The 57671-nt window shown below is 55.6% G+C and carries 43 protein-coding genes, 1 tRNA gene and 1 pseudogene (1 of these 45 only partly in view); 11 read left to right on the forward strand and 34 right to left on the reverse strand.

Features of this window, described 5'->3' with window-relative positions:
• The 6 genes and pseudogenes from HMPREF2756_RS04620 to HMPREF2756_RS04645 all read right to left on the reverse strand — a co-directional run.
• Positions 1–265: pseudogene (locus HMPREF2756_RS04620) on the reverse strand (hypothetical protein); the annotation flags it as partial.
• A 14-nt stretch (positions 266–279) separates the two neighbouring features.
• On the reverse strand, positions 280–7770 hold the full coding sequence (locus tag HMPREF2756_RS04625; protein WP_070618788.1) for a DUF6531 domain-containing protein: 7491 nt from the start codon (positions 7768–7770) through the stop codon (positions 280–282).
• A gap of 287 nt (positions 7771–8057) precedes the next feature.
• A complete protein-coding gene (sufU, locus tag HMPREF2756_RS04630) occupies positions 8058–8525 on the reverse strand; it encodes a Fe-S cluster assembly sulfur transfer protein SufU (protein WP_070618790.1) in 468 nt (155 codons plus the stop codon).
• A 37-nt stretch (positions 8526–8562) separates the two neighbouring features.
• Complete coding sequence (locus HMPREF2756_RS04635; RefSeq protein WP_070618793.1) at positions 8563–9861, reverse strand: aminotransferase class V-fold PLP-dependent enzyme; 1299 nt, start codon at positions 9859–9861, stop codon at positions 8563–8565.
• Between the two features lie 301 nt (positions 9862–10162).
• Positions 10163–10747: an aminoacyl-tRNA hydrolase gene (gene pth, locus HMPREF2756_RS04640; protein ID WP_070618796.1), complete on the reverse strand. Its 585-nt coding sequence runs from the start codon at positions 10745–10747 to the stop codon at positions 10163–10165.
• A 286-nt stretch (positions 10748–11033) separates the two neighbouring features.
• A complete protein-coding gene (locus HMPREF2756_RS04645) occupies positions 11034–11318 on the reverse strand; it encodes a 50S ribosomal protein L25 (RefSeq protein ID WP_070618799.1) in 285 nt (94 codons plus the stop codon).
• Positions 11319–11803: 485 nt separating this feature from the next.
• On the opposite strand from HMPREF2756_RS04645, the gene HMPREF2756_RS04650 reads away from it, so the two are divergent.
• On the forward strand, positions 11804–13279 hold the full coding sequence (locus HMPREF2756_RS04650; protein WP_013398638.1) for an aldehyde dehydrogenase family protein: 1476 nt from the start codon (positions 11804–11806) through the stop codon (positions 13277–13279).
• Between the two features lie 227 nt (positions 13280–13506).
• On the opposite strand, the gene HMPREF2756_RS11600 is transcribed toward HMPREF2756_RS04650, so the two are convergent.
• The 4 genes from HMPREF2756_RS11600 to rfbB are packed head-to-tail and all read right to left on the reverse strand — an operon-like array spanning position 13507 to position 18278.
• Positions 13507–13674, reverse strand: a complete 168-nt coding sequence (locus tag HMPREF2756_RS11600; RefSeq protein ID WP_141747825.1) for a DDE-type integrase/transposase/recombinase — start codon at positions 13672–13674, stop codon at positions 13507–13509.
• A gap of 22 nt (positions 13675–13696) precedes the next feature.
• On the reverse strand, positions 13697–15853 hold the full coding sequence (locus HMPREF2756_RS04655; protein ID WP_070618802.1) for a Tat (twin-arginine translocation) pathway signal sequence: 2157 nt from the start codon (positions 15851–15853) through the stop codon (positions 13697–13699).
• The gene (gene rfbD / locus HMPREF2756_RS04660; RefSeq protein WP_070618806.1) at positions 15843–17279 is read right to left on the reverse strand and encodes a dTDP-4-dehydrorhamnose reductase; all 1437 of its coding nucleotides are present in this window, start codon (positions 17277–17279) and stop codon (positions 15843–15845) included. Before rfbD ends, HMPREF2756_RS04655 begins: the two co-directional genes overlap by 11 nt.
• Positions 17280–18278 carry a dTDP-glucose 4,6-dehydratase gene (gene rfbB / locus HMPREF2756_RS04665; RefSeq protein WP_070618809.1) on the reverse strand — a complete coding sequence of 333 codons (999 nt, stop codon included), beginning with the start codon at positions 18276–18278 and terminating at the stop codon, positions 17280–17282.
• A 73-nt stretch (positions 18279–18351) separates the two neighbouring features.
• Here rfbB and rfbA point away from each other — a divergent pair, with 73 nt between their 5' ends.
• The 4 genes from rfbA (at position 18352) to HMPREF2756_RS04685 (ending at position 22035) form a co-directional block, all read left to right on the forward strand.
• Positions 18352–19212, forward strand: coding sequence for a glucose-1-phosphate thymidylyltransferase RfbA (gene rfbA, locus HMPREF2756_RS04670; RefSeq protein WP_070618811.1), 861 nt, complete (start codon positions 18352–18354; stop codon positions 19210–19212).
• 68 nt (positions 19213–19280) lie between these two features.
• Positions 19281–20789: a tyrosine-protein kinase domain-containing protein gene (locus tag HMPREF2756_RS04675; protein WP_070618813.1), complete on the forward strand. Its 1509-nt coding sequence runs from the start codon at positions 19281–19283 to the stop codon at positions 20787–20789.
• A gap of 101 nt (positions 20790–20890) precedes the next feature.
• Positions 20891–21733, forward strand: a complete 843-nt coding sequence (locus HMPREF2756_RS04680; protein WP_246825842.1) for a nucleotidyltransferase family protein — start codon at positions 20891–20893, stop codon at positions 21731–21733.
• Positions 21733–22035: a PqqD family peptide modification chaperone gene (locus HMPREF2756_RS04685; RefSeq protein WP_070618815.1), complete on the forward strand. Its 303-nt coding sequence runs from the start codon at positions 21733–21735 to the stop codon at positions 22033–22035. The genes HMPREF2756_RS04680 and HMPREF2756_RS04685 overlap by 1 nt, the downstream gene beginning before the upstream one ends.
• A gap of 84 nt (positions 22036–22119) precedes the next feature.
• Here HMPREF2756_RS04685 and HMPREF2756_RS04690 read toward each other — a convergent pair whose 3' ends face one another.
• From HMPREF2756_RS04690 to HMPREF2756_RS04740, 11 genes are all read right to left on the reverse strand, one after another.
• Positions 22120–23361, reverse strand: a complete 1242-nt coding sequence (locus tag HMPREF2756_RS04690) for a glycosyltransferase (protein WP_070618819.1) — start codon at positions 23359–23361, stop codon at positions 22120–22122.
• Positions 23361–24299 (reverse strand): glycosyltransferase family 2 protein, encoded by a 939-nt coding sequence (locus tag HMPREF2756_RS04695; RefSeq protein WP_070618822.1) that lies wholly within the window; start codon positions 24297–24299, stop codon positions 23361–23363. The genes HMPREF2756_RS04690 and HMPREF2756_RS04695 overlap by 1 nt, the downstream gene beginning before the upstream one ends.
• 63 nt (positions 24300–24362) lie before the next feature.
• Positions 24363–25406 (reverse strand): glycosyltransferase family 4 protein, encoded by a 1044-nt coding sequence (locus tag HMPREF2756_RS04700; RefSeq protein WP_070618825.1) that lies wholly within the window; start codon positions 25404–25406, stop codon positions 24363–24365.
• A gap of 78 nt (positions 25407–25484) precedes the next feature.
• Positions 25485–26810, reverse strand: a complete 1326-nt coding sequence (locus HMPREF2756_RS04705; RefSeq protein WP_070618828.1) for an O-antigen ligase family protein — start codon at positions 26808–26810, stop codon at positions 25485–25487.
• Positions 26807–27940 (reverse strand): glycosyltransferase, encoded by a 1134-nt coding sequence (locus HMPREF2756_RS04710; RefSeq protein WP_070618831.1) that lies wholly within the window; start codon positions 27938–27940, stop codon positions 26807–26809. Before HMPREF2756_RS04710 ends, HMPREF2756_RS04705 begins: the two co-directional genes overlap by 4 nt.
• Positions 27937–29028, reverse strand: coding sequence for an acyltransferase family protein (locus HMPREF2756_RS04715; RefSeq protein ID WP_070618833.1), 1092 nt, complete (start codon positions 29026–29028; stop codon positions 27937–27939). The genes HMPREF2756_RS04710 and HMPREF2756_RS04715 overlap by 4 nt, the downstream gene beginning before the upstream one ends.
• A gap of 9 nt (positions 29029–29037) precedes the next feature.
• The gene (locus tag HMPREF2756_RS04720; protein WP_070618835.1) at positions 29038–31281 is read right to left on the reverse strand and encodes an N-acetylneuraminate synthase family protein; all 2244 of its coding nucleotides are present in this window, start codon (positions 31279–31281) and stop codon (positions 29038–29040) included.
• 71 nt (positions 31282–31352) lie between these two features.
• A complete protein-coding gene (locus HMPREF2756_RS04725) occupies positions 31353–32093 on the reverse strand; it encodes an acylneuraminate cytidylyltransferase family protein (protein ID WP_070618838.1) in 741 nt (246 codons plus the stop codon).
• Positions 32093–33181, reverse strand: coding sequence for an RNA-binding protein (locus tag HMPREF2756_RS04730; RefSeq protein WP_070618841.1), 1089 nt, complete (start codon positions 33179–33181; stop codon positions 32093–32095). Before HMPREF2756_RS04730 ends, HMPREF2756_RS04725 begins: the two co-directional genes overlap by 1 nt.
• Positions 33172–34170: a CgeB family protein gene (locus HMPREF2756_RS04735; protein ID WP_070618844.1), complete on the reverse strand. Its 999-nt coding sequence runs from the start codon at positions 34168–34170 to the stop codon at positions 33172–33174. The genes HMPREF2756_RS04730 and HMPREF2756_RS04735 overlap by 10 nt, the downstream gene beginning before the upstream one ends.
• Before the next feature lie 76 nt (positions 34171–34246).
• Positions 34247–35170 (reverse strand): glycosyltransferase family 2 protein, encoded by a 924-nt coding sequence (locus HMPREF2756_RS04740; RefSeq protein WP_070618847.1) that lies wholly within the window; start codon positions 35168–35170, stop codon positions 34247–34249.
• A 236-nt stretch (positions 35171–35406) separates the two neighbouring features.
• Between HMPREF2756_RS04740 and HMPREF2756_RS04745 the strand changes: the two genes are divergently transcribed.
• Both HMPREF2756_RS04745 and HMPREF2756_RS04750 read left to right on the forward strand, forming a co-directional pair.
• A complete protein-coding gene (locus HMPREF2756_RS04745; RefSeq protein WP_246825843.1) occupies positions 35407–36387 on the forward strand; it encodes an alpha-1,2-fucosyltransferase in 981 nt (326 codons plus the stop codon).
• Between the two features lie 56 nt (positions 36388–36443).
• Positions 36444–37523: a glycosyltransferase family 2 protein gene (locus HMPREF2756_RS04750; RefSeq protein WP_070618851.1), complete on the forward strand. Its 1080-nt coding sequence runs from the start codon at positions 36444–36446 to the stop codon at positions 37521–37523.
• 87 nt (positions 37524–37610) lie between these two features.
• Here the strand turns inward: HMPREF2756_RS04750 and HMPREF2756_RS04755 are convergent, their stop codons facing one another.
• The 3 genes from HMPREF2756_RS04755 to HMPREF2756_RS04765 are packed head-to-tail and all read right to left on the reverse strand — an operon-like array spanning position 37611 to position 41555.
• Positions 37611–39428, reverse strand: a complete 1818-nt coding sequence (locus HMPREF2756_RS04755; protein ID WP_070618854.1) for an ABC transporter ATP-binding protein — start codon at positions 39426–39428, stop codon at positions 37611–37613.
• 7 nt (positions 39429–39435) lie between these two features.
• Positions 39436–40560 (reverse strand): acyltransferase family protein, encoded by a 1125-nt coding sequence (locus HMPREF2756_RS04760; RefSeq protein ID WP_083301668.1) that lies wholly within the window; start codon positions 40558–40560, stop codon positions 39436–39438.
• The gene (locus HMPREF2756_RS04765; protein WP_070618859.1) at positions 40557–41555 is read right to left on the reverse strand and encodes a glycosyltransferase family 2 protein; all 999 of its coding nucleotides are present in this window, start codon (positions 41553–41555) and stop codon (positions 40557–40559) included. Before HMPREF2756_RS04765 ends, HMPREF2756_RS04760 begins: the two co-directional genes overlap by 4 nt.
• A gap of 344 nt (positions 41556–41899) precedes the next feature.
• Between HMPREF2756_RS04765 and HMPREF2756_RS04770 the strand changes: the two genes are divergently transcribed.
• Positions 41900–44644, forward strand: coding sequence for an arsenate reductase/protein-tyrosine-phosphatase family protein (locus HMPREF2756_RS04770; RefSeq protein ID WP_070618862.1), 2745 nt, complete (start codon positions 41900–41902; stop codon positions 44642–44644).
• Between the two features lie 158 nt (positions 44645–44802).
• Here HMPREF2756_RS04770 and HMPREF2756_RS04775 read toward each other — a convergent pair whose 3' ends face one another.
• The 3 genes from HMPREF2756_RS04775 to HMPREF2756_RS04785 all read right to left on the reverse strand — a co-directional run bounded on the left by HMPREF2756_RS04775 (position 44803) and on the right by HMPREF2756_RS04785 (position 47400).
• Positions 44803–45789, reverse strand: coding sequence for a ribose-phosphate diphosphokinase (locus tag HMPREF2756_RS04775; protein ID WP_048778555.1), 987 nt, complete (start codon positions 45787–45789; stop codon positions 44803–44805).
• 39 nt (positions 45790–45828) lie between these two features.
• A complete protein-coding gene (gene glmU, locus HMPREF2756_RS04780; RefSeq protein WP_070618865.1) occupies positions 45829–47271 on the reverse strand; it encodes a bifunctional UDP-N-acetylglucosamine diphosphorylase/glucosamine-1-phosphate N-acetyltransferase GlmU in 1443 nt (480 codons plus the stop codon).
• Positions 47272–47329: 58 nt separating this feature from the next.
• Positions 47330–47400 (reverse strand) — tRNA-Gln (locus HMPREF2756_RS04785).
• Between the two features lie 238 nt (positions 47401–47638).
• Here HMPREF2756_RS04785 and HMPREF2756_RS04790 point away from each other — a divergent pair.
• Positions 47639–49507 carry an ABC-F family ATP-binding cassette domain-containing protein gene (locus HMPREF2756_RS04790; protein WP_070618868.1) on the forward strand — a complete coding sequence of 623 codons (1869 nt, stop codon included), beginning with the start codon at positions 47639–47641 and terminating at the stop codon, positions 49505–49507.
• Positions 49508–49581: 74 nt separating this feature from the next.
• Here HMPREF2756_RS04790 and HMPREF2756_RS04795 read toward each other — a convergent pair whose 3' ends face one another.
• Positions 49582–50610 (reverse strand): glycosyltransferase, encoded by a 1029-nt coding sequence (locus tag HMPREF2756_RS04795; protein WP_070618870.1) that lies wholly within the window; start codon positions 50608–50610, stop codon positions 49582–49584.
• A gap of 399 nt (positions 50611–51009) precedes the next feature.
• Between HMPREF2756_RS04795 and HMPREF2756_RS04800 the strand changes: the two genes are divergently transcribed.
• Both HMPREF2756_RS04800 and HMPREF2756_RS04805 read left to right on the forward strand, forming a co-directional pair.
• Positions 51010–51540: an acyltransferase gene (locus HMPREF2756_RS04800; protein WP_070618873.1), complete on the forward strand. Its 531-nt coding sequence runs from the start codon at positions 51010–51012 to the stop codon at positions 51538–51540.
• Positions 51537–52496, forward strand: a complete 960-nt coding sequence (locus HMPREF2756_RS04805) for a glycosyltransferase family 2 protein (protein WP_070618876.1) — start codon at positions 51537–51539, stop codon at positions 52494–52496. Before HMPREF2756_RS04800 ends, HMPREF2756_RS04805 begins: the two co-directional genes overlap by 4 nt.
• 18 nt (positions 52497–52514) lie before the next feature.
• Here HMPREF2756_RS04805 and HMPREF2756_RS04810 read toward each other — a convergent pair whose 3' ends face one another.
• From HMPREF2756_RS04810 to rsmI, 6 genes are all read right to left on the reverse strand, one after another.
• Positions 52515–53462, reverse strand: coding sequence for a GHMP family kinase ATP-binding protein (locus HMPREF2756_RS04810; protein WP_246825844.1), 948 nt, complete (start codon positions 53460–53462; stop codon positions 52515–52517).
• An 83-nt stretch (positions 53463–53545) separates the two neighbouring features.
• Positions 53546–54433, reverse strand: coding sequence for a 16S rRNA (adenine(1518)-N(6)/adenine(1519)-N(6))-dimethyltransferase RsmA (gene rsmA, locus HMPREF2756_RS04815; RefSeq protein ID WP_246825845.1), 888 nt, complete (start codon positions 54431–54433; stop codon positions 53546–53548).
• A 63-nt stretch (positions 54434–54496) separates the two neighbouring features.
• Entirely contained in the window at positions 54497–55321 is an 825-nt protein-coding gene (locus HMPREF2756_RS04820; RefSeq protein WP_070618882.1) for a glycosyltransferase family 25 protein, read from the reverse strand.
• A gap of 31 nt (positions 55322–55352) precedes the next feature.
• Positions 55353–56255, reverse strand: a complete 903-nt coding sequence (locus tag HMPREF2756_RS04825) for a capsular polysaccharide synthesis protein (RefSeq protein ID WP_070618885.1) — start codon at positions 56253–56255, stop codon at positions 55353–55355.
• 236 nt (positions 56256–56491) lie between these two features.
• On the reverse strand, positions 56492–57520 hold the full coding sequence (locus tag HMPREF2756_RS04830; protein ID WP_280925916.1) for a TatD family hydrolase: 1029 nt from the start codon (positions 57518–57520) through the stop codon (positions 56492–56494).
• A gap of 110 nt (positions 57521–57630) precedes the next feature.
• On the reverse strand, positions 57631–57671 hold the end of the coding sequence (gene rsmI, locus HMPREF2756_RS04835) for a 16S rRNA (cytidine(1402)-2'-O)-methyltransferase (RefSeq protein WP_080974328.1). Its footprint extends 892 nt past the window's final position; the window shows 41 of its 933 coding nt (coding positions 893–933); its start codon lies beyond the right edge, outside the window; the stop codon is at positions 57631–57633.

Genomic DNA, 57671 nt, shown 5'->3' on the forward strand with positions numbered 1-57671 from the left:
GCATATCCCTATCCCTAATTGAACATGCTTCTTCGGATGCCCAGCGCATATTGAAACCTTCGGGAAAACTGTAGTTAGGGTCGATAGTTTTAACTAATCGCCTGGCGAAGTCCATGTACGATACCACTCCAGCACAATCAACAGTAATGACAGCCCACCCCTCTGCTTCCAGATAGGGCAGCATATGGTTTTCCCAGTATCCGTCTTCACGGATGAACAAAGGGGCAGTAAATTCCTCAGCAGACCGTACCTGCTTGTAAGCCATGGTTATTTTCTCCCTTACTCTACTAATAGAATAAACGTGTGATAATGATCCGGGCTGTAATAGATACTGCCATTACTCCCCACTATCAACCGGTCATCACCACGAGTCGTCTCAGGCTTCCCGTTAGGCTTCAACTCAACTTTACCGTTTTCACCAATCTTTGGTTGAGGAGCCATGAAATCCATTTCCGTATAGGTAATAGGGTTCCCTTCAACATCGGTAGTGGGCAAAATATCGCCTACGCCCTCGCCCTTTGCAGGATGATTTTCAAAAGTCCTCGCTTCGTTCGCTCCAGGGTAATGCGGAGGAGCTCCATCCTTCATAATCTTCTGCGTAGCCTGCTGGAGATGTTCAGCAGTATCTTGAGGAATCTGACCCTGATAGTCCTCGCTCCTCACCACCCGGTGATGCTTCAAACCCTCCTCATCAAGCTGCATCGCAGTCTGCAAATCCGGCGCAAACCGTTCCTCAGCGCCCTTCCACAACGCATGCTGAGGACGAGGCCCCGGATCCTCCGGGGGTGCCTCGGTAAATTCTCTGCCTTCAAGCTCAGCTTGTTTTTTACGTGCGTTATATTCCTTTAAATCAGATTTTGCATCCTTGTAATTTTTTTCTTTCGCTATAAATTCATTGTAGTCGTAGTAGTCAGTACGTGGGCGTCCTTTCTTATCCTTCCCCCTCCACTCTTTACGACGAACACCCTCCAGCTTCTCGTCCAGATGAGTCTGCACATCCCGCATCGAAACCGTCTGCCCCTCAGCGGCACCAGCGCCCTTTGCCGGAGGCAGGTTCTCAACCTTTGGTTCCTCAACAGGTTTCAGCTGCACCTCAGGCTCACGCACACCACCAGCAGAACCACGAGCCGCCACAGCATCATCAGCCACACCACCAGGCTTAACAGCCTGCATACCAGCAGCACCAGACCCAGCACCCGAAGCAGGCGGAACCTCGCCCACCTGCGGAGCCTCCACAGGCTTCACCGGAACCTGCGAAGCACCACGAGAAGCACCAGAACCCTCCACCGGAGCAACCTGCGGAACATCAACACGCGACACCGCAACCGGCGGAACCTCCGTCGCAGAACGAGCACCACCAGCAACAGGCTTAACCTCGATCTCCACCTTCGGATAGCGCAAACGACGCAACTCATTGACAGTCCTAGCACCCTCAGCGCCATCACGATACAACCCTGTCAAAGGAGCCGCTTCTTGAGATTTGAAGAAACCACCAGCAAAAAAATCCTGAAAGCCAAACTTCTTCGGGCCCTTACTAGCCAAACGAGGAGCATTCACACTCAACTGAGTAGCCTCAAGACGCAGGGTCATGCCACTCATACTCTGAAGCCTTTCCAAGCGCTGCAGGTACAATACGACAGCAGCAGCAGTAATACCACCAAGAAGACCGTCAAGCGTGAGTTGGTCAGGGTTAAGGTCTCCGTACTCCCACTTCTGTAATACAGCTGAAAATAACATGGAAGTAACTATGGTGCCACCCACACCACGAGTAGCCTGGGGAATCATCAACAATAAACCACCGACAAAAACGACTCCCGCGAGAACATCCTTGCCATGATCGTTAAACCATCGTCCTGGATCTTTTTGGAGCTCTTCAAGAGATTTCTTCCAACCATCCACTGACCAAAAACCGTCCCAGTGACGTTTCGTTTCCTCTGCCATAGCACGGTCAAAATCCCGAATAAAATCATCTGATTCAATATATTCGGTATACTTCCGCATAGCTTCAGCAGGGATTGGTTGCAATCCTGTGGGGTCGTGCAAATTCACCGGATCACCCGATGCAAACAGATACGACGCACCCATATACCCCGCCCCGGCCACAGGCTCCATAGGGTCCGGCGACAAAAACCCAGCCGTCACAGGATCATACAAACGCGCACCCATCAACTCACCGCCAACGGTTGCTAACGCACCCTGAGCCGTCAAACCCGCATCAGCAGGCAAACCCGGCAACCCATTACCAGCAGCTGCAGTGGTGTTGCTTCCCCAAGTTACCGGGGATGCGACACCGAAGATATCCGTGCCAAAACCATATGCTCCCGCACCTGTGTCAGTGAGGATACTATCGCGCCCGCCAAGCACAGACCCCGCCGAAACCGCCTCGGTAACACCAACACCCACCAACGAAGCAGCATCAGGTACCGTCGTATCCCAGATCAGCGGCGAGACAACAGCCCCCTGCCCATCCTGCTGACTCCCAACAGCCACCGGCATATTCCGAACCGACGATGCCGCAAAACACACCGCCGAGTTACCCGTCAGAGAATCCTCACCACCAGCAGCCACATGACTGCCCAGCAAAGACTCAGGGGTGTGGTTGATGCGCTCCACCAGCTCTAAAGAGCCCAGAGCATCCCAGCCCCACCTCACAGCAGAACCAGCATGATCAACCGCCCCGGTACGGAAACCCCGCACATCATAGGAATACTGAATCGATCCCGTACACACCAAAGATGACGCATCTAACCCGGCTAGATCCTCCACCACACCCGCAACAGGTGCAACGGAAGAACCACCATCCTCTAGTGCCTCATACAGGCGTACCGTCTGTACCCGCTCCCCCGCATAGGAAAACGCACGCACCCGAACCAGGGAACCTTCCTGATGGGTTTCTTCCCTCATAAGCAATCCGACCGGATCATACACCCACACCACCGACACATCATCCGAGCTCACCGCACGGATCAACCTGCCGGAAGCATCATAGGCGTACTCACACCAGGAACCCTTAACGGTGTCTTCCACCCGAGTAATCTTCCCCGCAGGATTCCGGCGTACCCGCACGCCCTGCACCACACCCGACGATGAACCACTAGGCTCGTCGGCTCCACCGAGAACTTCCTCGGTGTACCCCATAACGGCCCCGGACGTATCACGCACCCACGAAGAGACACACTCCCCAACCTGAACACGTTCCAAATACCCCAGCGCATCATAAGCAAACTCAGCCACCCCAGGCTTATCACCAGCACTCGATGAGTCCTCTACCCCGACACCGGCAGGGACCTGCTGCGTAGACCTAATACGCCCGCCCGGAGAATACCCATATACGGTAGAACCATACGGAGTAGTTCGCTGAACCACATTCCCATCAGCATCATAGGAGTACGCTAGACTCCACGCACCCGTAGATGCGAACACCTCAGCCGCAGAAGCATCCCCGGCAGCGGATACTCGATTATCCGCTGCAAAGAACGCCGTATCAGAAACCTCATCCCCGAGTTTCGGGGCAGAATCCACCCTCACCAAACGTCCCAAAGCATCTGAGACATAGGTCGTCTGAACATACACATCAGCTTCGGATTCCGCGCCATCTAAGACACCGATAGAAGACCTACCAGCAGTTGTTGTTGCACTCGCGTTAGCAGAGCCAACGGTGGTTTTTACTGTAGCGACCGTAGCAGCTACAGACCGCTGAGCGCCCAGCCGTGCCAGGTTCTCTCCCGCCAGATAGTCCTTCACCGTCAGGCACCGACCGGCTCGATCCCGCACCCACGCACACGCCAACCGGCCCAAGCGCTCACCTGGCTTAGCCACATGCATACTCGCCACCTCACCGGCGCCATCATACGCATACGACACCCGCGAACCATCCGGATTTATGACTTCAGTGCACCGGTGCGCGCCATCATACGCATACTTGGTCACCGCCCCGAATGGGTCCGTAACCGACATCACATTCCCCACCGCATCATAGGCATACGAAGTCGTCGCAAAACCCTCAGACGTAGCTACCCGACGCGCTAGCAAACGCCCCGCACCGTCATAATCAAAAAAGCATATTCCACCTACGCCGGAAACAGCCTTAACCACACGCCCACACGCATCATAGGAGAACGACCGGGTGCCCCAAGCAGCATCCACACACCGCACCACACGCCCGGCAGCATCATAGGCATACCTGCCCACCAGCTTAGTCCCAGCACGACGCTCCAACACACGCCCACACAGGTCATACACAAAAGACTCCACTACCACGCCAGCACGAGTCTTCGCTACCAAACGCGAATCCGCATCATACCGGTACTCAGTCATCACCCCATCAGCATCCGTCACTGAGGCAACCCGACCACACGCATCATACGAGTACTCCGTCACAGCCCCCGAGGCACTCACCTGCCTGAGCACCCGCCCAGCAGCATCACATACCTCACCCGAAACCTGACCAGCAGCATCAGTACACATCCGCAACGCATGGGCACCGGGAACCCTCACCAGATTCTCGGTCGGATCCTGCACGCGAACAGGCTCTGAAGCACCCTGACGATGCGCGGGCTCCCGATCCCCTTCACCCGCGGAGGCAGCCGTGGTGTTAGTCAAAAACTGGTACGCCCACGACGTGACTGCCCCGGACGGGTCAATACTGCTCATCACCCGGCCCAGCGCATCAAATCCCACCGTCGCGGTGTTCCCAACACCGTCCTGATGCGTGATCTCACCGGCAGCACTATCTCGACTTACCCGTGTGAGCACACCCGTCGGATCGGTATGCTCCACCAAGGTATCAGCAGCGTTATACCGGCTCGCCCACACATTCCCGGCTGGGTCAATCTTTTCTGTAACCCTGCCCATACCATCATGGACAAACTTCGTCACATGCCCTAACGGATCAGTCTCAGCAACCGTGTATCCCAGCTCGTTGATCTCACGCACGGTACGGGCGCCATCAGGTGCCACCTGCGCAACCAGTTCCCCAGCGGCGTTGTACTCAAACCGGCGCACACCCCCAACCGCATCCGTGATACTGGCGACTTTACCCGCAGGAGTATATGTATACACAGTTGCGTTCCCCGCCGGGTCAATCACCCGAACAGGACGCGAGGTAACGTTATACTCAACCCGCATAGTTGCCCCCGATGGAGAGATCACCGCCACCGGTCGATCCTGGGCATCATACTCAACCTTGAGCATGTCGCCCACAGCATTGAGCACCCCGGTCAGATTCCCCCGAGCGTCATAGGAAAGCCGCGTCACGACCCCTGTCGGATCCGTCACCGACGACATCTGTCCCGTCGATGTATAGGTATACCGGCTGGTGGCACCATCAGTCGTCACCGCAACCGGCTGACGCGAAAAACCCTCCTCAGCATACTCATATGAAATAACCTTTACCGGAGCATCTTTACGAATCCACTCATCCTTCGAGCCATATGTCCGCTTGTGAACCGGTCGGTCCAGGTTGTCATACTCGGTAATACTCATCGAACCTGTAGAAGCAAGCTCCTTCACCACAAGCCCACGAGTATTCGCAGACCGCACCGTCCGCGACCCTTCAAGATCGGTCACCTGAATCCGGTTCCCAAACGCGTCATAAATAAACCGAACCGTAGACCCTTCCGCCGACGTAACCGAGACTAAACGCCCTTTACTATCAGACACCCACGTATTCGGATGCAGCGCACGCTCAACAGTATCCGCAGCATCAGAGCCATCAGAGTCAGCCGCTAGAGTGTTCTCATGGGTACCGGTGGTAATCTGCGTAATCCCACCCGGCAAATACGTATAGTCAATCACACGACCATGCTCACTGACCTGCTGGGTAACACGCCCCGGATTATCCGGATCCCCATACACATTAGTCACCTCACGCACGCCGCCAGTGCCCGTGACCGTCTGCACCAAACCATCCTCGGTATGCGTATACACGCGCGAGGCAACCATAACGCCGCAAGCCGCAGCAGTACCACCCTTGACAGCACTCTCAGGCTCATCCACGGGATCAGATGCTGACTGCGAGGCTAGAGCGTAGGTTGTCACCTCTACCAGATGCCCCGTTTCACTATAGGCATACTCCACCCGAGATCCAGCCCCAGTAACAGCCACCGCACGCCCAGAAACATCATCATACGAGAGGCGAATAGCCTTACCGAAAGCACCCACCATAGCCCGCACACGAGAGGAAGAACCACCATTGAAAGCGTCCTCATAGATAGCGGCAACCGCAGAACCAGGCTCCGAACCCCAAGAGCCCAGCCAGGCACCACCCCGCGTATAGTAATGGTACTGCCCGGTATTATTCGACACCGCATAGAACTCACCATAGAACTCACCGTCAGAGACCACTTGGTCAGAATGCTCAGCGGCCAAAGAAATCACAGCAGCAAACCCAGCACGCGCAGCCTGCACACACACGCCATCGTTAGCCTCATCATGAGTAGCACCATTCTCAGAATCAGAAGCCTGAGACGCAGACGAATCCGCTGGGTTCACCGTATACCGATGCAGCCACCACGCCTCCCCAGCAGCCCGAGCAAACCCAGCCCCAGCACGAGCAAAGAAGACCTGCCGCCCATCAACATCAGCCCACACCACACCCGAAGCCGTAAACCCCAAATGCGTATCCACCGTAGAAGACCACCCAGGCCCAAACGCGCCTACCGGAGCCGCATATCCCTCATGCGTAGACGCCGCCCCAGCAGCAGCGATACTGTTATACATCCGCACCAACGAAACAGATCCGACAGAAAGATCCCGCTCTTCCTCAATGAAGTTACCCGTCGCCACATTCACGGGATCGTTTGCATAACCACTCGAAATTTGTGTGCCGAAAACCTGAACGTCAGCGACCTCTAACCATTTACGCCCAGGATTTACACCGGCTTGCTGAATTGAAGACGCTAACGCAGCATCTGAAACCGTGAATTTCACTCCGGCACCAGCATTACGAAACGCCTGAGCTACCGCATTAATCCAGGCAGCATCATTATCATTATCCAAAATCCAATTTTGCGTTGAGAGCAACAACGTATCGATAATCAGCACACCCCACTGACATGTTTTCAAGTACGTATCATAGGCGTTGCTAACTGCGGTGAACGCAGCATTCATCTCAATATTGAGCGTGTTCAGGACAAAGTTCGTGTATTTTTCCAAAGCGTCAGGATCTGCAGAAGAAGTACCACCAGAAGAAGCTAAACCTTCAGCATATTTCTCGCTGTTCGAACTTTTTGGTTCAGCAATACTCGCAGGCGGCGCAGGTTCATGAGGCACCTCTCCCAAACGCCCCAAAGTAGGTTTAGTATTAGCGTTAGGGCTAACCCCTGGGTTAACTTCGATCTCAGGTCCCGGCTGAGCCTGGTAGGCAGGACGAAAAGGATCACGTTTTTCATGCGCACCAAAAGCTGCAGCCTTATCTCCATTCACTGAGCGTGCAGTGTCACGAGACAGTTCAGCCTGACGCGCCCGACGGCGGTTATCCTGCTCAGCTTCAGCCGCCCGAGCGATCTTCCTCACAGCCTCAGCCGCACGATGACATGCATCTGCCAGCCTGTGGGCATCATCCATACACTGACCATAATTGAGCACAAATAATGTGGCGTACCGACCACGGAACTCTTGGGCAGCATGCATACCCTCGGAGCGAATCTTGCCATGGAAGTCTCCCAGCTTACGGGCCGCATCATCAAAAGCACGAGCAAGCGCAGCCGCATCTTCCTGACTATAAACAACATCGTTGTGGTTTACATGAAGCTTGTCAGTATCTCGCATAGCTAAGTCGTCTTTCTCGGGAAGGCTTAATAGTGAAAGTACCTTTTCATCTTACAAGGATTCTTGAAAATAATCTGTACTTTCGGTAGAGGGTTATAAAAATGTTCAAAAATTTTTTTTACTACGATTTCATGTTCTTGAAGTCCTCCTTCTTTGGAGTTCAAAACCCTATATGCCATATGTGCATGCACATAGAAGAGCGGCCCTTCGGTCATGGTGACCGGAGAGCCGCTCGATGGGTGAAGCTATGTTTTAGGGTCAGCACAGAAGCCTACCCATAGATGCGTTTATTTCGTGCTTGCCTCGCGGGCTGCCTCTTCGACTGCCACCCATGAGAGCATCGCACATTTGACGCGGGCCATAAACTTTGAAACCCCGGAAAATGCCGCCATATCGCCGTATTCTTCCTCATCCAGGGTAATCTGACCGCGCGAGCGCAGCATCTCACGAAACGCATCCACATGGTTCTGCAGCTCCCCCAGGGTCATACCCGGTGCCATCTCGGAGAGCACCGATGCCGCCGCCATCGAAATGGAACAGCCGTCGCCTTCCCACGAGACCGATTCAACGACCTTTTCGCCGTTTTTCTGCTCATCAGAAAGCACGAGGCGCAGGTTGATTTCGTCTCCGCAGGTGGGGTTGTACTGGTGGTTGTCGGCGCTGGCGTGCCCGGCGGGTACCTCCACCAGGTGTTCGCCGGTGCGCTGCTTTGAGTGTTCCAGAATAATGTCTTGGTAGAGCGATTCTAGGGACATGAATTATCCAATCCTGTGTATATGAGTAACGGCTTCTTTACAGCCCGAAGTAGGGGCGTACCTCGGCGAGCGCGGCAAGGAATGCATCTATGTCTTCGGTGGTGTTGTAGAGGTATGCGGAGGCGCGGGTCGAGGCCGTCAGTCCGGCGCCGCGGTGCAGCGGCTGGGCGCAGTGGTGACCTACGCGCACGGCGATACCTTTCGTATCGAGCAGCTGCCCGGCGTCGTGCGGGTGTACCCCATCGATGCCGAGGGAGACGAGCCCGGCGCGTTTGTTCGGGTCGGTGGGTCCTAGCAGGCGCACGCCCTCAATGTTCTGCACCCCGGCAACGAGCCGCGCGCCGAGTTCTTGTTCCCAAGCGTGTACGTTATCCATGCCGAGGTGCTGCAGGTAGCGTACTGCCTCGGCAAAGGCGACGGCTTGGGAGACGCGCTGGGTTCCCGCCTCAAATTTGATGGGGGCGGGCATATAGTCGGCGTCTTGGAGTTCGACGCGGGTAATCATAGAGCCGCCGGTGAGGAATGGGGGCAGCGCGTCAAGAAGCTCGGCGCGGCCGTAGAGCGCACCGATGCCGGTGGGGGCGAGCATTTTGTGCCCCGAGAATGCGGCGAAATCGACACCGAGCGCGGGGAAGTCTACCGGCATGTGAGGTACGGATTGGCAGGCGTCCAGGACGGTGAGGGCACCGACTTTTTGGGCGAGTGAGACGAAGCGCGGCACATCCGCGATAGCGCCGGTGACGTTGGAGACGTGGGTGAAGGCGAGGATGCGGGTTTTCTCGGTAACGAGTTGGGCGGCGGCTTCGTAGTCGATCTGTCCGTCGTCGGTGGAGGGGATGTGTTTGAGGGTTGCACCGGTGCGTTGGGCGAGGATCTGCCAGGGTATGAGGTTGGCGTGGTGTTCGATTTCGGTGGTGAGAATTTCGTCGCCGGGTTTCAGGGCAAAACGTTGGGCTTTTTCGCCGCCGAGTCCTTGGGAGGCGTTGCCTATTGAGTAGGCGACAAGGTTGAGCGCTTCGGTGGCGTTGGAAGTCCAGACGATGTTTTCGTCGCGGGCTCCTACGAAGGCGGCAACGGTGGTGCGGGCCTGCTCGAAGAGTTCGGTGGCTTCAACGGCAAGGGTGTGCGCGCCGCGGTGTACCGCAGAATTGGCGTGCAGGTAGAAGTTGCGTTCAGCATCGAGAACTTGGAGTGGTTTTTGGCTGGTGGCGCCGGAATCGAGGTAGACGAGCGGGTTGCCGTTGACGACGGTGCTGAGAATAGGGAAGTCTGCGCGCAACGCTCGCACGGTGTCATCGTTGAGCGGCGTATTGGCGGGGACTGAGTATTCTGCCACGGTTGTTCCTTTTCTCTTGACCGGTTTCAGGCGCGCCGCATGGCGTTGAGACCCCTGCTGCGTGGCACGTTAGGTCGAGGCTGCACGCCCGGGCTTAGTGTCTGTGGGGCTATAACGTCATGCTTTTCTAGCTTATTCCTTGGCGCGGGCAAAACCTAGTTAGGTGTGTGCAATAGCCTAGGAAATCTGCCTAACCATAGCTACGGGCGTAACGGGGCGTCATGTTTACTGCTGGGCTTATCCGACAGATGTAAAGGCACCAGATTGTGCGGTTTGTCGGGCGTCCGTGCTCTGCGCATATTTAGGATGCGCTGTGAAAGCGCTGCTGCGCCGCCGTCAACCCGTCGGTGATAAGCATGGCGACCGCATCGACGGAGTTGTCGATCAGGAACGGCAGGTTTTTGGCTTCGGCTGCCGTGAAGGGTTTGAGCACATAGTCGGCGGTGTTCATGCGCCCCGGTGGGCGACCGATACCAGCGCGCACACGGTAATAATCTTTGGTGCCCAGCGCCTTGGTAATATCGCGCAGGCCGTTGTGGCCGCCTTCTCCCCCACCAATTTTGAGTTTGATGGTGTCAAAGGGAATATCAAGCTCGTCGTGCACCACGATTATGTGATCGGGGTCGATGCCATAGAATTTTGCGACCGCAGATACGGGCCCACCCGAGGTGTTCATGTACCCGAGGGATTTCATGAGTACAACCTTGGGACCGCCTATACCTAGGCGACCTTCGACGACTACAGCGGATGCTTTGGAATGCTTCTTGAAGGTGCTGCCCATTTCACGGGCGATTTTATCGAGCACCATCTGCCCGATGTTATGGCGGGTTTTCGCGTATTGCGGTCCGGGGTTGCCCAGGCCGACGATGAGCCACGCATCAGACATGTTCTCGTGTACCTTCCTGCGGGTTATAGGGTGAGGAATAAAAAATGCTCGGTAGAGACTACTCGGTAAACCGGATAAAACTATGGGCGGATTAGGCGGTTACTGATCGGCTATCTCGCACCTGAGCCAAACGGTAAAGATGGGTGTACGCCGTAAGTTGGCGGGGAATATGGAAGCGGCTCGCACCCGCCAGAAGCAGATACGAGCCGTACCGTTGCCGAAAAACCTCTAAAGCGGGTTCCGGCGTAAACGTTGATGCGCCGTGCGCTCCTTCGTCTACCTAACCTTAGTCGACGAACAGCAGGTCGATGTGCTGCAGTTCGGGGCGGATCGGGTGACGCTGAATATCCTGCACGCGAGTCTTGAACTGCTCACCATCAACCTCGATCACCAGAACGACGTCCTTGTTGCGAACAGCCATGGTGGTCGCGTGGCCGGGGAGGGTCACGTGCTTAGGCTCTTTGCCATTGCCGTAGATAACGGCGGGGATATCACCAACAGCGCGGATGCGGCGTGCATAGCCCTTACCGAAATCGGTGCGGGGCTCAGCAGTAATTTTAATTTCAGACATGGTAATCTCCAATCTTTGATCATGGGTAATACGCCAAGAGAATAATGGCGCAAATCATGGGATTCCATGCGCCACCTCGTCGATAACGGCAGAGTCTGCCCTCGCCTTGGCTAACACTATATTCTTACAGATTTTCCAGATACGAGCAAGGATAGTTTTTCCTAGTTCCAGGCTCGCACCCCAACATCAAGCGCTGCTGAGGATCCTCAGATACTCGGCGAGCGCATCGCGGTGATCGCAAGGTCGTCTGAAAAATTAAAATGTATTAACAGACCGCCCTCGTCCCCATACATCATCAAGATGTGGCTGACTGCGTTTTACGTTTTGCAAAATTACATATTTGGAATTTCGAGAATGCTCTCATTTTTAGTGCTTGAATAGAAACAGAAAAAATACTATCCTGTTTTCAAATGACGTTGAATAAACGACTAAAACCCAATAAAAACAATTAAAGCCCAATAAAGACAACTTAAGGAGACAGCATCATGGCAAAAGATTTGAATGTGTTCGATAAAGAGTACGGTCTTTTGATTAACGGCGCGTGGACGAGCCCCGGCACGCTTTTGGATTCCTACAATCCCGCCAACGGCGAAACACTGGCGAAATTTACCGACGCGTCCGACGCAGATGTCGATGCCGCCGTCGCCGCCGCGCAGGAAGCGTTCAAAACATGGCGCAAGACCACCACAACCGAACGCGCCGCCATACTCAACAAAATCGCCGATGTGATTGACGAAAACTTGGAATTGTTCGCCTTGCAGGAAACGCTGGACAACGGCAAACCCATCCGCGAAACCCGCGCCGCCGACATCCCGCTGGCTTCCGACCATTTCCGTTATTTCGCCAGCGTCATCCGCGGCGAAGAAGGCACCGCAACCCAACTTGACTCCGAAGACCTGTCCATCGTATTGCGCGAACCTATCGGCGTCGTCGGTCAGATTATTCCGTGGAACTTCCCCTTCCTGATGGCGGCTTGGAAAATCGCACCCGCGCTCGCCGCAGGCTGTACCATCGTCATCCACCCGTCTTCCAGCACTTCGCTGAGCCTGTTGTCGCTCGCCCAAAAAATTAACCACCTGCTGCCTAAAGGCGTGCTGAACATCATTACCGGACGTGGTTCAAAATCCGGCGAATACATGCTGCACCACAAAGGCTTCAACAAACTCGCCTTCACCGGCTCAACCGAAATCGGTCGCCGCATCGGCATCGCTGCCGCCGAAATGCTCATTCCCTCTACCTTGGAGCTGGGCGGCAAATCCGCCAACATCTTCTTTGACGACATGCCGTTCGACAAAGCCCTCGAAGGCGCACAAAAAGGCATTTTGTTCAACCAAGGCCAAGTGTGCAGCGCCGGCTCGCGTATCTTCGTACAAGAAGGCATTTACGACAAATTCGTCAACGCCTTGGCGGAAGAGTTCAAGAAAATCAAAGTCGGACTGCCTTGGGAAGACGATACCCAAATGGGTTCGCAAGTCAACGCCGGCCAGCTTGAAACCATTTTGAAATATGTCAAAATCGGTGAGCAGGAAGGCTGCCGCATCATCACCGGCGGCAAAAAACTCGAAGGCGAATTGGGCAAAGGCGAATTTGTCGAGCCGACCTTGATTGAGGCTGACAACAACAACGCCCGCGTTGCCCAAGAAGAAATCTTCGGCCCGGTTGCCACCGTGATTAAATTCAAAACCGAAGAAGAAGTCGTCAAAATGGCCAACGACAGCGAATACGGCTTGGGCGGCGCAGTTTGGAGCAAAGATATCAACCGCTGCCTGCGCGTCTCCAACGCACTGGAAACCGGTCGTGTCTGGGTGAACTGCTACAACCGTCTGCCCGCAGGCGCACCGTTCGGCGGCTACAAAACTTCAGGCATCGGCCGCGAAACCCACAAAATGATGCTCGCCGCCTACACGCAGGTGAAAAACATCTACATTTCCACCCGCGAAGAGCGCGAAGGGTTATATTAATTGCCTGCTGAACGCTGATTGATATGGAGAAGAGGTCGTCTGAAAATCCGGATTCGGGTTGAACTGCCCCCCCCATCTTGGACGCTCATAAAAACCTCTTCAGGCGCTCTACATAAGCTGGGTTCTGTATGCAACAGAACCCAGCTTATTCAATTTCAAACTGCAGCGCTCCCGCAGTCCCCCTGCGCTACATGCTTTGAACCATGAAATGGTCGGAAAGTAAGTTCCTATACCCCGGCGTACGATATAGTACGCCTTGGTCGGAGTGCAGCATCGTTCCTTTGCCGGCAGGCTTTGTGCAGCATTTTCTCCACCATGTCGCTGTTGGTCCTGCGGCTCACGACGTAGGCGACGATTTCGCGGTTGAACAGGTCCACTACCGGTGAGAGATACAGTTTGCCGTCGCTTTGGCCAACACTATATTCTTACAGATTTTCCAGATTTGAGGCGGGCACGCAAGGAATCCCAAGGATTTCGCTTTTGCTCCTCTGCGCCTGCCGCGCGCCGCTTTACCGGCAGCGCCGCCGAGGCGAGCATCAAAAGCACACAAACCCAGAAGATGACCTGCAGCTGATTCTTATAGGGTGCATCATAGGTCAAATTCACCTCATATGTTCCTGCGGGCAGAACCGTCTTGATGTATCGCCCCGGTCCGGCTGACAGCGCCATCGCGTGGCATTTCTGGGTGTTTTCAGCGTCGCAGAGTTTGCCCGTCCAGCCGGTGTAATACGATTCGTTCAGGGCGACTTCGGTTTGATGCTCAACCTCAACCCGGTACGATATCTTGCCGAACCTGCTGTACGAGAGTGGGGTGTACTCTAACCCTGCACAGCGGCCTTCCTTGAGACATGCATCGGAAAGATCCGCGAAGGATCCACCCGAAAGCGGCACCACGGCACCGGCAGCAGCATAGAACCGAATAAAGTCATTACCCTTTTCGCCTTTGAACGCCTTATGCTGTTCGCGCAGTGCCGAGCTTCCTTGAACATTGGCGTATCCGCTCAGGGAATCGGTGCAGGTGAAGGCGCCTCCCAGGGCAATATTATCGTGGTCCCAATCTTTGACGGGCTGATCGGAAACGCGACGTTCAGGGCGACGCGTGTAGTTCTGCTCGCACGCCTGGTTTTGGTGCATAAGCTGCGAAATCTCAGCCCCGTAGTGCCCGACCTCAAGTCGCTCACGCGCCGAAGCCCACGTGCTTGTGACCGAGTAGGCGAAATTCAGCCCGGAGGCTACCGACAGGCAAAGCATCAGGACGCCCAAGGTTCGGGCTGAACTCTGCCGTGCAAACCGCCATAAACCGTGCGTATAGTTCGTTACAGCAACCGCCGTTAGTGCGAAAAGTACCACCGGCACGAGCATAAGCACGAGGCGAGGAAGGCTTAGATTCCACGACAGCGACAGGCCGAAAATCACGATGGCGGCAGCAACGATCGAGCATCCCGCCAGGATGCGACGGCGCGAAACGTTGCCCTCAAAAAGCCGTTTAAGCCCCAGGCTGCCCAGAATGATCATGGTGAGCGGCACGAAGTTTTTGAAATCGTTAATCCAGAAACGGCTCAGGCTCATACCCGGAATATTCCACAGAAGCTTAGGGGCGAAGGTCGCCAGCCCTAACAGCAGAATTGACAGCCCGCCCAGCAGATAGAGCGGCAGGTTACGCCGTGAACGCCACGGCACGAAGGTGAGGGCGAGCAGAAGCGGAATCACGATAAAGAAGGGGCGCATCGCAATATCCGAACTCATGGCCGGGTTATCGTACGGGTAAATGAGTGAGGCCAGGTTCGGGAAAGTCAGGTGAATGCGCTGCGGGCTCCAGTCGCGCTGCCCGGTTCCCGACAATAGCGCCGGAACATATTTGACGATGCTCAACGGTACCGCGATGAGAATGCTGACGATGACACGCCATATCCAGGCGCGGCTTCGAGAGACGATCATCCACCCGATGCCCCACCCACCAATACACACGGCAGCGGCGATCAGCTGCCCCGGATATATGCCGACGAAACTCTGCCACAGGATTAAGACCGCAAGCGGAATCCCGTAGCGTTTATGCCACGCCCATAACGGGGAGATGACGAGCAGGACCCAGGGCCAGTAGGCGGCGGCACGGTGAAAATCCAGGAACTGGGCGTTTGCAAAGATTGCCGGGGCAAAGAATTGCCCCACGAGGGCGATCAGCGAAACAAGGTGGTGCCCGGTCAGCTGACGGACCAACAGGTACATGCCCACCGCGCCAAGACCCGCGAGCACCGCCGACGTGATAGACGATACCGTAGGACTCCACGGCGAAATACCGTTTGCGATGCCCTGCGGCAGCACATACGATCCGCCCTGAATATTACTCCCGGCGGGGCGGCCCATCCAGGTGTAGGCAACCCAGTCGGGCGGGTTGAAAATCCCGCCGTTATTCCACCAATAGTAAGAATCTGAGAGGTAGTGGGCATTCGCATCGCCGTTAACCACCGTCAGACGCATGAAGTATGACCAGTAGGTGATAACCTCAAGCGCGATTACAAGGAGTGCAACCTGTATACCCTGACGCGCGAGAAGGTCACGGATTTTAGTCTTCACGTGCCCCGCCTAGCTGGTGCAGATACTCGGCGAGCGCATCGCGGTGATCGCGAGGGGTGAATCCGGCAGCAATAAGCTTTGAAAGATCCAGGGCAGAGTTGGCGGGGCGCGGGGCGAAGACCTGGGCGTTGGCGAAGTATTCTTCAGTGGTGGTGTTGCTTACTCGGGCGGCATCGTGACCGGTGCCGGTGTAGACGGCTCGGGCTAGGTCTGCCCAGGTGATAACCTCGCCGCTATTTGACACATGGTAGGTGCCGTAGGGTGCGCCGGTAAACAGCAGATGCAGTGCCGCCCCCGCCAAGTCTTGGGTGAAGGTGGGGCGCCCCCACTGATCCGACACGACGGCAGGATCCACGCCGCGTTCGGCCAGCGATGCCATAGTCGCCACAAAATTTTTGCCCTCGCCGACCACCCAGCTGGTGCGCAGCAGGTAGTGTTTGCGCCACGCGGTCGCGGCGCTCTCCCCCGCGGCCTTGGAGGCGCCATATACACTCAGCGGGGCGATGGGATGCTCCACCGAGTATTCCTGCCCTACCGGCAGAGTTCCGTCGAAGACGTAGTCGGTGGAAACGTGCACGAGAGGAAGATTTGCTTCTTCGCAGACGCTCGCTAGGGCGGCGACTCCGTGAGCGTTGGCGGCCCAGGCTTCGCGGCGCCCTTCGGGGGTTTCGGCGTTATCCACTGCGGTGTAGGCGGCAGCATTGATGACCGTGCGGTATGACCGCCAGCGGAAGGCGTTTCGCCATTTTTCGGGGGTACCGAGATCGAGCTGATCACGATCCACCGCCTCAAAGGGGATATTCTGCGCGGTCAGCTGGCGCACGAGTTCACGCCCGAGCTGCCCGCTTGCACCCACAATCAGAAGAGGGTCGGGGGTAAGCGGGGTGATCTCATGTAAGCGCGGGTGTTTGCGGTCCTTCTCGGAAAGCTCAGCCTGCGCCAGGTCGATAGGCCAGTCGATGGCGGTGCTTTCGTCCGCGAGGTTCAGGAAGCTGTAGGCGGTGAGAGCATCCGCCGACCAGTGGTCGTTCACCAGGTAGGTGTAGGCGGTGTTTTCCTGCAGAGTTTGGAAGGCGTTGCCAACCCCGCGCGGAACGAAGATAGCGGTGTCGGGGCCGAGTTCGACGGTCACGACCCGTCCGAAGCTCTCCCCCGCACGCAAGTCTACCCAGGCGCCGAAAATTCGGCCGCTCGCCACCGAAACGTATTTGTCCCAGGGTTCGGCGTGAATACCGCGTGTGGTTCCTACCGAGGTGTTAAAAGAAATATTATTCTGCACCGGGTCAAAATCGGGCAGACCGGCGGCACGCATTTTCTCACGCTGCCAGTTTTCCTTAAACCAGCCGCGATTATCGCCGTGCACGGGCAGATCGATGACGAGCAGCCCCGGTATATCGGTTGCCCTTACGTTCAATTCTTTCGTCATTTACTGCCCCGCTTTCGCGTATTTAGCCTCAACTTCTGCCTTGAGCGGTTCCCACCAAGAACGGTTATCGGTATACCATGCGATGGTATCGGCAAGACCCGCTTCAAAGTCGGTGAACTGCGGTTCCCACCCGAGCTCTTCGCGCAGACGGGTGCCGTCAATGGCATACCGCATATCGTGCCCGGGACGGTCTATCACATGTTCAAAGTCGTTCTCGTCTTTACCCATGAGGCGAAGAATAGTGCGCAGCACGGTAATATTATTCTCCTCACCGTCTGCACCGATAAGGTAGGTCTCGCCAATTTTCCCGGATTCAAGGATGCGTAGCACCGCCGAAGAATGATCGGATGCGTGAATCCAGTCGCGCACGTTCAGGCCCTCGCCGTAGAGCTTAGGGGTCAGCCCCGAGAGGATATTCGTAATCTGCCGGGGAATAAATTTTTCGATGTGCTGATACGGCCCGTAGTTATTCGAGCAGTTCGAGATGGTCGCCTCAATCCCGAAAGAACGCACCCAGGCGCGCACCAGCAGATCCGAACCTGCCTTGGTGGAAGAGTACGGGGATGACGGGTTATAGGGCGTAGCTTCGGTGAACTTTGCGGGGTCCTCCAGCGCCAAATCACCGAAGACTTCATCGGTTGAGATGTGGTGATAGCGAGTTCCGTGCCTGCGCACCGCCTCCAGCAGGGTAAACGTGCCGACTAGGTTGGTGTGAATAAAAGGTTCTGGGTTCGCCAGGGAGTTATCGTTATGGGATTCGGCGGCGTAATGGATGACTGCATCCGCCTGCGCTACGAGCTCGTCAGTGAGTTCACGGTCTGCAATATCGCCAACCATAAGGTTAAATCTGGTGCTGTCAAGACCATCAAGCGAAGTTTTATTGGCGGCATAGGTCATTTTATCGAGTACTGTAACAGTGTGTTCAGTATTATCCAATAGATAATGAACAAAGTTAGAGCCAATGAATCCGGCACCGCCGGTAACGAGTAAGTGAGACATACATTAGATTTTAGCGGTCAAAACCGAGTAATTTATACACAGGTTACGAGAGAAACATGACACAATAGATATTATGAAGGGAATTATTCTTGCCGGTGGTACCGGCAGTCGTTTACACCCCATCACTCAGGGTATTAGTAAACAACTCACTCCGGTTTACGATAAACCAATGATTTATTACCCGCTTTCCACTCTTATGCTGGCGGGAATTCGTGACATTCTTATTATCACAACCCCCGAAGATCAAGAACAATTTAGACGTCTTTTAGGGGATGGAACTCGTTTTGGTGTACATTTCGACTATAAAGTGCAACCTTCACCTGATGGTTTAGCTCAAGCATTTATTTTAGGTGCAGAATTCATAGGTGATAATCCCGTTGCACTCGTTCTAGGTGATAATATTTTCTATGGTCCCGGTTTAGGAACCCAACTTGGAAAATATGAGCAAAAAGACGGTGCAACCGTTTTTGCTTACCAAGTTGCAGACCCGCGCGCCTACGGGGTAGTGGAGTTCGACGAAAATTTTCATGCCGTCTCTATTGAAGAAAAACCGCAGGTACCGAAAAGCGATTATGCTATTCCGGGACTATATTTCTATGACAAACATGTTGTGGAATATGCGCAAAACATTAAACCTTCTCAGCGTGGTGAACTAGAAATTACCGACCTCAATCGTGTATATCTAAAACAGGGTAAACTAAAGGTTGAGGTACTGCCTCGAGGTACAGCATGGCTTGATACCGGCACCTTCGATTCACTCGCAGATGCCAGCAACTTTATTCGCACCGTCCAAAAACGTCAGGGACTTTCTATTGGATGCCCTGAAGAAATTGCATGGCGCGCAGGTTGGTTAAGCAATGATGATCTTCACAGTATCGCCACCAAATTCGCCAAAAGCGGTTATGGGGACTATCTGATGCACCTGCTCAAATAGTCACAAAAAACTCACTGCCCCGCACGGGGTTCACCACTCAAACTCAACACTCTGGAGCAAATTCAGAAATGACAATTTTAGATTTTGTGCGCACCACAAGAGCCAATCTCGTGTTGCTCATTGCTGGCATCGTAATCGGTGCCATCGCAGGGCTCGGCTATTCCCTGCTGCAGCCTAAAGTTTATGCCGCCAGCGCCTCCGGGTATGTGACCGTCGGTCAGAGTGGCACTATTGACGTACTATCCGGCTCAAACGCCGCAAAAGAACGTGCCCGCTCATACTCGGCAATCGTCTCATCAGAAGCCGTCGCCAAGATCATTCAGGAGCAGAACTCTGACCTGAGCATCGGGACGATTCGCGGCAGCCTGAGCGCAACTACCGAAGAAAACAGCTCACTCATTAAGGTGCGGGCGACCGCTTCCAGCCCTGAGCAGGCACGGGTTTTGGCGAATTCGGCGCTTCACGCCACCGCTCAGTACATCGAAAATATTGAGAAGAACGGTTCGGGGAACAACAGTACCGCTACCCCCACGCCTGCTGGGGAAGAAAACCAAGAAAGCGCTCAGAACAAGGTTTCTTCAACCAACCCGTCCGATACCACCAATACTCTGATTCGTGTGATTCCGCTGGATAATGCCAGCGTGAACCCGCCTCTCGTATCGCCCAACTACATGCAGAACGGCCTCATCGGTGCCGGTGCCGGGCTGGTGCTCGTGTACCTGGCGATCTTCCTGCGCCGTTCTGTGGATCAGCGCATCCGCACCCGTGACGACGCCATTAAGGCGACAAACAGCAATATTCTGGGTGTGCTGCCCGTTAGCGACGATCTGGCGGAAGAAAACATCGTGCATGCCAGCAACGATGACCATATTGCCCACGAATCTATCCGTCAGCTGCGCACGAATCTGCGCTTCGTGAATATTGATAACCCGCCGAGCTCCTTTATTGTGACCTCCGCAGTTCCTGGCGAGGGTAAGTCTACGGTCTCGCTGGCGGTGGCGCGCTCTATGGCAAGCTCGGGGCAGCCGGTCATCCTGATCGACGCCGACCTGCGCCGTCCCACCGTCGCGAAGAAACTGCACATTAACGCCAAAATTGGTTTGACACAGGTTCTTGCCGGTCAGGTTGATATTGCTGAGGCCGTGCACCAGGTAGAGGATTCCAAGCTCTTTGTGCTTCCCGCCGGGCGTATTCCTCCGAACCCTTCCGAATTGTTGGGTTCCGACAAGATGCGCCAGCTTATCGAAGAACTTTCCAAGGAATTCCTGGTCATCGTGGATGCTCCCCCGCTGCTGCCGGTGACCGACGCATCGCTGCTCTCCCACGCCGTGGATGGCGTGATTATGGTCGGTACCGTGGGCAAGAGCCACCGCGAGCAGATGACCGAGGCTGTTGCCGTGCTGGAGCGTGTGAATTCACACCTCTTCGGCGTGGTACTCAATAAGGCCCCGCGTAAGGGCCTGGGCAATTCCTACTATGGATTTGGTTACGCCAATAGTTATGTAGGTTACGCCAGCTACTACGGTTATTCCAAGGATGGTAAAAAGAAAGTTTCTTCCGGCGCGCACGGGGCTTAAGAAAATTTCTGAATCAGATTCTTGAGTATAAGGGCGGGAAAATAGGTGGACTATTTTTCCCGCCCTTATATTCAAAGATTTTCGTTGTGTGAAAGGATATCGTGCACACTACACCACAGCACAAACCTGGTACGCCGCTCAAGGCGCGTATTATGCTGGCGCACGCCTACTTTCAAAGGCTCGCGAATCTTCACGGAATAGATATTTTACACATCAAAGGATATGCGTTTAATTCCGAAATTTTTAAACCCGATAGACATAGCACCGATGCAGATCTTTTAGTACGGCCTTCTCATGTAGATACTTTTGTTCACATACTTTTAGCTGATGGCTGGAGTATTCAGGCGCATTTTGACACCGGATCCGTTTTTGAACATGCAATGACGCTTTATCACGAATCCTGGGGTCTCACCGATATTCACCGTTTCTTTCCGGGGCTCGGAAAAGATCCCGAACGTGTTTTTCAACAGCTCTGGGCGGCACATATGCAGCGCGAGATAGCGCACCGCTCCTGTGCCGTACCCTCGGTACTCGATTCCCGGCTGATTGTGGTGCTGCACCGAGCTAGGGCTAGTTCCGCCTATAACCAGGATCTTGAGTATCTGCGCGATATTCTCGACTCCTACGACTGGGCTAAACTGCGCGAACGTGCTGCCGAATTAGATTCTTCTCTCGCCTACTCCGCCGCAATGGGTGGCTTAGAGACGTACCGTCACGAACGCGACTACCTGCTGTGGAAGTCGGTTTCCACGCAGGTGCCAAGCTATATTCAATGGGTGGGCAGGCTGCGGTCGGCGCGTGGATTCGCCGAGAAAATGCGCACGCTCAAGAATATTCTTATGGTCAATCAGGATCATTTGGCGATGGAACTGGGGCATAAACCCACGCGCGCCGAAATTCGCACTAGGTTCTTTGAGCGTTTTGGGTTGGGAGGCGGTTCCTGATGAGTACTACTACCGCGCCGGTGAGGTACCGCATCCCAGAGTATGTTGCCTTCGTACACGCCGAGGAAATTTCCGAATACGCTTCTGTCACGACGTATCTTGCCGACACACGGACCGCGCAGGTTTCGGTGTTGGAGGGGTCAGCATCTATTATTTGGGGTATTTTTGAGGAGCCGTTTTCCCTGCCCGAGGCCCTTGAGCTGATCGCCGAGCTTACCGAGCAGAACCCCGAGGATATTCGCGGGGAGGTTGAGGGGTTTGTGCATCAACTCGTCGAAGACGAGCTGCTGGAAGCTGTCTAACCCGCCCTGCCCCACTATATGAAGAGCCTTGAGAGTAAAGATCTTTACTCTCAAGGCTCTGTGTTTACGCCGGATAGGTTAGGTCTACTTACCTGAGGATGCGGTAAGCTCATCAACCGCCTGGCGGATTTCGTCGATAAAACGTTCCTCGCTAAAACGCGCGATGTAGTTCTTAATCGCCTGCTTATCCCACTCTTCGGGGTTGAACTTCTGTATCGCCGCCTCAATCTGTTCCGAGGTCGGCTGTTCAATAAACACGCCGTTGAGGCCTTCGCGGATGGTATCGAGGTACCCGCCCGCGCGGTATGCGATCACCGGTTTTCCACTGGCACCAGCCTCCAGCGGAGTAATCCCGAAGTCCTCATGAGATACCGCGAGAAGTGCCAGACAATGCCGGTAGGCAGAACACAGCTGCTCGTCAGAGATCCCGGAGATAATGCGCACATTGGGCCCCGAGAGTTTGAGGAGCTTATCTTTTTCGGGGCCATGCCCGATAATCAACAGCTTCTTACCCGCTCGATTGCACGCCTTAATCGCCTCATCCACGTTCTTATAGGACATCAGGCGCGACACCAGCAGAAAGTAGTCTCCCGCAGCCGTGAATTCCTGCAGACCCGCGATCGGTTCTTCCACGCGGGTTGCGCCCCCGGAGTAAGGCGGGAAAATAATGGGTACGTCTTTGCCGTACACCCTCGAAATACGTTCCTGAATGGCGGTCGAGTTCGCCACGTAATGTTCCGACCGTGCCGCCGCGCGCTGATCCCAGAACCGCAGCAGCGGGTTTATCACCCGTAGCCCCACCCCAATCACACTGTCCTTTTTCTCGTCACCCAGGTATTGGTCGCGCAGGTACAGCCAACGCGCCGGGGAATGGCAGTACACCAGTTTCTCGCCGGTGAATTTGAACCCGTGCGCCCATCCCGTGGTCGAAACCACCGCAACGTGCGCCGGAACTTTCAGGCAGGATGCGGTCAGCGGCAGCAGCGGCAGCGCCAGCCGGTGGTAGCGCCGCAGCAAGCCCACCCGATTGAGCGGACTGGTGATGATATTCGCATTCTCAAACTCGGGGAAAGTACCTTCAGGATTGTAGAGGGTCGTGTAGATAGGGGCCTCAGGGAACGCCCGGTGCAGGGCCAGAACAACCCGCTCCGCCCCACCGCGCTGCGTCAAATAGTCGTGAGCGATAGCGAGCCGAGGGGCACTGACAGAACCTATATCTGCCGAAACCGCAGGCTGAGATTCCGCCGATGTCGGGATTTTTTTCGAGGCCAAAGAACGAACGTGAGCGGATGCGCCGCGCCAGGATTGTGCTACTCGATTCAGCATTAGAACACCTTCCGTGCGCGCTGCGGGTACTTCACGCCTGCGTAGGATGCCGCCTCCACCTGCAGCGCCACCAGCTTCTCGGCGATCTTCGCGGGAAGTTTCAGGAGTACCGCATCGAGAGTATTGCCTATCCGCCGGATATTTGCCTCAGTACTGACCGCCGCGAGAGCCTTCACAGCAGCACCCCAGAGCCCGGCAGGGTTGGGAGCCGCATGCGCATCTTCGCCGTGTTTACGCACGAAAATGGTGCGCGCACTGCCCGCGTGCAGGGCACGGAGAGCTCGCACGGCGGTCGTGGTCGCCTCAGCATAATGCTTCGTTTCAACCGTATCGGAAATTATGATTTTCCCGCCGGCATCAGCGATCATCTTACCCAGATCGACGTCTTCCCAGCCGTAAAGACGATAGGCGGGATCGAAGCCGCCGATAGTTCGGTACAGCTCTGCTGAGACGGACGAGTTTCCATTCCAATAGTGCCAACGCTCGGATTCGGGGGTGCCCAGCGCCGCTTCCTTAAACTTTGCATCGCGGTAGGTTCCGTACACCTGAGAGTAAGCGGTCTTGGGGAAAATATTGTTCAGGGTGCCGATCACCCCGTCATAGTCGCGGTGTAAGCGAAGGTGGTTCGCCACATAGTCGGGACCGGGTTCCAAGTCGTCGTCGCAGCGAATCAAAATATCCGCATCCGCCTCATTATGCCCGGCGTTGAGAGCCGCCACACGCCCAAGATTTTCGGGGAACACAATCTTAGTGAGGTTTAAGGTTCTGCGGGCGATATAGTCGTCAACAACTTTTTCGCTCTGGTCGATGTCACCATCGAGGACAACGATAACTTGAAAGTCTCGTTCCGTCTGAGCAGAAAGCGCGTCTAAGGGATAGTGTAAAACCCCTGCTCCGCCCCGCGATGGGATGATGACGGCTGCTTGATAGTGAGCCATAAACTGTCCTGTAGTTGTGAGAGTGAGTAATTGGCGGGAACAAGCATGAGTATGATGAATCCTCTAGAGATACTTCTCTAAAAGGTGGCGAACTCGTTCCCTGCCTGAGTCGGGTGAATATAATTCCTGCCAACGCCAAAATGCCGCAGAAATAATGTCATTAAGGTTATCAGATTCTTGATAGAAAGCCTGAGTTAAATGTCGAATCTTTTCAACGAGAGCCGAGGGATCCTGGGCAGGGTAAATATACGGGTAGTCCTCCCCCACGACTTCGGGAAGGGCACCCGCATCGCTGACGATCACCGGCACGCGAGCACTCATCGCCTCTGCAGCGACCAGCCCAAAGGATTCCGGGGCTTGCGAGGGCACTACCAGCATATCGACCGTGTCGAAGAGCTTTTGCGGAGTGCTCCAACCGAGACGGTCGGTGTAGCGCTCAATGTTTTCAAGGGCACGGGATACTTCACGCTCTTCCTCGGCGGAAGCGAAGACGGGCGCTCCGGCAACCACGAGGCGGTATTCAGGGACGGTAACAGTACTGTTGAGGCGCTCGATCGCCTGGCAGAGGAGGCCAATCCCTTTGGAAGGTGTGAGTCTGCCGAGGTAGCCGATGCGCACCACCCCGGGGACGGTGGATTTCGCCAGCGAGAGGGGGACTTCCTGCACCCAATTAGGGAAGACGTTCGCACAGGGTACGGATGCCGCAACATACTCGCTGGGAACGAGGGTTTGAAGGGCCTTTTTGCGAGCAAACGGTACTAATTTAGCGTTGGTACCCGTCGGCAGCTGATGTAGGTGCACGATGCGCCCTGCCCGTCCCCCGGTAGCGGCGGCAGGAACCAGCCCGTTACACCACAGGAGCGTATCCCGGTGCGCCCGGTGCCAGAGCCGCAGCTGAACCATATACTGCATGCGCGTTTTGGCGGGCAGTACGATGCGAGTGAACCCTTCGTCGGCGGCCGCTTCAATGAGATCCGGCGGGTTTGCCGGACCGATGATGACAACCTGGTAACCGAGCCCTCGCGCCGCCCGAGCGATATTCAGGAGCATGACTTCGCCCCCGCCTATATCGCCGTTATTGGTGGCTAGGTAGAGTTCTTTACTCATCTCGGGTGTATCTTTCTAGGTTTTCGGTACCGATATGCCAATTATCATAAGTGAATAGTCACACGTTTGGCGATGGTTCTAGGAGTTTTTGATCCGGTTCGCAATATAGGCGGTGATTTTTTCGGGTGATTTTGGCGGTTCGATACGCCGGTCTACCCCCACGAAGTTTTCCGCCTCATACCCCGGCATGCCAAGTTCTCTGTTCCGGGCTATAGCGCCCGCGCGAACCGCATAAGCAATGACAATTGCCCAGGTAAAGGTGTAGAAGACCTCGCCCAGACTCAAACCACAGACGAGCAGGGCTATCGCTGCCCCCTGCCCCACTCTTTCTTCGACGGTCCAGGAGGTTTTTGAGACGAAGATGCGCATCCCCACGATAATCGTGATAGCGATAACGAAGACTGTCCAGACCCAGCCGCCCTCGGTACGAAGCACTAGATAGGAGTTGTGATACACCCAGTTCCTATCCTGCAGGGGCGCGTAGGCTTCTCCGAGTCCGCTTCCAAAGAACCCCGCAGTTTCGGCTTTCTCCTGTGCCACCGCATCAATACGTTCACGAAGCATGTCGGAGCCCACACGCGAGGCGAACTGCCCTACCTGGGCATAGTCCGTGGCGAGCGCCTGCACAAGCACCCAGACGCCGCCCAACAGGAACATCCTCACCATAAAGTTGAATCGGGAAGCGAGCAGTACCCACAGCACGCCTACCAGGTACGCCGTGATGGAGGTACGCGAGTTCGTCAGCCACACCACCGAAGTTCCCAGTACGAAGGCGAAAATACGCTCGGGCATAGTGCGCACAATGGCGAAAGCGAGTACACCAAAGATAGCGTACGCCAGGCCCGCATAGTTTTTATCGTGAAGGAAACCCACCAGAACATTGCCGTCCGAGCGTTCGGTGATTCCCAGATAGAAGGCGGGAACGTTGATCAGAAGCGCCGTGAGGTATCCGGCGATGGCGGACCTAAAATGCAGCCGCCCCTCAGCAAGATTCCACATCAGAATAGTGGTGAAGATCATGCGAACTAAGCGTTGTCGCCAGTCGAAAGCATCAGCACTGGCGGTATGCAAAAGCGATACGAACATCATGTAGACCAAGCCCAGCCACATAATAGTTTTCAGAGATTTAAACCTGCCAAGTTCGTACTGTGCAGGCTTGGTAAGCCCGTAGAGTGCGCCGATAACCACGGCAATCTGGCTGAGGGGCTGGTTAATGACCGGCAGCACGGTAGCGAACACCATGGCACCGAAAATTACGAATTCGGGTATGCGCAGCTGATTGCTGTTGTCCCGCACGTAGTCACCGCTCTTTTTGAGCCCGTGACTAACGCGCGCGGAGAGGTTTGCGCTATCGTTCCGGTGCTGCGAGCTAGGCGATAGCGATGTTCCTAGGTGAGTGCTCATGCTAGTCCTTGATGCTTTTGTGTTTGAGTGTAGAGTTCTGCGATCTGCGCCGTCATCTCGGCGTTGGTTACCCACGTCCATGCTGAAGGGGCCGAGGCTTCACAGTTCCGCATAAGAGCTTCTAAAACGCTATCACAGAATGCGTTCTGGCGGCGGTTAACAAGCTCGTTGGGGGCAAGAATTTCGGGGTTTCCGCCCACGTTGGTTGCCACGGTTTTTAATCCGGCGGCTTTAGCGTCCAAGAGTGTATAAGAACAGTTTTCCCAGATGGATAGCTGAACCACCATATCGCTGCGGCCCATCGCTTCTAGGGGATCGACGAACCCACTGAAGGTTACGGCATCGCTGATATGCAGCTCCCGCACCTGCTGCGCTAGGGTATCGGCAAGGTCACCTTCCCCCGCGATTTCAAGGTGCGCCTTGGGGTACACGGTGCGCAGCTGGACGAATGCTTCTATCAGCACGTCAATACCTTTTTCGGGCGAGAGCCGTGAGAGCGAGAGGATGCGCGGCGCATCCGGTTCGGTCAGCACGCGGTGCTTGTGTACGGCGGCGCGCAGCCGGGGTGCATCCACCCCGTTATAGATGATGCTCACCCTGCGAGCGCCCCATTTACGGCGCATCTGCTCGGCGGTAGAGCGCGAGACGGCAATAGCCGCATTGGTGCCCCACAGACGCACCCGGTGCACCTGTTCCATGAGTTTAGAACGCCAGGAGGTGCCGTGGTAGACGGCATCATCCCCCGCGATTCCGTGCTCGGTAGTGATGAGCGTGGGAACGGTCAGTGACCGGTTGGCAAGCCGCCGCATCTTGAGGGAGTTGATGACGGCGGCGGCGATAACATCCGCATAGGCAAGGTGACTGTGCACGATAGTGGGCTTCTCTCGTTCAATCACGTGTGCGAGCGAGGCGAACGAGGTTCTAAAACCGCGGCTCGGTCCGAAGGGTACGGCGTGAACGGGAATATTAAGCTCGCGAAGGCGCTCGGTGAGTTTTCCCTCGGGTGCGCAGACAACCAGGCGATACCCGGGAATACCGGTTCGGGCGACGTCAAGAACATGTCGCGCCACTCCCCCGAAGTCGGGAACCGGAACAACCCAGAGCACGGTCAAAGTCTTGGCTGTACTCATGCCCTCACCAGCTTTCGTGTCAGAACGTTACGCAGGGCGGCAGAAACTCGTGTCTCAACCGTACTATGCACGCACCACGCCCAGAGTAGAACCAGCGCGAGAGCCAATATGCGCGCACCCCACGCCCCCGTCCAGGGGTAGAACATATCGATCAGCATATAGCCAAGCATCGCGTGCCCCAGATACAGGGGGTACGATATTGTGCCGAGCGCGTGCAAGGGTCCGCGCGCTAAAAACGGCACGTGGCGCACATAGATAACGGCGAAAAACACCACACATATTATGGCGACTCCCACCCCGTGGGCGCTATCGTGCATGAGGAAGGCATTGATAGAGGCCGCCGCTGCGCAATACGGCATCAGCCAGGTAAACCTACGGTCGTGGCTGTACATAAAGAACACCATGCCCAGACTAAACAGAGCCGCATGCTCGGCAACCACGCCCCACACCAGCATTTTAGGGGCACCCGTCAGGGACGCCTCCGGGTGAAATATGCAGCAGACGAGCAGCCCTAAGGTTGTCCAACAAAAAATACCGATCGTGATATCACGGCGATATATTTTTCCACGCCGCACAGCCAGATAGAGCCCCATGAGCAGATAGAACTGTAACTCGATGGCGAGCGTCCAATACACCTGATCGACATTATCGACCAGCATAAAACGCTGCATCATCGTCGCATTAACCAGGGTTTGCGCCACCGTAATATCCCGGCCGGGATTACCGTAGAGAAAATACACAGCCGCGGCAACCGCAAGCGCCAACCAGTAGGTTGGGTACAGTCGGGCGAAACGCGAAATACCAAATTTTAGGGCGGAACCGCTTTTGATAGCGCTCAGCAAAATCACGTACCCCGAGATGATGAAGAAAAGCTGCACCCCTAGTTCTCCGAGCGGAATAGAGTACGGTTCGGGGGCGATGCGCGGGTAGTTCTGCACGGCGGGGTATCCGAAATGGTAGGCCACAACGGCCAGTGCCGCTATTCCGCGCAGCCCGTCGAGTTCGCTAAATCGTCCGGGGGTGATAAAGCTGTTGTCGAGTACTTCGCCGGGTTTTCGGGCGTGCTGAACGGTTCTTGGTGGTGTCACGAAACCGACCTACAGCCACTTTTCGAGGCGGTCTAGGGCGGTGAAGAAGCCTTCGCCGTTGTTGATATGCCCCTGCCAGATTTCGGGGATAAACGATGCTTTCGGCGCCAGCTCACGCAGCTGCTTGCCCAGTGCAGCCCAATCGACATCGCCTTCGCCTACTTGCACGCCTTCGCCATCTACGCCGATACCGTCGACGAGGTGCAGGTGGATGGAGTGCGGCGCCAGCTGTGCTACCGCCTCTGACAGAGGAATTTTGAGGAAGTTGCATGCGAGCATGGTGTGTGAAATGTCCAGGCAGAGAGCGCTGTCGTAGGCGCGCGCGAATTCGGCGGTGTCCTGCGGGTCAAGGAAGAGGTTGTGGTACTGCTGCCCGCCCATCAGCCAGGGGTAGGGCGGCAAAGTCTGTGCCGCCAGGCGCACCCCGGCGGTATCCAGCCGTCCCAGGGCTTCGCCGATGCGCTCGTACTTTGCGGCACGGGCGCTCGCCGGGATGTGCTTATCTTTGGTGAAGCCGCCCATCGTGACGACCATGACGGGGTCTTCGTCCACCGTAAAGTAGCGGGTCAAATCGCGGGTAATGTCGATGGTGCGCTGCACCTCGGCGATGGAACGTTCCCAGACTTCGGGGTCGCGGGAGGCCAGATCGACCAGAAAGTCCCCGGCGAAGAGGTCGGGCAAGTGGGTCGTGAAGCTCATGGGCAGTTTCTTCTCAAAGACCTCGTCAATATTGATGTCGAGGTCTTTGTAGGAGAAGTGGAATTCGAGGAAATCCGGTGTTGCCTCTTCGATCAGGGGTTTGTAGTCGTGGTACCGTACCGGCAGGCCCCAGGGGCGTTCAAAGGTGAAGTCGCGGCGGGGTACGAGGTCATCCTTCAGATCGCCCTCAAAAAAGAACGACCCTTCTTCAACGTCGCGTTGGATGGTACGCCCGAGCAGCTGCGGCAGGTAGTTCGGCTGCAGGCCGCGGCCGGGTGACTTGACGGTCACATCCGCCTCGGTGATTACCTCACCTTTGGCTATGCTGCGGGTCGCAACCAGCGATTTGGCCAGGTTCACGCGGTTCATCAGTTCACCGGTGGAAACTTCACGGGGCGCGGCCGTGCCGATGGATTCCTCAATGTCACGAATCTGCCGCACCATCGCCGCGAACTCTTCGGGCAGCAGCGATACAGTGTGATCGTTGCCTTCCAGGGTTTTATCGGTCGTGAAATGCTTCTCGATAATCTTCGCACCGCGCGCAACAGCGGCCACGGGCACATGGTAGCCGCGTTCATGCCCGGAATAGCCGACCAGGCATTGGCCGATCTCGGCGAGGCGGTCCATATACGCTAGATTCACGTCTTTGAAGGGTGCCGGGTAGGTGGATTGGCATTGCAGCAGGGCGTAGGATGCGCCCGCCTTGCGCAGCAGGTTCACCGAGTCCAGGATTTCTTCTTCGCGGCTCATACCGGTGGATACCAGCATGGGCAGCCCGCGCGATGCAACATCACGCAGCAGTTCGTGGTTCGTCAGGTCTGCAGAGGCAATCTTCATGCCCGCAATACCGTAATCGACGAGCGCCTGCACGGATGGAGCATCCCAGGGGGTGCACAAAATATCCAGACCATGCTCCTTAACGTGGTCGAATACCTCGTACATCTGCTCAACACTCAGCGAGAACCGTGAGAGCAGATCCAGGGTGTACTGCACACCCAAGTCTTCGCCCGCGGTGGCGCCGCCGCGCTGGCGGTAGAGCGCATCCAGATCGCGCAGCTGGAATTTCACGGCGTCCGCACCGGATTCCACCGCGAGGTCCACCAGCTCTTTCGCGAAGTCCACGCTCCCCTGGTGGTTATTGCCGATCTCGGCGATGATTAAGGCGGGCGCATCCTCGCTGATGGTGTGCTTTCCGATGCGCAGCACGTTCTGTTCGTCCATTGCCAACGCCACCAGATGACCGCGTTCGTCGATAAGTGGAATATGCTCGATACCGCGCGCAAAGTAGCCGCGTAAAGATTCGGGGTCGCTATCGGCGGGGGCGGTCTGCGGGTTCGTATTCGCCGCCGCCAGTGCGCTGGTCTCTAGGGATGCGGTGGGGTTGGCAATCAGCCAACGTCTAAAGTCCCCGTCCGAAAGCGAACCGCGCAAAATGCCGGATTCGTTGACTAAAAAGATAATGCGCTGACCGTTGGCAGAAATTTTGTGAAGCGCAGTCAGAATCGGGTCTTCAGCGAAGACCACATAGGGCGCAATATTACGTTCGATAATCACGGTTTATGATGCTTTCTTCAAGAAAACTTGTGTTTAGTGAGAGTGAGTGTTGGGTCTTTTGACGCTGAGGCTTAGCTTCTTACGCCGGGGTGACCCTCAAGAATCTGCTTGAGCTGATGCTCGGCAACCGCAAAATCAATAGGGGCATCAATATCGACGCCCTCGACCTCATGAAGCGTGAAAAGATCAATGGTCCCTCCAGGATACCCCGCCAAACGGTTGTGGTGCTCGGTGTACACGTAAGTTTTGGTGAGGTAGAGCGAACCGTTTTCCCGGTACCGGAAGGTCTCCTGCGTGAGTTCTTGGCGGCGTGGGCGCGCCATAATCTCGAACTCTGCGGTAGGTTCAGCATCCGGGTGCCACCGCCAAATAAACGGGCCAATCGGGATAACCCCAACCAATGAATCCTTGCCGTTCTCGGCGAATTGACGCACCGCGCGAGCCAGAGTGCCGGGCAAGCGTACCGGGCTGGTGGCCTGCAGCAGCATGACCGCATCCGGCGCCCAGCCCTCACCCGTGTAGAAGTCGATGGCGTGCTCGATCACCGGTTCGGTGGCTGTGGTATCTTCGGCAAGATGCGCGGGGCGCATGAACGGAACCTCGGCTCCGTAGTGGCGGGCGATGGAGGCGAGTTCTTGGTCTTCCGTTGAGACCACGACCCGCACCTCGTGCTCCCCCGTCAGTTCGTCGCGGGCGGCGAGCGCCTGCAAAATAGTCCACGCCACCAGGGGTTTTCCTGCGATCTCGCGCAGGTTTTTACGCGGTATGCCTTTGGATCCGCCGCGCACGGGAATAACGCAGAGAACTCGCATTAGTATGCCTCCAGGTAGTCGATGATGAGCTGAGCGATAGTGTGGGCGGGCTCGACTGCGGGTTGTTCGGGCGCCAGCGTGGGGTCTTCACCCCAGCGGTTCATGCCGTAGCGTGCCCAGAATTCTTCGAGCCAAGCGGGCGGGTTCGGGTGGTACACCCACGCCGGAATACCGCGGATTGCGGCCTCAAGCACGCCGGTTGAAAAGACTGAGACCACCGGGTTCGGCACCTCGTTCAGGGGCGTGGAAGAGCGATCTATGGCTATGCCTTCTATCTCCCAGAGCGCGTGGGTGGCGCGGGAGAGTTTATCGGTTTCGCTCGGGTGCGGCCGGTAGATGCCGTCGTGGCGTTTCAAAAAGCTGTGCGCGGCGCGGGCGAAGGATGCGCGCGGTAACTCCGCGCCGTGCATCTGCCCCAGAAACAGGATTTTGCCCAGGGATTTGGTGGTTTCGCCGTGCGTATTTTGGATAGCGCGGTAGAGCAGCTGTGAGCCGACGGTATGCGTCTGCACGTCGCGGCGTCCGGAAGCCCAAAATTGGGCGTCCTCGTCGCTGAAGGCGAGCAGAGTTGAACCGATGGGCAGCGGCGGGGCGTGCGGAACCAGCAGCCCGTGCTGTACCACCCAGTAGGCTATGCCGCGTTCGCGGGCGAATCGGTAGGCCGCGTGGCCGCGAGGAAGGTAGTGTCCTAAGGACAGCACGAGGCGCACGCCGGACAGTTTTTCGGCGAGCTCATCGGCGTGTATCGGGGTTGCGTTCCAGTCTTTGCGGCTATAGCGTGTGCTGGCGTATTGTCCGTTGAGATATTCTGAAGCGTCCCTCGGGCACCAGAGCGCGACCCCCACCCCTTCGAGGTGTTTAAGCGGTTCCAGCAGGGCGTTGCGGCTTGTGGGTGAGAACGAGTCGAGCACGATCAGTACCCGCGGTATTGCCCCGCGCGTATAGAGCATGCCGGAAACCATGTCCTGTTGGGCACCTCTGCGGGCGCGCACCATGTTCTGGGCGCGTCCTTTCACCCAGCGCAGAGTGTTTTGGCGCTGCTGCCAGGCATGCCAGGCTTCGAGATCGACGGGGTAGTTTAGGCCCATAGTTTCTCCAAAATTTTGACGCGATCATCGAAGGTATGCTCGGCGAGGGTGCGTCGCTGCCCGGCCTCACGGATTGCATGCGCCCAGCGGGGTTCACGGAAGATGCGGGCGCACAGGTCAATAAGCTCTTCGGTACTCTCGTAGACCAGTACTTCGCGCCCGGGTTCGTAGTAGCGAGCCACATCGGCCCGGTCGATCAGATGAAGTGCACCCACACCAGGGGCTTCGAAAGTGCGCATCGTGAAGCCGTCTTGGTTATGGTGGATATTCAGGGTCGCCGGTGATGATGCCATGACCCCGTAGGCGGCGGATCGGTCGATATCGCGGTGCGCAGGAATTCCAGTGCCCTTGAATCTGCGGGTTCTAGCTATATCCCAGGGGTGGCGTGACCAGTCTCGCCCGTAGGCGCGCATGGGTATTCCCGCCTCGTGCAGGGCACGCAGCGTATGCTCACGGTTAGGGTAATTCGCCCCAACGAAACTGATGGCGTCTTCGGTAACCGGCGCGATCGCGCAGTGCGAATCGTAGGCGTTGGGCATATCCAAGACGGCGTACCCTAGGGAACGCAGGTATTCGGCATCCTGCGGGCTATAGCTTGCGAGCGCTCCGAGGCGCGGTAAATCTTCCAGGGTGTATGACATGCGACGCAGCTCGTCGTAGAGCCAGGTTCCGTAGCGAACCCCGGATTCTTCAAGTTTTTGCCACCAGGTATCCCCCAGCAGGTCGCCTTTGATGACGAGCACAATATCGGGGTGATACTCCTCAAACGCGGCGATAGCACGAGCGGTCGCCTGGACCGCGGCGGATGCGGGCCGATATTTTTCGGGCAGTTCGTGCGCGAGTTTATTGCGGATACGGTCGGCAACTGTGCCGGGAGCATCGTAAATATGGGTGCGAACCTCGTATCCGGCAACGTTTAGCGAAGCCTCAATAGCCTTCCAATACCCGTGGAACGCTGGCGAAACCAGCAGAATCGTGGGGGCTCTCATCTCGTGTATCCTTTGTGGTTCTTCTCTGTCCTGTGGTCCTTCGTGCGGGAAAGCCAGGTTCGGCGCGGTTACCCGGCTAGTTTTCGTGCCGCGTTCCCCGCCGGATCAGCTCTAGTTCGTGGTTCAGAATCTCGCGCGGGTTCACTCGGTGATTCCGCAGGGACCGCACCAGGTTGAAACCGTAGTTGGCGTAGCTGGTGAGGGTTAGGGCGCGGCGCAGGTTCTTCTCGAACCCCCATTTTTCGGCGTAGATAAACCGTGCGGTGGTAAGCCATTGGCGGCGCCGGGCTGAGGGGCTGGATGCGCCTCCTTCGTGGGTGATCGTCACCTCGGGCACCAGGATGCGCGGCACCCCAATCTCGGCAAGGCGGCGCTGGAAGTCTACTTCTTCGCTGTTCATGTAGAAGCGCTCGTCCATGCCTTGTACCCGTTCGTATACCGTGCGGGGTACCATCATGCAGGCGCCCATAACCCAGTCTGTTCCGTGGGGCCTCAAGGCGGTGCAGGCACTTATATCGTGCCCTGCCCCGCGATGCCATAAGCGTGTGGGTTTGAAGCGTGCCAGGGGTGTGAACCATTCCCACGCGATATGCCCCACGGTGGGGAATTTGCGGGCTACCCACTGGTGTTTTCCGTCGTGACCGACTACTTGGGGGCTGGCGAGCGCCTGCGGATAGGCGGCGAGCGCCGTAAGCATTGAGCTGATGAAGTTTTCGCCGAGTTCAAGGTCGCTGTTGAGGATTATCAGCCAGTCTCCACGTGCGCGTGCAGCCCCGGAGTTTACGGCGCTGCCGAACCCACCGTTGCGCTCGCGGCGCACGATGCTCACGCCTTCGGTGTCGGGGAAGGGTATGGGTGAGCGGTCGTCAGAAACGATAATCTCAAGATTTTCGGGGGTTATTCCCCGCTGCGTGCGCAGGCTGGCAATTAAATCCAGCACGGGAGCAGGTTCGCCATAAAAGGGAATAATGGCGGAGATAGTTTCTGCTGACGAAGTCACAAAAATGCTTTCTGTTGCGGTTTACATCTATGTTCCGGTCATCAAACATTGTCTGTAAACGTATGTGTTTATTCGTGAGGAAACTCTCGACATACTGCACATAGTTGTTGCCGTCATATCCTCGTGAGTGAGTGTTACTTTATAATTCTAATATAGTATCGACATATCAGGTGAATATACAGCGTATTTTGCCTCATAATAAAGGTATTGCGTGTGTAAATCCCAGGGAGTTATGTGTGAATCGTCGTTCTGAGTCTGAAGATAAAACCCGGTTAACAGAACTTGAGGGTATGCGCCCGCCGCATGTTGAAGCTTATTTTCGCGTGATGGGGTTTCTACGCCCCGGTATTGCACGGGTTTTGGATACAGTTCGCCACTCTCGCGAGAAAGTGTATATTGCGCCTCCTTTTTCTCGCGGCGGTAATTGGCTTTATCTGTTGGCGGCCGTTGATGCTGACCGTCGCGCCGATGCCGGGGATTTTTCATATATGCTCGATACTGCCGGTTTAGAACCTTGGCTTACAGAATTTCCTGCTTTGCAGGAACTCATGATGGATCCGAAAGATTTTAAGTTTTTACACCGGCGTTATTCTGGTCTTGATACCAATGTAGAAGATAGTTTTGCACCCGGTTCTCTTGAGATTTTCGCCCGTGAACGATTACTTTCTTCTGAGCATTTTAGGCAGCGCATTCTTACAGTAGGCAATATTGTAGGAAGTAATACGGTGGTGCTCAGTATTCGGCGCGGTGATTATTATTCTGTTCCCGCAATTCGGCAGCGTTACGGTATTAATACTGTGGCCTATGTACGTGAGGCCCTGGATCAGGTGCTTAAACGTATGAGTCCCAGTAATTTCGTGGTCACGAGTGATAATCCGCAGTGGTGCCGCGAAAACCTGAGTTTCCTCGAAGATATTGCCCCGGTGCTCTACGATAAGACCGGCGAGGGTATGTTCGCGGATTTAGCGGTTCTTGCGAAGGCGCGCTGGCTTATTCTTACGAACACTACGTTCGGGTACTGGGGCGCTTATATGGCGCAGGCGGATCACCCCGTTGAGGTGTACGTACCGAATGCCCACGAGTACGATGCGAAAACCCGCCAGCCTATCGTGGTGCCCGGAACTGTGCGTCCGCATCCGCATTTCTCCCGTTGGCATGCGGTTAAGCCGCCGCATGGGGGTACCTGGCTTCTGCCTGAAGAAGGCGATACCGCGTAAACCTCTATAATTCACTCTTTCACAACTCACTCATACTCAAGCACGGAAGATAACCCATGAACATCAAATTTCTCGCGCCGTTTAAATTTTCGCAGCGAATCGTATCTAACTCCCATAGTTTTTTCTCTGGACGCCTTGAAAAATCGCGCTTTAAACCCCGTTTTATAGACCCGGCGGTTCGCGGACTTCGCACTGGAAAACATCGGCTTTTTCTGGCGCAGCGCGATCTGCGTACCCGGCGTGAGGCACGTGCCCTGCTGAACACAGGAGATTTCAAAAACCGCTACCGGGCGCTAGAGAAAACCTTTGAGCTCCCTCCCCTGCCCACGACCAAGGGCGTGTGGGCGGTCGCGATGGTCAAGAATGAGTCGGATGTGCTCGAACGTTCCCTGCGGCACCTGCATGCCCAGGGGGTGGCGCGCATCCTGGTGGTCGATAACGGTTCAGATGACGGTACTTTTGAGCTTCTTCAGCGTCTTAGCCGCGAGCTTCCGCTAAGTGTTGGGCGTGACCGGGAGCCCGCCTACTATCAGTCCGAGAAAATGACCTATCTGACCCATCGTGCCCAGCGAGCCGGTGCCACCTGGGTGGTGCCTTTCGATGCGGACGAGTTCTGGTTCGGCGTTGAGGGTACGCTTGCCGAGGTTCTGTCCACCAGCAAAAATACCGTGGAAATCTCGCAGCTCTACAACCTGTTTCCTACGGCCTCGGGAGACCTGGTGCTCGATACAACCGCGCATTTTGACCCTAAGGTGTGCTTTAAATCCTGGCGGTCATCGGTCGTCACTATGGGTAATCATCGGGTGCTTCGGCCTGGGGCACAGGGCACCGATCGGGTGGTTATCTTACATTTGCCTTGGCGTTCGCGGCAGCAGCTGCAGCGCAAGCTCATGCAGGGGGCAAAGGCGCTTGAGCTCACCGATTTGCCGGAGGATTTGGGGTATCACTGGCGTAAAAATGGCGAGCTGAGCGAGAAACAGCTTGCCGATATTTGGTTGGATCTTATCGCGGGCAGGCCCATTCCCGTAAATCTTGCGTGGCAGCCGCGCGGAAGCCTCTACCCCCTAGGCAGCGATATACCGCAGGATGCGCACAGCCTTAAACCCTTCCTTGAAGCCCGGCCAGAGACCGCTTAGAAATAGCATCCACATAGACCTGTGCCCGCCTTCCCCAAGATTGGGAGGCGGGCACAATTTTAATGTTTTTCAGATCGATTCGCCCGACTACTCGGGAAGCTGCCCTAAACGCACCAGATTGGCGAACTCTTCATTCTGCTGCTGCACCTGCGTGAAGGTTCCCTGCGCGGCGATTTCACCCTGCGAAAGGTAAATCAGCTGGTCCACATTGCGCACCGTCGAGAGGCGATGCGCCACGATAATCACGGTAATATCCCGCGAGATACGCTCGATCGCCTGGGTAATCTTATGCTCGGTCTCGTTATCCAGGGCGCTGGTGGCCTCGTCCATTATGAGCACGCTGGGGTTGCGGTAGAGTGCACGGGCAATGCCTAGACGCTGGCGCTGACCGCCCGAAAGCCGAACAGCATTGTGCCCGATCATCGTCATCAGCCCGTTCTCCAGGGAATCCACAACTTCGGTAAGCTCAGCGACAGCTAAGCATTCACGCACCCGCGCCTCATCAATCTCATGCGGTTCAAGCCCGAAGGCAACCGCCTCCAGTACCGTAGAATCGGCGATGAAGACGTCTTGAGGCACATACCCGATGCGCTGAAACCACGCGGGTAGATCCTGCTCGATCGGCACCCCATTGCACAACACACGCCCCTGTTCGGTGCTGAAAAGCCCCAAAATTAAATCAACCAGGGTGGTTTTTCCCGACCCGGAGCCGCCCACGAAGGCGATCGACGTCCCCATGGGGATCTGCAGGTTAATGTTCTTCAGCACTGGCTGGTCGCCGTCGGGGTAGGTAAAGGAAAGGTTCTCCACCGTAATAGTGATGGGCTCAATCTCACGGTTTACATACTCGGTCTGAGTATCAGAGTCGGGAGCAGGCGGAAGGTCGAGCTTCTTTCCCTGTTCATCAAGCATCCCAATTTCGCGGACAAGCTCATCGCTGGGTTTCTCACCGGAACGAATATTACCTAGGGACGCCACAATGCGCGTGTAGTTCGGCAGAATACGGATGCATGCACCGGCGAAAAGGAGCAGATAGGGTGCGCTATCGACACCCTGGGTCATGCTCATGATCGCTAGAAGTGCGGCGATTCCGAGAATAAAAATAATTTCAAGGGTATACTTTGGAAGTTCTTGAAGGAAAACGTTCCGCATATTCGCATTCACCGAGTCCATGCGCTTGCTCTGGTACCGGTGTAGGTACCGTTCGGTCACACCGTGCATACGAATCTCGCGGAACCCAACCACAGCATCAAGCGCTGCATTCATCGAGCCGCGCGTAGCTTCCAGGATAATCTCGCCCTGCTCCTTATTTTTCCTTCGCAAAACGTATTGAAGCGCAAAGGCAGCCACGCCGAAGTAGGCAAAAGCGAAAAGCGCGGGAAGCGGCATAAGAACCAGCAGCATCACCATGAGCACCACGATGGAGAGTAAATCCCCGATAAAGCTCATGACACCATTTACGAAAGCGCTGTACGCCTGCCCCACAATGTCATTAACCGAGTTAAGCACCGCCGCTGCACCGCGCTTACGGTGAACCAGATAAGGCTCACGCATATAGCAGTTGAGCAGATTCACCGAGGTAATGCTCTGCTGGGTAGCAATAAACCCCAGACTCCAGCGCTTAATAACCAACGACAACACACCCTTGATGACAAAGGCGAGCACCAGTGCGACACCAAAAATCACGATAAGCTGCGTGCGGTCGGAGTTGCCGAAAAGTTCCGCGACAGTTCGCAAATACCCGGTAATAGGGGCGCCCATCGCCAGGTTAACGATAGGTAGAATAGCCGCCACACCCAGCATCTCGAAAAGAGACACCACGAAAAGCCCCAGAATATTGAGGATTAAAATATAAAATTTTCGTCCGGGAAAGAAGATTCTGAGTTTACGATAAATATTTTTCATAAAAACCTCACAGAGTGCGCGTGGATGCCTTGAGAATCATAATACGAGCAGGACGCTCCACCAGATGATGCGCAGCGATCGCTAAGAACACGCCAAGCGCCAACGACACCCCCATCAGGATGAGTCCCCTCACACCACCGGCCGCCGATGCACCCCAAGGCGCTGCGACAGCCCCAAAAATTACGAGCTCGTGTACTAAGTAGAACGCAAAGCTAACCTCGCCTAAATACACGAGAGAGCGGCGTATCCAATTCCCCGGCACCGGCTCACCAACCTGATGATGCGATTGCGCGCGCTGTATGTCGTGAAGCGCAAACATCCCAATCAGCAAGAACCATACCGGGTCAAGCACAAACCCGTTGATGGTCTGCGGCAAACTAACTTTAGAAACACCAGAAATCCCGGCTAAAGCAAGTGCTGTTACCACCCACAGTTGCCAGGTACGTATCCGTGGCATCGCTAAATCGCCGTCACGAACTTTAAGCGCCAGAAGTCCTAAGAGCATGCCTAGGGCGAACTCACCCGAACGAAGCAACGGGTTAGCGTACACCACAACATCGGCGTAATTAGAGGTAAGTGCTATAGCGCTCGTCACCGCCGCCGTCAGCAGGAACCAACCCGTCAAAACGGTATATCCCGCCTTCGGGGAGCGGCGGCTGAGCCAACCCAACACGAGCGGAGTACAGGCATAGAAAAAAGCCTCGCAGCCTAAAGACCAGCTCACCCCATTGACCGAAAAAATATAGTCCCAATTCGGCACCCAGGCGTGGAGCAGAACCAGGTTACTTAATGTAGCACCCGCAGATGGGGCTTCCTGAGTCAGGACGAGAATTGCCAAAGCAAGTGCAAAGAAGAAAAGGTGCAGCGGGTATACACGCGCAAATCGGCGCAGGTAGAATTTCTTGGCTCCGTCGGCGGGCTTATACGACCAGGTCAGCACGAAGCCCGAAAGCACGAAGAACAATGCGACTCCTACATATCCCACGGATGCGCTAGGAACCACATGCGCCCACCTCGTATGGTAGAAAAAGACGAATAGCGCAGCCGGACCCCGCAAAATTGTCAGGCTATCCAGCATAATGTACCTAGTACTAGGTACTCCTGCCATAACGGGTGTAGATTCTTTACTCATGATGAGCCCCCAGCATTACCTGAGGCATCAGAAGAGAATTTGTTTAAGGAACCGTCTTCGTTCCAGCTTCTCCACCGCAAAAATTTTCCGCGCGCCATAGGACCTTCAGCTCTGAACTGGATGCGCTCATCCGGCAGACCGTGAGAGATATTGGTCCATACCTCTTGAATCTCACTATCGCTGAGCTTACTGCCAGCAAGCCAATGCGGAGTGATCACTGTGGCGTCTCGGCCTGTGCTCACAGCGCTGGCGGCTCCTTGCCGAACTTTTCGCGCAATCTGAGCAGCCCCCCGATACTGCACATGCACGATCTCTAAGGAATGTTCATGAGCGCCTAAACGGCGTACTTCGTGGTTACCACGTACCACAACAGCAAAAGGATGGGCACGAAAGGCCACCTTTCCGGGGAAGGAATCTGCCGTATCCATCACAAGTTCCGTGTTGATAACATCACTCGGGTTCTCCGTGACAGGTACCGAATGATGGAATCCGGCATAAATTACCGAGCTTTGGCAGGTCTGTAAAAATTTTGCGAGCGTATCTGAAGGCGCATACCAAAATTCGTCTGCATCGAAAGGAATAACCCATCGTGCACCGTATCGCCAGGCCAGATGCGCTAACCACGTCATTTTCTCGGATTGTACATACGGAATGTAATTATCTTCAGCATAGATAATTCTAGAGTCGTGAGTTGATCTTTCACGAATATATTCCCGGGTACCATCATGCGAAAGATTATCCGCAATAAGCAGCCGATGTACTCCCTGTTGAAACATATGGTCAATAACAGAAGGCAAAATATCTATTTCATCTTTAACCATCGCAATACCCCATACTTCTGTACGGGGGCCTCGATAGTGTATAGATGGCGTGTTAAAAATGCGGATACCACGAATTGCGGCGTATTGATCTCGCCATTGTTGAGGGGTTTTACGAGCTTTGAGTGAATAGCTTAGCTGCCCCAGTTCAGTCCGCAGCGCGGGGAGGAATTTCATGAATTGTGCTTTCGTGAAACGGCTGGTGCCGATAAAAAATACACGTAAAATACGTATGTAGATTTTAGCATGCAGATCAGGGTTATTTTCAGACTATGCATATTTCTGCTTAATCTTTGCGGCGTATAAGACGTATTATGATACATAGTTTTTTCGCGAAAATTTATCCGCGTAAACACTACCGTCGTGTACTCTGCTTGTGCCTAACACAACATCAAGATACACGCTAGGAACCCTCCAAAGACTGACAAATTGTGTTCTACAGGTAAAATAATAGGTGAGTAGCCCTGCCCTGGAGGCAATTCAATGCGCTTCTGGAGCGTCCGAGACTCTGAAAGGTATCCATGGGAATTTTTAATATTCAGTCCCTCAGGGACAAATATCTGTCTGACTCTGGTGTACCTGCCGGGCAGGATAACGGTGAGTCCCCCTCCGCCGATACCGCTTCCGGACGCCGCCGAGCAGGGGGATCCTCAAGGTCTTCCCTTCAGGACGGGGTCGCACGTTTGAGCGCGCGACATGACCTGCCCCAACGTTCCGCACGCAGCGCCTCCCGTAGGTCACAGGACCTTCCCCAGGAAGTACGCTCGCTCGCGGCCCAAAAGAGGAAAGCTCGAGAGGACGAGTCCCGCTCCCAGGGGTTGCATCACACTGGACCGGTAACGTCCAGCATTAACATACGCGCGGCACGCGATGTTGCGGTCGCCGAAGCAGAGGAACGGCGCGCTGCTGAACGTGCCGCAGCTGAAAAACAGGCCGCAGAGAGGCGGGAGCAGCAGGCAGCCGATGCTCGCCGCCGTGCCGCAAGCATACTTTCTTCCGCCACGGGGGCACAGCGTTCCGTGAGCGGCAACCGTAAAAATTCTCAGGCGGCACCGCAGACGCAGTCAAGCCCGATGGTTCGGAAAACTAGGTCGATTAACATCGGCGAATTCCACGGCAAGATTTCAAAGCTTAAAAAGAAGCCAGAGCAGCAGATTACCAAGCCGACGACGAACAGCGCAGAGCTGGATCAAACGGTTCTCATGGATACCAACGATGTGCAGGCTGCGGCACAGCGTTACGCCAAACAGCATAAATCTCAGCAGCAGACTCCTCGCGTGGAAAATACTGCTGCGCGCACGAATTCTCCGCGCCCGAAGACCGCGCGGATACCCATAACCCAGCGTTCCACGTCGTCTCGTTCACAAGCATCCGGCGCAGCTGCGGCGCAGAACAAGCGCCCCAAGACCGGCGCAGCGCCGCAGAAGCCAGCTCAGGCGCGCACCGCATCCGCAAAAACAACCGGCGCAAAAAAGGCACGCCCCAAGAACTCAATTGCCAAGAACCCTGCAGCTCGGAATGCTGCCTTGAAGAATACGGTGCGCACCAACCTTGCGCGTCAAGCAAATGAGCAAATGGCGCAGCGCCAGCAGAGTCCTTCATCGGCGCAGCAGGACCAGAGCCAGCCCACCCAGCAGCGCGCCCAGGCACATCAACCGCAGCGAAGGACCCACCAACAGCCAAGGCCCGCTGAAGTAGCTTCGCGTTCCTCGGTGCAGTCTAAGCCGGTTCAGTCGCATCTTGCGCAGTCTAATCCCGGTTACTCTCCCGCCAAAATTGTTGCCGCGGCGCAGGCTCGCGCACGTCAAGATGCTCAGACTCATAAAAAGCCTGAAACTCCCCAGCAACAGACTCAACAGCAGAGCACGGCATCAGCATCTACAGCAGCAACTCATAACCCGTGGAACAGCATTCCCACACCCCAGAAAAAGTCTGCTGCCGCTAATCCGTGGAATAGCCTTCCTGCAACATCCAAGCAGACCCCGGAGGATATTCCAACGAGTCACAAGCAGAGTGAACCCTCTATCAGCGAGAAACTTGCGAACAAGCCCGAGTTCGCGGGCTTCGATATGGAGAAGCTTCTGCAGCCCGGGTATAAGCCGCAGACCCGTAAAGAGGCAATCGCCATCCGCCGCGCACAGGAAGAATTGAATCTTCACAGTGGAGAAAATCAGCAGTCTCAGACAGAGGACACGCAGCGCCAGGAAGATGAAGCAGCTCGGCGCGAACGCGAACGTGCGGAAGTTCACCGTCAACGTCTAGAGGCTCGCCGTCGCCGAGAGGAACAGGCTCAGCGCACGCGCGCTGAAGAATCCAATGCCGGACAGCAGAACGAGCAAACTCAGTCTGAACGAGAGCAGCGCGAGCAGAATCAGGCTCAGCTGGCTCGAAAACTTGCTCAGCGTGATAGTGCTCGTTCCACGTCTAACGAGAACACCCGCACAGAGCCCTCGCGGCCCGCTCACCAGACCTTGAAGGTGCGTGATGGCGCAAACAACGCGCTCTCTACTTCCGCCCAGGATGCGCAGGATACGGATACGCAGAGTGCCCAGCCAACAGCTCAGCCGGCGGGTTTCCGTTCGGCTCCTGCTCAGGCATCTGTGCATCCGACAGCTTCCGTCCGTCCCGTAAAACGCGCAGCATCCCATGCCTCTCCGTTTAAGCTTGCGCCGGGCGAAGTTCGCTCAGGCGTGGTGCGCAGGCGCAGGCTCGCTCCCAGGTTCCAGGGGCCTATGGAGGCGGTCTTCGTGTGCACCGGAAACGTAGCGCGCAGTGCGGCGGCAGAGATTATCGCAAGCCAGCTCTCCGAAGAATATGGTCTGACCGATGACTGGATTTTCACCAGCGCCGGAACTTCGGCACTTTCGGGCTCGCGCGTATACCGTTACGTGGGTAAACAGCTTGACGAGCGCGGCTACGATATTTCCGGGTACCGCGCTAAGCAACTCACCGAAGACATGGTGGAACGCGCTACCCTGCTCCTGGTGGCGGAAGCGGAACACGCCGATTGGATTATCCGCGAGTGGCCGCAGTACCACCACAAGGTTCATCTCATCAAGCAGGTAGCTAATCTGAGGCAAGAAGTCGGTTTTGAGACAGAACCGCTCTCATACCTGTACAGCCATAATCAGGCGCCCCGCACAAGCGATAACATTGGTGATCCGTACCGTCAGGGTAAAGAGGCGGCACGCATCGCGGTCGACGAGATTGAAAACTCGCTCTTCGAGATTCTGCCGTGGCTCTCGCAGGCACAGGTGCAGAACTAAAACAAGCAGATTATGAGGGGCATAGCCTTCTAGTAGTTAATATCCCCGTCTGAGAGCGCTAGCGTTTTCAGACGGGGACATTTTTCTCGGTCCAATAACATCACCCCGCGCAGGAACTGTCGAAGCTCGGCCACGGGGTGAATGCGATATATACGGTTTTAGGCGTGATCGTTGAAGATGTTGGTCACGGACCCTTCGTCGAAAACCTCACGGATAGCACGTGCAATCAGCGGAGCAATCGACAGAACCGTCAGATTATCGAAAGATTTCTCGGCAGGCACGGGCAGAGTGTTAGTGACAACCACTTCGGAGGCGCCGCATCCGGAAAGAATATCGACGGCTGCACCAGAAAATACGGGGTGGGTTGCCGCGATAATGACTTCTTTCGCGCCCTTATCCTTCAGAACCTTAACCGCGCCAGCAATGGTTCCACCGGTATCGATCATATCGTCGATCAGTACGCAGGAGCGCCCTTCAACGTCGCCCACAACGGTTTTCGAGACAGCATGATTCGGCACGTTAATATCGCGTGTCTTATGTACGAAGGCCAAAGGGGCACCACCGAGCAGGGCAGCCCAATGCTCAGCCACGCGTACACGACCGGTATCCGGGGAAACGACGGTCACGTTCTCGGGGTTCTCAACGCGCCCGCGAATATAATTCGCCAGAACTGGGATAGCAAAGAGATGGTCGAGCGGACCGTCAAAGAAACCCTGAATCTGCGAAGTATGCAGATCGACGCACATCAGGCGGTCCGCGCCAGCGGTCTTGTACAGATCGGCAATCAGACGAGCCGAAATAGGCTCACGTCCCTTATGCTTCTTATCCTGGCGGGCATAGGGGTAGAAAGGCGAAACTACGGTAATCGAACGGGCGGAGGCACGCTTGAGCGCATCAATCATAATGATCTGTTCCATCAGCCATTCGTTGATGGGTGCCGGGTGCGACTGAATCACGAAAGCATCGGCGCCGCGCACAGATTCCTCGAAGCGCACATAGGTCTCACCGTTGGCGAAGGTATACGCAGAGGTCGGCAGCAGGTCATGCCCCAGTTCAGCAGCGATTTCTTCGGCTAGTTCCGGATGCGCCCGCCCGGACACCACTGCCATTTTACGCATCCCAGGATTGGTAATCTCGCTAGACATGATTGTGTTCGCTTTCCTTGTGAACTCGGTGTGTGAAAACTACTCCTGCGCGGCCTCAGCAGCCTGTGCAGACTCGGTTCCTTCACGATTTTTTAAAACCCAGTCATCAATATTGCGCTGGGAAGTCTCAGAAATAGCGAGCGCGCCCGCCGGAACATCCTTGCGGATTAGGGCTCCCGCGCCGGAATATGCGCCATCCCCAACGGTAACGGGTGCCACGTAGATGCCGCCCGAGCCCATACGAGTATGCGCGCCGATAACGGTTCGGTTTTTGGTAACCCCGTTATAGTTGGCAAAAATGGATCCCGCACCAATATTGGCGCCTTCGCCGATTTCGGCATCCCCTACGTAGGTGAGGTGGGGTACCTTGGCGTCCTGTCCGATCTGTGAGTTCTTGGCTTCGCAGAAGGCCCCGAGTTTTGAGTTCGCGCCCAGAACGGTACCGGGGCGCAGGTATGAGAAGGGGCCTACGGTGGCGTTTTCGGCGATTGTTGCACCAAAACCGTGGCTGCGGATGACGGTTGCGCCGGTTTCGATAGTCATATCGGTCAGGGTTGTGTCCGGACCAATAGTTGCACCAGTGGCGACCTTTGTTGCTCCGTGCAGCTGCACGCCGGGCAGCAGAGTTGTATCGTTTTCAAGGGTAACGGTTACGTCGATCCAGGTGTTGTGGGGGTCCACGATAGTTACGCCGTTACGCATATGTTTTTCCAGGATGCGTTCGTTGAGTTTACGCCCAAGCTGCGCAAGCTGCACGCGGTCGTTCGCACCTTCAACCTCCCAGCGATCCTCAATAGCGAGGGCGGCGGTGCGGTGCCCCTTATCGCGGGCTATAGCGAGCACATCGGTAATGTATTTTTCGCCCTGCGCGTTGTCGGTCGTGACCTCTAGCAGAGCTTCGCGCAGAACCTTGGCGTCAAAAGCGTAGATACCCGAGTTGATTTCGGTAATCGCCAGCTCTTGGGGGGTTGCGTCTTTGGCCTCCACAATGGCGGTAACTTCGCCCGCTTGGTCGCGCACGATGCGCCCGTAGGCACCGGGCTCTTCGATATTGGTGGTGAGCACGGTAACGGCGTTGCGTCCCTCTTCGTGGAAGTCCATTAGCTCGCGCAGGGTTTCGGCACGAAGCAGGGGTACGTCGCCGTAGGTGACCAACACGGTACCATCAACGAGATCGGAATTATCGAGGGCATTAAGACCGACTTCAACGGCTCGACCGGTACCGGGAATGTCGTCCTGATCAACGATGGTGACCTGGGCATCAAAGTCAAGAATATGCTGGGCTACCTTATCACGCTGGTGCCGCACCACAACGGCTAGACGCTGAGGGTCTAGGTCTCGGGCGGCAGCTACGGCGTGTTCCACCATGGAACGGCCGCCTATCGCGTGCATAACTTTGGGGGTAGCAGATTTCATACGAGTGCCAGCTCCCGCAGCCAAAACAATAACAGCCGAAGGTGCCTTCCGATTTTCTGCGTTCACCTAGATGTCTCCTTGTTAGGTGTGGGATATAGCCGGAAGTCTACCCCCGAACTATTCGCTCCGCCACCAGGATTCGAACCTAGACAAACGGCTTCAAAGGCCGCTGTGCTGCCATTACACCATGGCGGATTATCCGCATGAACACCCGTCGGTTTGACGGACAAAGAAACGGATACTCTATAGTGTAGCAAAAATAGCAGCGTTCTCACACACGCCGCTCTGTGCCATCGGGAAGCCCTAATTTTTGCATTAACACGGTGCCTGTGGTGCCTCAGATACCCTGGGATTTATCTCTCACCGGCGTGGTTTTCGCCGGATTTATACGAAGACTTCCAGGCGTGTGGGAGTCAGGCGTTACCCTGGATATGTGGCACATTTACTTGGCGGCGAAGCGCTGCACCTTCAGTTCCCTACCCGCACTATTTTCGAGGGGGTGACCGTCGGCATTAATGAGGGCGACCGCATCGGCATTGTGGGTCGCAACGGCGACGGTAAATCCACGCTCATGAAGATTCTGGCGGGGCGTCTTGAACCGGACTCCGGGCGTGTGACGGCGCGCGGTGGCACGCGCATCGGGTACCTTGATCAGTCCGATGTTCTCAACGATTCCCATACGGTCGGTTATGCTCTGGTGGGCGATACTCCGGAGTATGAGTGGGCCTCGCAGCCGCGTATTCGTGATGTTATTGCGGGTTTGGTGTCTGATCTGCCCTGGGATGCGCCGGTCTCTTCACTCTCGGGCGGGCAGCGTCGCCGCGTGGCCCTGGCGGCTCTGCTGATACAGGAATGGGATGTGCTCATGCTGGACGAGCCCACCAACCACCTGGACGTGCAGGCAATTACCTGGCTTGCACATCATCTGAAAAACCGCTGGAGCAAGAACGCGGGCGGCTTACTAGTGGTTACTCACGACCGCTGGTTTCTTGATGAAGTCAGTACCGACACCTGGGAGGTTCACGATAATATCGTGGAACCCTTTGAAGGCGGGTATGCGGCTTACGTTCTACAGCGTGTGGAGCGTGATCGGCAGGCGGCCGCCGCGGAGGCAAAGCGCCAGAACCTGATGCGTAAAGAGTTGGCGTGGCTGCGTCGCGGTGCCCCGGCGCGCACCTCGAAGCCGAAGTTCCGTATTGACGCGGCGAATGCACTGATTGCCGATGTTCCGCCGGTGCGTAATACCGTGGAGCTCAAGCAGATGGCGGTTTCCCGTTTGGGGAAGGACGTGGTGGATCTTGAGAATGTCTCGGTCACCTTTGAGGATTCTTCACTGCCCAACGGCAAACGTGAGGTGCTGCGTCGCGTAACCTGGCGGATTGCACCGGGTGAGCGCACCGGTATTTTGGGCGTGAATGGTGCCGGAAAATCGACCTTGCTTGCTCTGGTCACCGGTTCGCTGGAACCGACTGAGGGGCGTGTGAAACGCGGTAAGACCGTCAAGGTTGCCACCCTCACTCAGCAGCTGGATGAGCTGAAAGAGGTTGAGAACGACCGCGTGTCTGATGTGATTGGTCGCAAGAAGCGCAGCTATATTGCCGACGGTAAAGAAATGTCGCCCTCGCAGATGTTAGAACGGCTAGGTTTTACGAGCGCACAGCTTTCTACCCCGGTGAAAGATCTTTCGGGCGGGCAGAAGCGACGACTGCAGCTTATGCTCATTCTCTTGGACGAGCCGAATGTGCTGATTCTGGACGAGCCTTCAAACGACCTGGATACCGATATGCTGGCGGCAATGGAGGATCTGCTCGACACCTGGCCCGGCACCCTGCTGGTGGTTTCTCACGACCGTTACCTCATGGAGCGTGTGACCGATCAGCAGTATGCGGTGATTGACGGTTCCTTCCGGCATCTGCCCGGTGGGGTGGACGAGTATTTGGCACTTTCTGCAGCGGGGCGGGGCGGTTCTGCCGCCGGTGCTGTGGGCGGTGCATCCGCCCCAACTATAAAGAACGATTCTTCGGTTTCTGGCGGCCAGGCTGCATCAACGGACTCTGGTCCCAAGAGCACGCCGAAAGTATCGGGGGCGCAGGCACGCGCGGCACAGAAGGAATCCGCCGCGATCGAGCGTCGCCTCGGGAAATTGGGAGAGGAACAGAGTAAGCTCTCCGAACAAATGAGCATGCACGACCCCGCCGATTACGCCGGGCTTGCCGACCTGGGGCAAAAACAGCAGGCGCTTCAGGATGAGATCGACGAGCTAGAGATGCGCTGGCTGGAACTCTCGGAACTCCTCGGATAGTCCGCTCCTCTGCTAAAAGATCCTTGATGCGAAGAAAACGGTTTCTCAGTTTTGCATTCACATCAAGGGTCTTTTTATATACCCGGGGAAGCATCCGCAAGTTCCGCAGCCATAGCCTTTAGGTCCGCATCCAGCCGGGGGCTGCGCAAACCCGCAGCCTGAAATAGCTCGGTGAAACGGTGCCGCCAATCTAGTCTTTGCAGCGCCATACGCACCTGGTTTCGACTCTGCTCAGGTGTCCATTCGCTCACAAGCTGCGCCACCGCATCCAGCCCGGCGCGAGCATCCTGCGGGTCAATATCGACGGTCGCTCCATCCCACAGTATCTCGCGCGTGCTTTCGGTTTTAGGCACCTGCCCCACCACAGTTACCCCGTGGGCGAGCGCGTCCGTCCAACGCCCGGTAATGTACTCCTTGTTTGGGTGCGTGTACGATGCGGGGCTCACCAAAGTACTAAAAGCCAGTACAAATTTGGCGTCCGCGAGTGCCCTCTGCAAAGACTCGACGGATTCGCGATCGGTTACGCCGAACGGCGGGCGCCCCGCGAAGGCTATTCCAGCCTGCCGGGCAAGCTCTGCGGTGTGTTCATCGTCGTCATAGGCGGAGGGTTGGCGCCCCACGCGAAGTACATCGGTGGTTTTCGGATGCTCCAGATGCTCATCGAATTTACTCCACACGTCTGCACCCCAGGGAAGCACCCGCACGTTTTTAACCCCGGCGCTGCGCCAATCGTGCACGTCATCGCGGTCCGCCACGAAGACGGTGTTATAGGTTCCGTTGGTGGCGATGGCGGGAATGCGGTCATCCCAGAAACTATCGATAACCCACCCGTAAACCCCAGCATAGCGTCGTGCGGCGAGGCGCGGCTGCGCGATAGCGTAAAGCTGTCCAGGGTCGCTGGCGATAACAAGGGCGGTACGTCTTCCGCCGGGAATACGCGGCAGGTGCCCCAAAATTTTGGTAGCGGGTTTGAGCGATGCGCTTGGGTCAGGGGTGACGATGCGCGCGTCCAGATACGATGCCATCAGGCGCGCCATCTCATGGATGGGCGCCCACCCGGCGCCTTCGGGAACGCCTACGATAATATCTACGTCGTGGGGCATGGGGTATTCATTTCGTGCGAGTTCGAGCGGGAATAGGTCGCGCGTAATTTTGACCTGAACTATGCAAAATGTGCGTCATCACACCGCGCGATATACCACTTAGTATATACGTTTTTAGGTATCGTCCGGGATACTTGGTAATCACCGTGACCGAGTGGGTTTTATATCACAGACTATTGAGAGACACGGAGGCAATACTCAGTGCATCATAAATTCCGGGAGTGTTTTCTTCATGCGGGTGCCATAAACTGATCCCGTATAAAGAAAACATTCTCGCGTTACTCCCTACCCCAGAATAACAGCCCGCTGACCGCCGCCAGCAGGTAGGCTACAATATCTTCAGACGGGCTTGCCACGGTGGTAGAGCCGCATAGGTCACACTCACTCACACGAATTCTCATGATTCAGAAACTCAAAGATTTGAAATACCGCCTGCATCTTATGCGGCGAGAACGCACGAATGCGCAAAAACGACGTGAACTCACCAAAAATGGCATTATTTTTGGTGCCGGAACATATTGCGATCCTAGTTCCACTATTATGCCTAAGGTCGTAATGGGCACGAATTGTTTTGTCAATAAAGAAACTTTGGTGGGCGCGCATACGACTCTGGGAAATAATGTTTTTCTGGGGCCGCGCGTCACCATTTTTGCCGACACCCATGAAATTGGTTCCGCCGCTCAGCGCGCGGGAGCAAATATTACTCGTCCCGTACACATCAAAAACGGCACGTGGGTGGGGCAAAACGCTGTCATTACCGCCGGGGTTACGATCGGCGAAGGATGCGTGATTGCCGCCGGTGCCGTGGTGGTGCACGATTGTACGCCTCATGGCGTGTATGCGGGCGTTCCGGCACGGCGCATCCGTGACCTTGATGCCGAAGGGAACTCATACCCGGTAGCTGAGCAGGTGAAAGGAGACCGGTCGTGACTTGCCCCAAACCCGTTGCAGCATCCGTCATTATTCCGGTGTATAACGGCGCCAACTACATTACGCAGCAGCTTGATGCCCTCGCAGCCCAAACCGGTAACCCTAGTTTTGAGGTGCTCATTTGTGATAACGGCAGTACCGACGGCACTCGCGCTGTGGTCGAAAGCTACAGTGCCCCCTATCCCCTGCGGGTAATAGATGCATCCCAGCGTGGCGGAGCCAGCCACGCCCGCAATATGGGGGCGGTACAAGCCGCGGGTGATGTCCTTATCTTCTGCGATGGCGATGATCTTGTAGAACCTGACTGGGTGGTTTCGCATCTGTACGTGCAAAACCTATATTCCCCTGTCATAGCAAGCGGGTCTCTGCTTCATGATCGGGTTAATACTCCCGAAGTTCTGCGGGCTTACGGTCTTGAACCCGGCGATGATCAGAAGATTCTGAGCACACGCACCAGGATTTTCTACGACGATGAGCTCACCCCCTATGCTGGTTTTCTGCCGACGGTTGCCGGGGGTAATTTTTCGATTCCTCGCCGCGTATATCTTGAGGCTGGGGGGATGGATTCTTCATATAAGAGTTCCGAAGAGACCGATTTTGCCTGGCGTGTGCAGCTTGCAGGCGTTCCGGCGGCGCTTACGCACGGACCGCTTCTGCACTATATTCTGCGGGATAAACCTAAACGCATTTTTCATCAGCAGCGCGCCTACCAAAAATACAAGGTACTGCTGTGGGTGCACTATCGGCAGCATGGAATGCGCGGCCCCAGCACGAAGGCGTCTATCCTGGAGATTTTGCAGCAGGCCCCTAAGCTTATAAGCCCTACGACTCGTTTTCGGGCGGCGTATCTGACGGGCGGCAACCTTGGAGCACTGGAGGGTATTCTTCAATACCGCATCCTCAAACGTATTCCGAAGCCGCTGCGGCTGGATACTGCGCCTATTTCAGAGGAATAAGGGACTATTCCCAAGGACTTAGAGCATCGCGGGGGTTTGTGTGGCGATCGCGTGACGGCCTCGGCGGCGAAGCGCTGCGGCGAGTTCATCGGCTGCGGTCGCATCCTCCGCAAGAATAGCCACGGTAGGCCCTGACCCAGAGACAAACGCCTCAACCATGCTCTCATTATCCATGGTCAAAATAGTTTCAAGATCGGGTGCTAGGGTCACGGCTGGACCCTGCAAATCGTTGCGAAGCTGCCTGCCAATTTCGTGGATGCGCGCAATCGGCGCTTCCGTCTGGGTTAGCGCGTGCAGCAGCCCCGAAGGAACCTGCAGCTCGCCAGCTTCGGGGTAACGCCCGGCGACGCGTCCCTCATCAAGCTCGCTAAATACCTGCGGGGTCGAGAGCCCCTCTGAGGCGGCGACCAGTACAATATCGAGCGGAATCATGTCTTCAGGCAGCTCCACAATGCGCAGCTCGGTTCCGGTGCCCTCCCCCACGGCTAACCCGCCCAGCGGGAACGCGGCACGCACCACAAAAGGCACGTCAGCACCCAAAGGCGCAGCCAGGGCAAGCAGCTCTTCGAGCCCGAGGGTGCGTTCGGTCAGCCGCCTCTCATAGAGATACTGATCGACGGCAAGAAGCGCGGCGGCGGCATCTGCCGAGCCACCCGCCATGCCCCCGGCCACGGGAACAGCCTTATCGATATGCAGGTGCAGGTTCAGATCGTTTACGGTGAGCCCGTGCGCCTGCACCATAGAGACGGCTGCACGATGCGCCAGGTTCGACTCGTCCAACGGCACCTCGGCTAGATCAAATTCTCCGACATGGTGCTGCTGATCGACCAGGGACTCGGGCACAATATCCAGGCTCAGGGTAATTCCTGGTTTGTGACCGTCGCGTGCGGTTACGGTTTCGTAGATATTGACCGAAGAAAAGAGTGTGGCGAGCGGATGGTAGCCGTCCTCGCGGGGGTTCCCCACGGCAAGATATAGATTTACTTTCCGGGCGCTTTTGCCCGAGTTTCTAGAACATGCATTCTTTATCCATCTCCGGTTTCCCGGTCTTAACTTTCATCCGCCACTAAAGCTGGCACCCGATGCGCCGCCTGGGCAATCCGAATATACCCGTGAATATCTAACTTTTCGCCACGCTCAGTAGGAGTAATGCCCGCCTCGGTCAGGATTGCTTCGGCACGAGCACCGGAACCAGCCCACGAGGCAAGCGCGGCCCGCAGGGTCTTCCGCCGTTGGGCGAAAGCAGCGTCAATCACGGTAAAGACTTCGTCGCGGTCAATATCGGCGAGCGGCTGCGGGCGCATCCTGAATCCCACAAGCCCTGAGTTAATTTTCGGGGCGGGCCAGAATACGTTTTTACCGATAACCCCCGCTTTAAAGACCTCAGCATACCAGCTTGCCTTCACCGAAGGAACCCCATAAATCTTAGAGCCGGGTTTCGCCGCCAGACGATCGGCAACTTCATCCTGCACCATCACCAAGGCGTGGCGGATGCTCGGGAACTGCGCGAAAAGATGCAGAAGCACCGGAACCGCCACATTATAGGGCAGGTTAGCGACCAGCGCATCCGGTGTGCGGGGAAGCTCAGTCACCTTGAGGGCGTCCATGAGCACCACATTAACGTTTTGTGCCTTGTCGGGGCGGAATTTGGCGATAGTATGCGGTAGCTGCTGCGCCAATGGCGGGTCGATTTCGACCGCAACAACCTGGCGCGCGGCATCTGCCAACCCCAGAGTGAGAGAACCAAGTCCGGGACCGACTTCGAGCACAGTTTCATCATCGGTAATATCTGCTGCGGCAACGATGCGACGAATAGTATTCGGGTCAATCACGAAGTTCTGCCCCAGGGTCTTTGTAGGGCGAATGCCCAGCTGCGCGGCAAGGTCACGGATTTCTTGGGGACCCAACAGGGGTTTATCGCTCAGATTTTCTCTCACCCTATCTATTCTACGAAAGGTTGCAGGTCTAGGTCGAAGGACGCCGCTCACTGGTGCGGGTAGTTACTTGAGAACTCTGCGTTTCTTCCGTATCTGCCAGAGAGTAGATTTGACGATGTTTTGGGCGTTCTTCAAGCGAGCTTTGGGGGCGGCGTAAATCCGCAGCTTATTAAGGAGCGGCTGGTTTTTTGCTTGGTCTGCTTTACGGTACACAAAGTGTGTCCCATCTTCCTCAATAAGACTACTTCCTGTCCAGCCGCATAGCCCTGGTTGCATGACCTTAATATCCACCCCAAAATCAGCGGCAAAAAGGGGCCAATCATCTGCTAGCCAGTATTGTGAGCCGTGCGCATCAATATGCTCAATAATTTTCTGCGCCGCCGACCGAGAGATCAGATACAGTCCTGTACAGGCAGTCCAATCATTAGCGCAGTACCCTAAACGGTGACGGCCCCAAATAAACGGAGAAAACAACGACAACCGGGGGTAAGGAGTGCGGGGGTTCATACGACCCATCTGGGTGGACCAGCCATCCGCAAAATTCACCACACCAATACTGCGGGATTTTTCAATAACCCGAGAGACAATTTTATCAATGGAGGGGTGGATCAACGCATCGTCTTCAGCAACAAGCGCCCATTCTTCCCCGCTTTCTAGAAAATCACGCCACACGTAAGTATGGCTCAAGGCGCATCCTACTTCTCCAGGACGGGCTAGACGGCCTTTTCTTTTCTCAAAATAGACAGCATCAAATTCAGGGCTTTTCCCAGGAGTAGGTAAAGCACGCCCATCTACTCCCCAAAATATATCGAAACCTGCGCTCCCCGGGGCATTGAAGAAATACTTAAGACGATTTTCTTCCTTAAGAGCAACAACATATTTTTTCATTTTTCCTCTTTATATTTGAAACGGCAGTAATTTACCGGTACCCACCAGGGTATGTTCCAAATTTCATATCTTCAACAATTTTTATACGGTCAATATATTTAAGGCTTAGGGGGCTTGTAATCCTTCCCGCCAACTCAAGCCAGGGAATGGGGTACTCCGGCATATACCCAAAAGCTTGAGGATCTCCGTAGCTCTCCAATAAGGATGAAAAATAATCCATCCTGCGGTTTAATTCAGTAAGCCATTCATCAGTAAACCTGCTATATGGTTTACATCCAAAAGCAGACATATTCACAATCGATTTATAATAGTTACGCTGGTCTTTCCCCAACGCTCCACTTGCTGGTGACGAATTCCAAGAGCCTATTTCATGCGGAGCAATAACCCACATATCTTGGGTAGCATTAAGTTCCTCAAGAAGAGGCAACCAGGGCTTATCCATAGGCTTTATATCCATATACACACCACCGTGATGGTGCATCAGATAGGCGCGCAAGTAGTCAGAGCGCTGAATATAACTTAGTTTTTCGTAGGAAGGATGTAAAGGATGCTCGGGAAGCACATAATCCGCAAGGTTATCGGAGGTTATCAGAATAACTTCACTTTCAGAATTAACAGAACGAATAAGGTCGATAGATTTCTGACGAGTTGGAGTTATCTGATTATCTCCCAACCAGACAATAAATATCTGATTAGGAGCATTCTGAAGATTACCATCCGGAAGTTGAGAATCATAGAATAAATGATTAACCATAAATGTACTAGAATTAGGCATTGCAGTATTTTTAATAAACTGAGTATATTTTTCAATATCGTAAGAGTATGGTTTTTTCTGCGAATACCAACTGCGCATCTTATCTATCCCTGCGCCATCTTTGACATAATTAATCCATATATAATGTTTTATTCTTTTTGAAAAAGAAATGATCGACACAGCTTTACCCTAGTTCTCTCACATTAACATGCTATTGATACGTTACGGGATAGAAAGCTATTTATCGGGATACCACATCGCACAAAGACAAAATTTACTCCAGAAATTATGAAGTAAAGCCTTAAGGTGAGATATAGCATCTATCATAATAGCATATACGCGTGATAGTTCATGCAGGCTTCGACAAAGATGGCACAAAAAATACTTATACCTTATGCACTGATCGTTACCATCGTCTAGAACCCCTCAATTCCCCAGCTGCCGTACACACGCATCGAGTTCGCGCGGATAATTCGGCACAGGTCCTCTAGGTTCTGCTCGCGGTGCGCCGCCATGAACCGCACCGTATAGTTCGTCATGTACGAGGCATTCGGGCGGCCCCTAAACGGGTGCGGGGTCAAAAAAGGCGCATCCGTCTCGGCAAGAATCAGCTCAGGGCGTGCCATACGCAACGACTCCTGAATATCCTTCGAGTTTTTGAAGGTCACGGTTCCGGCGAAGCTCATGTACCAGCCCTGCTTATTACAGATGCGCGCCAGCTCAGCCCCGCCCGAGTAGCAGTGAAATACAGTACGCTCGGGGGCGCCCTCCTCAAAGAGGATGCGCACTACATCATCGTGCGCCTGCCGGTCATGAATCTGAAGCGCCAGATCATGCTTCTTCGCCAGGCGAATATGCTCGCGAAAGCTGTGCTGCTGGGCCTCGGTTCCCTCTTCCCCGGTGCGGAAGTAGTCGAGTCCGGTCTCTCCGATAGCTCGCACGCGCGGTTCGGCGGCAAGCGCATCCAAGGTCTCCAGAGCCTCATCAAGGGTACCGGAGGAATCCAGTTCGGGAGCGGTGTTGGGGTGAACGGCAACCGCCGCCAAAACCCGCCGGTCGGCGCGGGCGGCGGCAACCGCATACAGCGAGGAGGGAATATCGCAGCCGACCTGCACAATGGCACCTATGCCGAGTTTTTCCCCGGTATCGAGGGCATCCCGGGCAGTAACTTCTACTTCGCCATCAAGCAGATCCATATGGGTGTGGTTATCGACGATGGCGTACGGCAGAGGCTCGGGTGCAGGCGGGAACACAAGGTTGCGGGACCGTCCGTCGTCGCCCTTCGTGGAGCGGCGGCGGGTGCCTTCACCCGAGGGTTCCTGCGCTATGCCTCCCCCGGTCTCGTCTCGGTAAAGCTCGGCTCGGTAGGGCGCGGGAGTTTGCCCTTCTTCGATCTGCCAGCCGTGCGGAAGCACGCTCGTCATCAGTTCTTCTTCGCTCGGCATCTTATAGTGTGCCAAGGCTGCAAGAGAGTCTAAATATTCCTGGGTGAGTTCGGTTTGCTCGGAGTGACTATGGCACACGGTATTCTCCTGTGGGCTGTGTTGAGGTGTGTTTAGGCGTTGGCATTTCGAGCGGCGAGGGCGGCTTCATAGA

The sequence above is a fragment of the Rothia sp. HMSC067H10 genome (assembly GCF_001810635.1).
Taxonomy (GTDB): domain Bacteria; phylum Actinomycetota; class Actinomycetes; order Actinomycetales; family Micrococcaceae; genus Rothia; species Rothia dentocariosa.

Excerpts from the sequence above, each read along its gene's own strand:
- HMPREF2756_RS04625 (WP_070618788.1), bottom strand. The coding sequence starts at position 7,770 with ATGCGAGATACTGACAAGCTTCATGTAAACCACAACGATGTTGTTTAT.
- sufU (WP_070618790.1), bottom strand. The coding sequence starts at position 8,525 with ATGTCCCTAGAATCGCTCTACCAAGACATTATTCTGGAACACTCAAAG.
- pth (WP_070618796.1), bottom strand. The coding sequence starts at position 10,747 with ATGTCTGATGCGTGGCTCATCGTCGGCCTGGGCAACCCCGGACCGCAA.
- HMPREF2756_RS04645 (WP_070618799.1), bottom strand. The coding sequence starts at position 11,318 with ATGTCTGAAATTAAAATTACTGCTGAGCCCCGCACCGATTTCGGTAAG.
- HMPREF2756_RS04650 (WP_013398638.1), top strand. The coding sequence starts at position 11,804 with ATGGCAAAAGATTTGAATGTGTTCGATAAAGAGTACGGTCTTTTGATT.
- rfbD (WP_070618806.1), bottom strand. The coding sequence starts at position 17,279 with ATGACGAAAGAATTGAACGTAAGGGCAACCGATATACCGGGGCTGCTC.
- rfbB (WP_070618809.1), bottom strand. The coding sequence starts at position 18,278 with ATGTCTCACTTACTCGTTACCGGCGGTGCCGGATTCATTGGCTCTAAC.
- rfbA (WP_070618811.1), top strand. The coding sequence starts at position 18,352 with ATGAAGGGAATTATTCTTGCCGGTGGTACCGGCAGTCGTTTACACCCC.
- HMPREF2756_RS04675 (WP_070618813.1), top strand. The coding sequence starts at position 19,281 with ATGACAATTTTAGATTTTGTGCGCACCACAAGAGCCAATCTCGTGTTG.
- HMPREF2756_RS04685 (WP_070618815.1), top strand. The coding sequence starts at position 21,733 with ATGAGTACTACTACCGCGCCGGTGAGGTACCGCATCCCAGAGTATGTT.
- HMPREF2756_RS04690 (WP_070618819.1), bottom strand. The coding sequence starts at position 23,361 with ATGCTGAATCGAGTAGCACAATCCTGGCGCGGCGCATCCGCTCACGTT.
- HMPREF2756_RS04695 (WP_070618822.1), bottom strand. The coding sequence starts at position 24,299 with ATGGCTCACTATCAAGCAGCCGTCATCATCCCATCGCGGGGCGGAGCA.
- HMPREF2756_RS04700 (WP_070618825.1), bottom strand. The coding sequence starts at position 25,406 with ATGAGTAAAGAACTCTACCTAGCCACCAATAACGGCGATATAGGCGGG.
- HMPREF2756_RS04705 (WP_070618828.1), bottom strand. The coding sequence starts at position 26,810 with ATGAGCACTCACCTAGGAACATCGCTATCGCCTAGCTCGCAGCACCGG.
- HMPREF2756_RS04710 (WP_070618831.1), bottom strand. The coding sequence starts at position 27,940 with ATGAGTACAGCCAAGACTTTGACCGTGCTCTGGGTTGTTCCGGTTCCC.
- HMPREF2756_RS04725 (WP_070618838.1), bottom strand. The coding sequence starts at position 32,093 with ATGCGAGTTCTCTGCGTTATTCCCGTGCGCGGCGGATCCAAAGGCATA.
- HMPREF2756_RS04730 (WP_070618841.1), bottom strand. The coding sequence starts at position 33,181 with ATGGGCCTAAACTACCCCGTCGATCTCGAAGCCTGGCATGCCTGGCAG.
- HMPREF2756_RS04735 (WP_070618844.1), bottom strand. The coding sequence starts at position 34,170 with ATGAGAGCCCCCACGATTCTGCTGGTTTCGCCAGCGTTCCACGGGTAT.
- HMPREF2756_RS04750 (WP_070618851.1), top strand. The coding sequence starts at position 36,444 with ATGAACATCAAATTTCTCGCGCCGTTTAAATTTTCGCAGCGAATCGTA.
- HMPREF2756_RS04755 (WP_070618854.1), bottom strand. The coding sequence starts at position 39,428 with ATGAAAAATATTTATCGTAAACTCAGAATCTTCTTTCCCGGACGAAAA.
- HMPREF2756_RS04760 (WP_083301668.1), bottom strand. The coding sequence starts at position 40,560 with ATGAGTAAAGAATCTACACCCGTTATGGCAGGAGTACCTAGTACTAGG.
- HMPREF2756_RS04765 (WP_070618859.1), bottom strand. The coding sequence starts at position 41,555 with ATGAAATTCCTCCCCGCGCTGCGGACTGAACTGGGGCAGCTAAGCTAT.
- HMPREF2756_RS04770 (WP_070618862.1), top strand. The coding sequence starts at position 41,900 with ATGGGAATTTTTAATATTCAGTCCCTCAGGGACAAATATCTGTCTGAC.
- HMPREF2756_RS04775 (WP_048778555.1), bottom strand. The coding sequence starts at position 45,789 with ATGTCTAGCGAGATTACCAATCCTGGGATGCGTAAAATGGCAGTGGTG.
- HMPREF2756_RS04795 (WP_070618870.1), bottom strand. The coding sequence starts at position 50,610 with ATGCCCCACGACGTAGATATTATCGTAGGCGTTCCCGAAGGCGCCGGG.
- HMPREF2756_RS04800 (WP_070618873.1), top strand. The coding sequence starts at position 51,010 with ATGATTCAGAAACTCAAAGATTTGAAATACCGCCTGCATCTTATGCGG.
- HMPREF2756_RS04820 (WP_070618882.1), bottom strand. The coding sequence starts at position 55,321 with ATGAAAAAATATGTTGTTGCTCTTAAGGAAGAAAATCGTCTTAAGTAT.
- HMPREF2756_RS04830 (WP_280925916.1), bottom strand. The coding sequence starts at position 57,520 with ATGCCGAGCGAAGAAGAACTGATGACGAGCGTGCTTCCGCACGGCTGG.